This window comes from Burkholderia sp. BCC0506, from assembly GCF_902833145.1.
Taxonomy (GTDB): domain Bacteria; phylum Pseudomonadota; class Gammaproteobacteria; order Burkholderiales; family Burkholderiaceae; genus Burkholderia.
In genome coordinates this window covers 458,883-516,553 of the sequence record NZ_CADFEN010000004.1, presented here as the reverse complement: position 1 = coordinate 516,553, position 57,671 = coordinate 458,883, and the positions used below count along the sequence as shown (strand labels likewise).

The 57,671-nt window shown below is 67.7% G+C and carries 48 protein-coding genes and 1 pseudogene (2 of these 49 cut by a window edge); 26 read left to right on the top strand and 23 right to left on the bottom strand.

From position 1 onward, the window contains the following. On the top strand, nt 1–675 hold the final stretch of the coding sequence (locus HWX62_RS12250) for an alpha/beta hydrolase (RefSeq protein ID WP_175928320.1). It extends 1,182 nt beyond the left edge of the window; only the last 675 of its 1,857 coding nucleotides appear in the window; its start codon lies beyond the left edge, outside the window; it ends in the stop codon at nt 673–675. Nucleotides 676–850: 175 nt separating this feature from the next. Here HWX62_RS12250 and HWX62_RS12245 read toward each other — a convergent pair whose 3' ends face one another. Next, complete coding sequence (locus tag HWX62_RS12245) at nt 851–1,333, bottom strand: hypothetical protein (RefSeq protein WP_244136033.1); 483 nt, start codon at nt 1,331–1,333, stop codon at nt 851–853. Between the two features lie 77 nt (nt 1,334–1,410). Here HWX62_RS12245 and HWX62_RS12240 point away from each other — a divergent pair, with 77 nt between their 5' ends. The 3 genes from HWX62_RS12240 to HWX62_RS12230 are packed head-to-tail and all read left to right on the top strand — an operon-like array spanning nt 1,411 to nt 6,292. Continuing rightward, the gene (locus tag HWX62_RS12240; RefSeq protein WP_175928321.1) at nt 1,411–2,637 is read left to right on the top strand and encodes a polysaccharide biosynthesis/export family protein; all 1,227 of its coding nucleotides are present in this window, start codon (nt 1,411–1,413) and stop codon (nt 2,635–2,637) included. 59 nt (nt 2,638–2,696) lie between these two features. Next, nucleotides 2,697–4,970, top strand: a complete 2,274-nt coding sequence (locus HWX62_RS12235; RefSeq protein ID WP_175928322.1) for a polysaccharide biosynthesis tyrosine autokinase — start codon at nt 2,697–2,699, stop codon at nt 4,968–4,970. After that, complete coding sequence (locus HWX62_RS12230; RefSeq protein ID WP_175928323.1) at nt 4,967–6,292, top strand: oligosaccharide repeat unit polymerase; 1,326 nt, start codon at nt 4,967–4,969, stop codon at nt 6,290–6,292. The genes HWX62_RS12235 and HWX62_RS12230 overlap by 4 nt, the downstream gene beginning before the upstream one ends. A gap of 103 nt (nt 6,293–6,395) precedes the next feature. On the opposite strand, the gene HWX62_RS12225 is transcribed toward HWX62_RS12230, so the two are convergent. The 3 genes from HWX62_RS12225 to HWX62_RS12215 all read right to left on the bottom strand — a co-directional run bounded on the left by HWX62_RS12225 (nt 6,396) and on the right by HWX62_RS12215 (nt 9,833). Further along, nucleotides 6,396–7,448, bottom strand: a complete 1,053-nt coding sequence (locus tag HWX62_RS12225; protein WP_175928324.1) for an acyltransferase — start codon at nt 7,446–7,448, stop codon at nt 6,396–6,398. A 129-nt stretch (nt 7,449–7,577) separates the two neighbouring features. Then, nucleotides 7,578–8,657 (bottom strand): glycosyltransferase family 1 protein, encoded by a 1,080-nt coding sequence (locus HWX62_RS12220; protein ID WP_175928325.1) that lies wholly within the window; start codon nt 8,655–8,657, stop codon nt 7,578–7,580. Between the two features lie 27 nt (nt 8,658–8,684). Continuing rightward, nucleotides 8,685–9,833 carry a glycosyltransferase gene (locus HWX62_RS12215; RefSeq protein WP_175928739.1) on the bottom strand — a complete coding sequence of 383 codons (1,149 nt, stop codon included), beginning with the start codon at nt 9,831–9,833 and terminating at the stop codon, nt 8,685–8,687. Nucleotides 9,834–10,014: 181 nt separating this feature from the next. Here HWX62_RS12215 and HWX62_RS12210 point away from each other — a divergent pair, with 181 nt between their 5' ends. After that, the gene (locus tag HWX62_RS12210) at nt 10,015–10,302 is read left to right on the top strand and encodes a hypothetical protein (RefSeq protein ID WP_175928326.1); all 288 of its coding nucleotides are present in this window, start codon (nt 10,015–10,017) and stop codon (nt 10,300–10,302) included. Here HWX62_RS12210 and HWX62_RS12205 read toward each other — a convergent pair. Further along, nucleotides 10,273–11,322: a glycosyltransferase family A protein gene (locus tag HWX62_RS12205; protein WP_175928327.1), complete on the bottom strand. Its 1,050-nt coding sequence runs from the start codon at nt 11,320–11,322 to the stop codon at nt 10,273–10,275. The two genes, HWX62_RS12210 and HWX62_RS12205, sit on opposite strands and share 30 nt — an antisense overlap. A gap of 324 nt (nt 11,323–11,646) precedes the next feature. On the opposite strand from HWX62_RS12205, the gene HWX62_RS12200 reads away from it, so the two are divergent. Beyond that, nucleotides 11,647–12,942, top strand: a complete 1,296-nt coding sequence (locus HWX62_RS12200; protein ID WP_175928740.1) for a right-handed parallel beta-helix repeat-containing protein — start codon at nt 11,647–11,649, stop codon at nt 12,940–12,942. A 116-nt stretch (nt 12,943–13,058) separates the two neighbouring features. Here HWX62_RS12200 and HWX62_RS12195 read toward each other — a convergent pair whose 3' ends face one another. Continuing rightward, a complete protein-coding gene (locus HWX62_RS12195; protein WP_175928328.1) occupies nt 13,059–14,633 on the bottom strand; it encodes a mannose-1-phosphate guanylyltransferase/mannose-6-phosphate isomerase in 1,575 nt (524 codons plus the stop codon). Further along, entirely contained in the window at nt 14,630–15,289 is a 660-nt protein-coding gene (locus HWX62_RS12190) for a drug:proton antiporter (protein ID WP_244136032.1), read from the bottom strand. The genes HWX62_RS12195 and HWX62_RS12190 overlap by 4 nt, the downstream gene beginning before the upstream one ends. Before the next feature lie 1,138 nt (nt 15,290–16,427). Here HWX62_RS12190 and HWX62_RS12185 point away from each other — a divergent pair. Further along, entirely contained in the window at nt 16,428–17,819 is a 1,392-nt protein-coding gene (locus HWX62_RS12185; RefSeq protein WP_175985143.1) for a sigma-54 dependent transcriptional regulator, read from the top strand. A gap of 45 nt (nt 17,820–17,864) precedes the next feature. Here the strand turns inward: HWX62_RS12185 and HWX62_RS12180 are convergent, their stop codons facing one another. The 6 genes from HWX62_RS12180 to HWX62_RS12155 all read right to left on the bottom strand — a co-directional run bounded on the left by HWX62_RS12180 (nt 17,865) and on the right by HWX62_RS12155 (nt 24,778). After that, nucleotides 17,865–20,318 (bottom strand): glycoside hydrolase family 2 protein, encoded by a 2,454-nt coding sequence (locus HWX62_RS12180; RefSeq protein ID WP_244136031.1) that lies wholly within the window; start codon nt 20,316–20,318, stop codon nt 17,865–17,867. Between the two features lie 29 nt (nt 20,319–20,347). Beyond that, a complete protein-coding gene (locus tag HWX62_RS12175; RefSeq protein WP_175928331.1) occupies nt 20,348–21,403 on the bottom strand; it encodes a DUF1839 family protein in 1,056 nt (351 codons plus the stop codon). Continuing rightward, entirely contained in the window at nt 21,400–22,374 is a 975-nt protein-coding gene (locus HWX62_RS12170; RefSeq protein ID WP_175928332.1) for an amino acid--[acyl-carrier-protein] ligase, read from the bottom strand. The genes HWX62_RS12175 and HWX62_RS12170 overlap by 4 nt, the downstream gene beginning before the upstream one ends. After that, on the bottom strand, nt 22,371–23,567 hold the full coding sequence (locus tag HWX62_RS12165) for an acyl-CoA dehydrogenase family protein (RefSeq protein WP_175928333.1): 1,197 nt from the start codon (nt 23,565–23,567) through the stop codon (nt 22,371–22,373). The genes HWX62_RS12170 and HWX62_RS12165 overlap by 4 nt, the downstream gene beginning before the upstream one ends. Beyond that, nucleotides 23,564–23,815: an acyl carrier protein gene (locus tag HWX62_RS12160; RefSeq protein ID WP_006490451.1), complete on the bottom strand. Its 252-nt coding sequence runs from the start codon at nt 23,813–23,815 to the stop codon at nt 23,564–23,566. Before HWX62_RS12160 ends, HWX62_RS12165 begins: the two co-directional genes overlap by 4 nt. Nucleotides 23,816–23,995: 180 nt before the next feature. Continuing rightward, a complete protein-coding gene (locus tag HWX62_RS12155) occupies nt 23,996–24,778 on the bottom strand; it encodes a Crp/Fnr family transcriptional regulator (RefSeq protein ID WP_175928334.1) in 783 nt (260 codons plus the stop codon). Nucleotides 24,779–25,699: 921 nt separating this feature from the next. Here HWX62_RS12155 and HWX62_RS12150 point away from each other — a divergent pair. From HWX62_RS12150 to polX, 4 genes are all read left to right on the top strand, one after another. After that, on the top strand, nt 25,700–26,482 hold the full coding sequence (locus tag HWX62_RS12150) for a Crp/Fnr family transcriptional regulator (protein WP_175928335.1): 783 nt from the start codon (nt 25,700–25,702) through the stop codon (nt 26,480–26,482). Nucleotides 26,483–26,493: 11 nt separating this feature from the next. Beyond that, nucleotides 26,494–27,906, top strand: a complete 1,413-nt coding sequence (locus HWX62_RS12145) for an undecaprenyl-phosphate glucose phosphotransferase (RefSeq protein WP_175928336.1) — start codon at nt 26,494–26,496, stop codon at nt 27,904–27,906. A 383-nt stretch (nt 27,907–28,289) separates the two neighbouring features. Further along, the gene (locus HWX62_RS12140; protein WP_175928337.1) at nt 28,290–28,682 is read left to right on the top strand and encodes a TraR/DksA family transcriptional regulator; all 393 of its coding nucleotides are present in this window, start codon (nt 28,290–28,292) and stop codon (nt 28,680–28,682) included. A gap of 148 nt (nt 28,683–28,830) precedes the next feature. Then, a complete protein-coding gene (gene polX / locus HWX62_RS12135; RefSeq protein WP_175928338.1) occupies nt 28,831–30,600 on the top strand; it encodes a DNA polymerase/3'-5' exonuclease PolX in 1,770 nt (589 codons plus the stop codon). A gap of 45 nt (nt 30,601–30,645) precedes the next feature. Here the strand turns inward: polX and ald are convergent, their stop codons facing one another. After that, nucleotides 30,646–31,761, bottom strand: a complete 1,116-nt coding sequence (gene ald, locus HWX62_RS12130; protein ID WP_175928339.1) for an alanine dehydrogenase — start codon at nt 31,759–31,761, stop codon at nt 30,646–30,648. 220 nt (nt 31,762–31,981) lie between these two features. Here ald and HWX62_RS33070 point away from each other — a divergent pair. The 5 genes and pseudogenes from HWX62_RS33070 to HWX62_RS12110 form a co-directional block, all read left to right on the top strand. Next, nucleotides 31,982–32,074, top strand: a pseudogene (locus HWX62_RS33070) (DUF3995 domain-containing protein); the annotation flags it as partial. 611 nt (nt 32,075–32,685) lie between these two features. After that, nucleotides 32,686–33,426, top strand: a complete 741-nt coding sequence (locus HWX62_RS12125) for a gluconate 2-dehydrogenase subunit 3 family protein (protein ID WP_175928340.1) — start codon at nt 32,686–32,688, stop codon at nt 33,424–33,426. Then, complete coding sequence (locus HWX62_RS12120) at nt 33,426–35,204, top strand: GMC family oxidoreductase (protein WP_175928341.1); 1,779 nt, start codon at nt 33,426–33,428, stop codon at nt 35,202–35,204. The genes HWX62_RS12125 and HWX62_RS12120 overlap by 1 nt, the downstream gene beginning before the upstream one ends. After that, nucleotides 35,201–36,625 carry a cytochrome c gene (locus tag HWX62_RS12115; protein WP_175928342.1) on the top strand — a complete coding sequence of 475 codons (1,425 nt, stop codon included), beginning with the start codon at nt 35,201–35,203 and terminating at the stop codon, nt 36,623–36,625. The genes HWX62_RS12120 and HWX62_RS12115 overlap by 4 nt, the downstream gene beginning before the upstream one ends. Nucleotides 36,626–36,834: 209 nt before the next feature. Further along, on the top strand, nt 36,835–38,550 hold the full coding sequence (locus HWX62_RS12110) for a cation:proton antiporter (protein ID WP_175928343.1): 1,716 nt from the start codon (nt 36,835–36,837) through the stop codon (nt 38,548–38,550). 125 nt (nt 38,551–38,675) lie between these two features. Here the strand turns inward: HWX62_RS12110 and HWX62_RS12105 are convergent, their stop codons facing one another. Both HWX62_RS12105 and HWX62_RS12100 read right to left on the bottom strand, forming a co-directional pair. Beyond that, the gene (locus tag HWX62_RS12105) at nt 38,676–40,568 is read right to left on the bottom strand and encodes a penicillin-binding protein 2 (protein ID WP_175928344.1); all 1,893 of its coding nucleotides are present in this window, start codon (nt 40,566–40,568) and stop codon (nt 38,676–38,678) included. Between the two features lie 416 nt (nt 40,569–40,984). Continuing rightward, a complete protein-coding gene (locus tag HWX62_RS12100) occupies nt 40,985–41,332 on the bottom strand; it encodes a DUF3564 family protein (RefSeq protein WP_027807850.1) in 348 nt (115 codons plus the stop codon). A gap of 589 nt (nt 41,333–41,921) precedes the next feature. On the opposite strand from HWX62_RS12100, the gene HWX62_RS12095 reads away from it, so the two are divergent. After that, on the top strand, nt 41,922–43,133 hold the full coding sequence (locus tag HWX62_RS12095) for an SDR family oxidoreductase (protein WP_175928345.1): 1,212 nt from the start codon (nt 41,922–41,924) through the stop codon (nt 43,131–43,133). A gap of 49 nt (nt 43,134–43,182) precedes the next feature. Here the strand turns inward: HWX62_RS12095 and hpaR are convergent, their stop codons facing one another. Continuing rightward, on the bottom strand, nt 43,183–43,623 hold the full coding sequence (gene hpaR, locus HWX62_RS12090; protein WP_175928742.1) for a homoprotocatechuate degradation operon regulator HpaR: 441 nt from the start codon (nt 43,621–43,623) through the stop codon (nt 43,183–43,185). A 152-nt stretch (nt 43,624–43,775) separates the two neighbouring features. Here hpaR and HWX62_RS12085 point away from each other — a divergent pair, with 152 nt between their 5' ends. From HWX62_RS12085 to hpaI, 7 genes are read left to right on the top strand one after another with little or no spacing between them, the layout of a single operon-like run. Then, nucleotides 43,776–44,465, top strand: a complete 690-nt coding sequence (locus HWX62_RS12085; RefSeq protein WP_175928346.1) for a fumarylacetoacetate hydrolase family protein — start codon at nt 43,776–43,778, stop codon at nt 44,463–44,465. Beyond that, entirely contained in the window at nt 44,462–45,226 is a 765-nt protein-coding gene (locus HWX62_RS12080) for a fumarylacetoacetate hydrolase family protein (protein ID WP_175928347.1), read from the top strand. Before HWX62_RS12085 ends, HWX62_RS12080 begins: the two co-directional genes overlap by 4 nt. Before the next feature lie 25 nt (nt 45,227–45,251). Then, the gene (gene hpaE, locus HWX62_RS12075) at nt 45,252–46,715 is read left to right on the top strand and encodes a 5-carboxymethyl-2-hydroxymuconate semialdehyde dehydrogenase (protein ID WP_175928348.1); all 1,464 of its coding nucleotides are present in this window, start codon (nt 45,252–45,254) and stop codon (nt 46,713–46,715) included. A gap of 46 nt (nt 46,716–46,761) precedes the next feature. Continuing rightward, nucleotides 46,762–47,610 carry a 3,4-dihydroxyphenylacetate 2,3-dioxygenase gene (gene hpaD / locus HWX62_RS12070; RefSeq protein WP_175928349.1) on the top strand — a complete coding sequence of 283 codons (849 nt, stop codon included), beginning with the start codon at nt 46,762–46,764 and terminating at the stop codon, nt 47,608–47,610. Nucleotides 47,611–47,640: 30 nt separating this feature from the next. After that, complete coding sequence (locus tag HWX62_RS12065; protein WP_175928350.1) at nt 47,641–48,033, top strand: 5-carboxymethyl-2-hydroxymuconate Delta-isomerase; 393 nt, start codon at nt 47,641–47,643, stop codon at nt 48,031–48,033. Nucleotides 48,034–48,052: 19 nt separating this feature from the next. Then, a complete protein-coding gene (gene hpaH / locus HWX62_RS12060; protein WP_175928351.1) occupies nt 48,053–48,856 on the top strand; it encodes a 2-oxo-hept-4-ene-1,7-dioate hydratase in 804 nt (267 codons plus the stop codon). Between the two features lie 12 nt (nt 48,857–48,868). Further along, nucleotides 48,869–49,675 (top strand): 4-hydroxy-2-oxoheptanedioate aldolase, encoded by an 807-nt coding sequence (hpaI, locus tag HWX62_RS12055; RefSeq protein WP_175928352.1) that lies wholly within the window; start codon nt 48,869–48,871, stop codon nt 49,673–49,675. Between the two features lie 78 nt (nt 49,676–49,753). Here the strand turns inward: hpaI and HWX62_RS12050 are convergent, their stop codons facing one another. Then, nucleotides 49,754–50,545, bottom strand: a complete 792-nt coding sequence (locus HWX62_RS12050) for a helix-turn-helix transcriptional regulator (RefSeq protein WP_175928353.1) — start codon at nt 50,543–50,545, stop codon at nt 49,754–49,756. A 96-nt stretch (nt 50,546–50,641) separates the two neighbouring features. Here HWX62_RS12050 and HWX62_RS12045 point away from each other — a divergent pair, with 96 nt between their 5' ends. Both HWX62_RS12045 and HWX62_RS12040 read left to right on the top strand, forming a co-directional pair. After that, nucleotides 50,642–50,893: a hypothetical protein gene (locus tag HWX62_RS12045; RefSeq protein ID WP_175928354.1), complete on the top strand. Its 252-nt coding sequence runs from the start codon at nt 50,642–50,644 to the stop codon at nt 50,891–50,893. Nucleotides 50,894–50,924: 31 nt separating this feature from the next. Continuing rightward, entirely contained in the window at nt 50,925–51,887 is a 963-nt protein-coding gene (locus HWX62_RS12040) for a zinc-binding alcohol dehydrogenase family protein (protein ID WP_175928355.1), read from the top strand. 95 nt (nt 51,888–51,982) lie between these two features. Here HWX62_RS12040 and HWX62_RS12035 read toward each other — a convergent pair whose 3' ends face one another. The 5 genes from HWX62_RS12035 to HWX62_RS12015 form a co-directional block, all read right to left on the bottom strand. Next, nucleotides 51,983–53,074, bottom strand: a complete 1,092-nt coding sequence (locus tag HWX62_RS12035; RefSeq protein ID WP_175928356.1) for a porin — start codon at nt 53,072–53,074, stop codon at nt 51,983–51,985. A 141-nt stretch (nt 53,075–53,215) separates the two neighbouring features. After that, a complete protein-coding gene (locus HWX62_RS12030; RefSeq protein ID WP_175928357.1) occupies nt 53,216–54,283 on the bottom strand; it encodes an ABC transporter ATP-binding protein in 1,068 nt (355 codons plus the stop codon). Further along, entirely contained in the window at nt 54,276–56,048 is a 1,773-nt protein-coding gene (locus HWX62_RS12025; protein WP_175928358.1) for an iron ABC transporter permease, read from the bottom strand. Before HWX62_RS12025 ends, HWX62_RS12030 begins: the two co-directional genes overlap by 8 nt. A gap of 108 nt (nt 56,049–56,156) precedes the next feature. Beyond that, nucleotides 56,157–57,257 (bottom strand): ABC transporter substrate-binding protein, encoded by a 1,101-nt coding sequence (locus HWX62_RS12020; RefSeq protein WP_175928359.1) that lies wholly within the window; start codon nt 57,255–57,257, stop codon nt 56,157–56,159. A gap of 195 nt (nt 57,258–57,452) precedes the next feature. Continuing rightward, nucleotides 57,453–57,671, bottom strand: partial view of a PLP-dependent aminotransferase family protein gene (locus HWX62_RS12015; RefSeq protein WP_175928360.1) — the final stretch only. 1,263 nt of this gene lie beyond the right edge of the window; 219 of the gene's 1,482 nt are visible here — the last part of the coding sequence; its start codon lies off the right edge, out of view — the gene reads right to left on this strand; the stop codon is at nt 57,453–57,455.

The window sequence follows — 57,671 nt, the reverse complement described above, 5'->3', positions numbered from 1 at the left end:
CGTGCGCTCGGGTACCCGGAAGTGTTCGCGGCCGGCATCTGTTCGGGTGCTTATGCGGCATTGCATGCGGCCGTGAAGACGCCGTCGCTCGGCGGCGTGATCGCGATCAACCTGGCGCGCTTCGTTTGGCCGGCCGGGCTTTCGCTGGAGGCGGTGCAGAAGCAGCGGAACAACTCGGTGCGCGGCTACTGGCTATCGGTGCGGGACTGGAAAAAGTGGAAGGGCCTCGTGCGCGAACGGCGCGATTTGCGGCCGATCGTGCGGGCCGTCGCCGCCAATGCGATCGCGCGGGTCAGCGTGCCGATGAAGGAGGCTGCCGCGCGCGTCGGCTGGAAGCCGCGCGCCGGCACGCCACGCGGCGTGATGCACGTGCTGGCACAACGCAATGTCCGGACGACGCTGGTGTACGGCGCGCTCGACCCCGGCATCGACGACGTGCGGCGCCACTTCGGTGCGATCGAGCACGCGTTCAGGCGCTCGCGTCACGTGCGACTGCATCTCGAACCGCAGGTCGATCACGCGGTGTACGGCGCGGTCGGCACGGACATCGTGATCGGGCTTTGCATGCAGGCGCTCGGCCGTGATTCGGCGAGGCCGGTCGTGCGCGTCTCCGATTCCGCCGCGCTCGAAACGGCTGCAGGATCGTACGGGAACGTGTCGGTCGGCAGGCCGTGACGTCCGCCGTGCCGCATGCAATGCATCGCATGCAGCGGCGCATCGGGGTGCGATCCCGTCCGCGCATCAAGATCGGCGTTCGGTGGGGTTGCTCACAGACGCGCCGTTCGTCGTGGTGTCCAATCCCTTATCGATGCATGCGCGGTCGTGCCGAGGCATGACCGACCGGGATGCATCAGTCGGGATCGCCCGGCGCTTCATAGGGTGATTTCGCGTAGGGCGACGTGTACAGCGCGTCGCTGCCCCATACGTCGTCGGCCGGTGTACTGGCCACCTGCGCGCGATGCGGGCGGGCCGGGACGAGCGGCCGGCGCAGCCTGCTGCGGGCGCGCGGGTCGGGCTGAACGGCGGCGCTCGCGGCGGGACGCGAGAGGGCGGGCGCGGCATTCGCGGACGCGGGCGCGGCAGGTTCGGCGGCCGCGCTTGCGGCTGCGACTTGGGCCGAAGGTTGTGGCGGCAGTTGTGGCGGCACCGGGCTCGGTAGCGTCGACGACGCGAAAGACGGGGTGTCGGCGGGTGTGCCGGACAGCGTCTGCGCGCCGGCGGCACAGACGAAGCCGGCCGACACGATGCAGACGAATGACGAAAGCGATGAAGAGAAGTTCATGACGAATCGTATGGAGTGACGTGCGGTGAAGAGGGCGGTGCGGCGATGCAACGGGAGCCGCGCTGGGCAAGCGTAATGCCGGAATTCGCCGCGTTCGGCGGGTTACCGCACAGTTTTGGAAGGGCATCATGTCAATCACCACGCAACCGGAATCGACGCTCGGCACGCCGGGGCCGCGCAGGGTCGTCGCGCGTCGCGCACCGTGGCAGTCGCGTCTGGCGATCGCGGCGGCCGCGTGCGCACTGAGCGCCTGTGCGCTGTCGCCCGGCATGACTTACCACCCGCCGGCCGAACGCGACGCGAATGCGCGCGTGAGCGCCGACGCATCGGGGTCGGGCGGCCTCGACGGGGTGCAGAACGTATCGAGCGCGGATCTGATCGAGATCACGCCGGCCTTCGTCGCGCAGCACCATGCGGGGCGGCCGGCGGACGTCGACGCGGAAATCCGCCAGTTGTTCGGCAAGCCGAAGCCGTACACGATCGGCCCCGGCGACGTGCTGGGCATCGTCGTATGGGACCACCCCGAGTTGAACCTGCCGGCGACGCAGACGATCGGTGGCGGCGACGGGGTCGGGGCCAGTTCGGTCGCGACAGGCTACACGGTCGATGCAAACGGCAACGTGCAGTTCGCGTACGCGGGGCTCGTTCACGTGGCGGGGTTGACCGAGGCGCAGGCGGGCGCGCTGCTGATGAAGCGGCTCGGCGAGTACGTGCGCAAGCCGCAGCTCTCGGTGCGCGTGCAGAGCTACCGCAGCAAGCGCGTCTATCTCGACGGCGAGGTTCGCACGCCGGGGCTGCAGATCGTCAACGACATGCCGATGACGCTGCCCGAGGCGATCGACCGCGCGGGCGGCTTTACCCCGACGGCAGACCGCTCGCAGGTTTCGGTGACGCGTGGCGACAAGACCGTGAACGTGAGCCTGCCCGCGTTGATCGCGGCGGGTGTGAATCCGTCGAACATCCTGTTGCGCGACGGCGATCTCGTGCGCGTGCGCGCGGCGAGCGACGCGAAGGTGTTCGTGCTCGGGGAGGTGTCGCGGCCCGCGACGCTGACATTGACCGACGGCCGGATGAGCCTCGGCGAGGCGCTCGGCGACACGGGGGGCGTGAGTCAGTACACGTCCGACGCGCGCCAGGTGTTCGTCGTGCGCCGCGGCCCGGACAATCGTCCGCGGGTGTATCACCTCGACGGCAGCTCGCCCGCGTCGTTCGCGCTCGCCGACCAGTTTCCGCTCGAGCGGCGCGACGTCGTGTTCGTCGATGCGTCGTCGCTCGTGCGCTGGAGCCGCGTCGTGAACCTGCTGATTCCATCGTCCGCGCAAGGTGCGCTGACGGCGAAGGCCATTTCACCGTGATGCTCGCGGCGGATTTCGTGACCGCGACGGTGCGTCGCGCCATACGGGACTGATGCTGTATGAATACTTCGACCCTGCCTGACTCGCACAGCGGGCGCATCCTGCGGCCGTCCTATCCGGTGCGCCGCTACTGGAGCATGCTGTACGGCGGCCGACGCCTGATCCTTTGCACGGCGCTCGCGGGCGCGGTTGCCGGCGGCCTGTATGCGCTGTGCGCGGCCCCCGTTTATCGCTCGGACATCCTGTTCCAGGTCGAGCAAAGCCAGACCGACACGAAGCAGACGTCGCCGCCTGGCGATCCATCGTCGGTGTTCGATCTGAAGACGGATGCGTCGACGGAGATCGAGGTGCTGAAATCCCGCGCGGTGCTCGATCGCGCGATCGACAGCACCAACCTCGCGCTCGACGCCCGACCGCATTACCTGCCGCTGATCGGCTGGCGGTTCGTGAATGCCGCCGACGGATTGTCGTCGCCGTTGCCGGGCGGATACGTGTACGGCACCGAGCGCATCGACGTGCCGACCTTCGATGTGCCGAAGCGACTGCTTGGCAAGCGCTTCGCGTTGACCGTCGGCGATGACGGCGCCTATACGCTGCAGCGCACCGGCATCTTCGGCCGCAAAGGGCCGACGTGGCAGGGCCGTATCGGCCAGCCGTTGCACGTCGAGACGCCCGAGGGGCCGATCGACGTATTCGTGCGCGGCGTGGCCGGCAAACCCGGCGCACGCTTCGACCTGACGCGTTACAGCGACGAGGAGGCATCCACGTGGCTGCAGAAGCACGCGCTGATCTCGGAGCGCGGCAAGCAGTCGAACATGGTCGGCGTGACGCTCGACGGTACCGATCCCGTGCAGGACAGTCGCGTGCTGAACGCGATCGGCGACGCGTATCTGGCGCAGAACACGCAACGCAAGTCCGAGGCGGCCGACAAGCTGATCCAGTACATGGACGGCCAGTTGCCGCAGCTGAAGGCCCAACTGGAGGCGGCGGAAAACCGCTTCAACGCGTTCCGTGCATCGCACGGGACGGTCAATACGAGCGATGAAGCACTGGCATTGCGTCAACAGGCGGTCGACATCGAGACGCGCGTGCAGACGCTGCAGCAGCGGCGCGAGGAACTGATGACGCGCTTCATGCCGAAGCATCCGGCCGTCGCGGCCGTCGATGCGCAGCTCGCCGATGCGCAGCGTTCGCTCGCCACGACGCGCAAGCAGATCCAGCAGTTGCCGACCGTGGAGCAGGGCGTCCTGCAACTGCAGCGCGACGTGGCCGTCGACACTGCGCTGTACACGAACCTGCTCAATACGCGCCAGCAGATGGTTCTCGCGCGTGCCAGCAAGACCGGCACCGTGCGGATCGTCGATACGGCGAAGATCGCCGAGCAGCCGATCGGTCCGCATCGCGGGGTTGCGGTGGTCGGTCTCATGATGGTGGGCCTGCTGGCTGGCGCGGCGGTCGTGATTGCCCGGCAGCGTGTCACCGGCACGATCGGCGACGCGGAAGAAATCGAATGGGCGACGGGACTGCCGGTATTCGCGACCGTTCCGCACAGCGCGATCGCGGCGGCGGCGGAACTGCGGCCGAAGGCCGGCCGGCCCGGTCCGCGCACGTCGATCGCGCCGGTCGACGCGCAGGACGCCGCGCTCGAAAGCCTGCGCGGGTTGCGCGCGTCGCTGCAATTGTCGATGCCGGCCGCACCGAATCCGGTCGTGCTGATCTCCGGGCCGACGACGGGCGTCGGCAAGTCGTTCGTCGCCGCGAATATCGCAGCGCTCGTGGGTGCCGCGAAGCGGCGGGTTCTGCTGATCGACGCCGATCTGCGCAAGGGTTCGCTGCACGACCGGTTCCGCTATAGCCGCGCGCCGGGGCTGTCCGACGTGGTCGCGGGCACCCACGCGCTCGACGAGGCAATCAAGCGCGGCGTCGCGCCGGGCCTTGATTTCATCGCGATGGGCAGCGTCGTTCCCGACCCGGGCGAACTGCTGCTTCAGCCCGCGCTCGCCGAATTGATCGGGCAGCTCGCGTCGCGCTACGACATGGTCGTGCTCGACGGCCCGCCGTTGCTGCCGGTCGCCGATGCGCTGGTGCTGGGGCGTCTGGCGGGTACGGTGTTCCTCGTCGCGCGTAGCGGCGTGACGACGCTGACGGAGCTCGACGAAAGCGCGCGACGGCTCGAGCACGCGCATATCGATGTGCGCGGCGTGATCCTGAACGACTACAAGGGTGCGCCGGGACGGTACGACTACGGCTACACCGGTGCGAATACGCATCAGGCCACGTCCGGATACGCCGGAGCGATGGTGCAGCGGCAAAGCGTGGAACGCGCGTCATGAACCGGCGAACGGGCGGCGCCGGGCCGCGACCGAGCGCGCCGGCGGTGCGCAGGATGGCACGCGTGCGCCGTGTCGCGGGCGGTTATGCGGGCTACTGGTGGGAAGATCCGGCACGGCTCGTGCTGACGTTCATCCTGCCGTTGTATGGATTGCTGTCGCTCAGCCTGCTGGGCGACCAGAAGTCGATTGCGCGGATTTATTTCGACGGTTACTACGCATTTGCCGGCGCGGTGTTCCTGATGGTGGTGGCGGCGACGGCGTGGCTCGCGACGACCGAAGCGCGCACGCGGCGCGGGCCGCCGGAAACGCCCGTCGAGATGCCGCCGCGCGTGCTCGATTTCCTGTTCGCACTCGCGCTGTTCGGCAATCTCGTGATGATGAGCGGGATCATCGCGCGTCCGGCGCTGCTGCTGGAGTTCCTGCATGGCCAGGCTACCGCATACGACATGCTCCAGCAGATCGGTCGCGTCACCGGGTTGAGTTCGTTCACGCAGGCGACGTCGCCGTTCGTCGCACTCTATTTCTACGTGTTCCGAACGCCGGTGAAAGGCCTGAACCGCTACAAGATCTACATGGCCGTGCTCGCGGTGCTGACGCTGCTGCGCAGCTTCCTCTTCGCGGAGCGCCTCGCGTTGATCGAGATGGTGATGCCGCTCGCGCTGATGGTCGTGCGGTTCCGGCTGCACGGCCGGTATTCGCGGCTACTGACGCTCGGGCCGTACGCGGCGATCCCGCTGTTGTTCGCGCTGTTTATCGCGAACGAGTACAACCGGTCATGGGAAGCCTATTACGTCAATATCTACGACAACATCTTCGACTTCGCGCTCGAACGGCTCGGCCTGTACTATTCGACGTCACTGAACAACGGTGCCGGGATGCTTGCCGTGCTCGGCTGGGGGCAGGGCCATCCGATGTTCACGTTCGACTGGCTGATGCGCTTCCCGGTGATCGGCGCGACGTTCCAGCCGTGGTTCGATTCAAGCGACAGCTTCAACCTGTTTCTGAACAGCTACGCAGACCCGGAATTCAACAATCCGTCCGGGATCTTCGTCCACTTCTACGAGTGGGGCTGGTTCGGACTGCTCGATGCGGCCGCGCTCGGCTGGCTGGTTGGGCGCAGCTACGCGGGCTGGCGCAGCGGCAACGGGTTCTGGTGCTGCGCGCACGCGGTGCTCTACGTGTCGTTGATGGAAATCATGCGTACCCCGAATCTGTTCAGCGGACGCAATTTCCTGCCGATCGTGCTGCCGATCATCGTGTTCCGTTGGTTCGGTAGCCGGCCGGCGAGCGTTGCGCCTACCGCCAGGCATGCCGCGTCCTGACGCGGGACGCACGCCGCCGCGCACCGCGGAAACGCACGAGCGGGACGGCAGCGCACCGGCATGGGAACGCGCAGGACTTCCGGACTTCCGGACGATCCGGCGCTCAAGCGGTATGCGTGCGTACCGCCGTGTCGCGTCCTGGCCACGACGGGAAGCCGGCAACTGGCGCGAACCCTGTCCGCAATGCGACCAGATAGACGGCGATCGGGATCGCGACACCGGCCAGCGTGCCGAGCCCGAGGTGTACCGCGAGACTGGTGATGCCGGCGCGCATCAGCACGATCCGTACGGCTGCCATCGCAAAGATGTGGGTCAGGTAGATCGGCATCGATGCGCGACCGATCGCGGCCAGCCATGCCGCGCGTGCCGGCTGCGACGCATACCGATGCGCGAGTTGCAGCGCCAGCGCGATGCCCGCGAACGCGGCGGGAAGTGCCCAGATGCTCGCCGCGCTACCGAAGCCGTGAGCGAATACGACCGCGGCGACGAACGCCGTTGCCGTTGCGGCGCATGCGGCCGGCCCGCTGTTGCGCGCGAGCCAGCGGGGCAATGCCTGCGACGCAAGGACACCCGCCACGAAGAACGGCGCGTTCATCAGCGTGATCGACAGGATGCCCCACTGCGTCGACGCGCCGAGCACCAGCCCGAGCACCGCGCAGGCGGCGAGCCAGCCGCGCGCCCGCGGTGGCATGGGTGCACGCGTCACGTCCGGCACGGCCGCCGCGAATGCCCGGATGCCCAGCATGCAGAGCATCAGCGCATACAGGAACCAGAACTGCGCGAACGGTCGCCAGCCGATCGCCAGCAGATCGTTCAGCATGAACGGATGATTGGTGCCGTGCGACGCCATTGCAATCTGCACGGCACCCTGCGCGATCGACCACAGCAGGTATGGATAAACGATCGTCCTGACCTTCGACCACAGGAAACCGTCCGGCGTGCGGCGCAGCGAGCTGCACACGTGCAGGCCGGACAGGAAGAAGAACAACGGCATGTGGAACGTATAGATCACGTAGTCGTTCCACGCGAATGCCGTGTCGGCCGCGCCTGCCGGCACGAGGTCGGCGGAAACGGCACCGCGCAGCACATGCCCGTATACGACGAGAATGATTCCCGCGCCGCGGGCGACATCGAGGGTGGTTTCGCGTGCAGTCATGATGAAGGGGCGGCCGGCCCGTCAGGTTCCGCACCGCCGGGATATCGGATAGTCGTTCACTGTAGGGAGGGCCGACGCGCAGGACAGTGCGGTGGGGGACAGTTGGTCGTCATGCAACGCGACGGTGCCCTACAGCCCCTCGAATATCTCGTTCATCATCTCGGCGCTTCTGCTCCAGCGATACTTCTCCGCGTGCAGGCTGCCTTTGCGCTTGAGTTCTGTCCTGAGCTCGGCGGAATCGAGCACGGTTCGCAATTTCTGCGCGATGTCGTCCTGCGAATACGGATCGCAGTACAGCGCCGCATCGGCGCAAACTTCCGGCAGCGCCGCGGATCGGCCGACGACGACCGGGCAGCCGTAGCGCATCGCTTCGAGGGGCGGTATCCCGAAGCCTTCGTAGATCGACGGATAAAGGAAGCACGCGGCGTTCTGGTACAGCGCCTTCAATTGCTCGTCGCTGATGTAGCCGACGTACTTGATGTTCGGTTCGGCGGCCGAGGGATGATCCTGCTTGCCGAACACAGTGGTGTTCTGCATGCCGACGATGACGAGATCGACCGACGGATCGTCGATCTGCCGGAAAGCCGCGATCAGCCGGCCGAAGTTCTTGGTCGGATTCATGCTGCTGACCGCGAGCACGAACCGGTTCGGCGTCAGCGCATGCTTGTCGAGCACGCTCGTGTCCGCTTCAAGGGCATCGAGATGATCCGCGCCGAGCGGCACGACGCTGATCTTCTCCGCGGCCACCCCGCAGTGATGCGCGAGGCGATCCCGTGAGAAATAGGAGTTGGTCAACACGCAAACGGAGGTTCGCGCCAGGATCCAGAACATGATCCGGTACCACACGCGAAACGGCCGTGAGAAATGTGCGGGCGTGTCGAACACCGCCGCATCGTGCATGTAGATGATCTGGTTGCCGATGAAAATGGATGCCGAATTGCTGAGGTTGACGATGCGGCCTCGGCGCGCGAACAACGGCAGCACCAGTTGTTCCCACACGACGCCCTTGTAAAAGCCGACCTTGACCGTCCGCGCTCCGCTTACCTCGACGCCGGGCTGCGGAGGCACCAGCACGGTGACCGGATCCTGCGGCTGAAACTTGATCAGTGCGGCGATCAGCTCGCGTGCGACGCGCTGCACGCCGGTCGTCTTCTGCGTGGTAAAGCGGCCGTTGTATACGAGTTGCTTCGGTTTATTGAAAGTGATCATGTCGACAAGAAGATATCGAAATCGGAATCAGGCTTTGACGTGATCCGGTGCAACCGGCTTGAAGTCGCGCGTGTCGACACGCGGCTCGTGGGTATCGAGTCCGTATAGGGCATTCCACTGCCGGAAAATCGCATGCATCGAAAACCGCTGAATCGCCCGTTTTCGGGCTGCCGCGCCCATTTGCTCGCGAAGCTGCCGGTCGTCGCGGAGCGTTGTCAGATATGCAGCCATCTCGGCGGCGTTCGATGCGACGTAGCCGGTCACGCCGTGAATCACCACGTCGCGATTGCCCACGACGTCCGTCACCACGGCCGGTATGCCGGCGACCTGCGCTTCGATCAATGCGACCGGCATCCCTTCCCAGCGGGAAGTCTGAACGTAGATGTCCAGTTCCGACGTCAGCGCGAGCGCACGTGCGCGGGGTATCCAGCCGCTGCAGACGACGGCCCGGCGCTGGCCGGGATCCGGAATCTCGGCGGCGTCGCCGCCGATCCAGAGAAACTCGACGTCCTCCTCGTGCAGCATGTCGGCGAGGCGCACGAATGCTTCATGGTTCTTCTGGAACGACGCCCGACCGCTCATCCCGATGACGACCTTGCGATCGTCGCGCATTCGACGCAGTGGAATTTCCGCCACATCGACTCCGTTTTCCACGAGGACCGTCGATTTCGCCCGGACCTTTCGCCTGATCTCGGCGAGTTCGCTGCCCGAGCACGCGACGATGGTTCCGCCGATGTGCGCCGCGATGCGCTCGAAGCTCAGATAGGCGTACTGCTTCATGCGCGACACGTCGCGACGCAGGAACGAGAGTCCGTGCGGCGAGTAGAGGACCTTCGCATTCGGGGTCGCGATCCGGGCGGCGATTCGCCCCAGCACGCCGGCCTTCGACGAGTGCAGATGAATCGCGGTCGGCTTGCAGTCGCGCAGGTTCCGGACCAGCGCACGCACGCTCCGCAGATCCTGCTTGACGCTCACCTCGCGCGCCATGTCGACGTACACGAGCTTCACGCCGGGCAGGAACAGCGTCGAAAAATCGGTCGGGGTTTCCGATCGGATCGAGTGCAGAACCGTCACGTCGACACCGTTCGCCGCGGCATGGTTGGCGAGATGGGTCAGCATCGAAAGCACGCCGCCACCGAATGCTTCGGCGATATGAACGATCTTTTGTTGGGTCATCTGTGGGTCCGGCGATTCGACCGCACATTCATCGCACGTCGTGACGACGAGTCGCCTGCGAATCTTGCGGTCTCGATATCCAGTTCGAGAAACTATGCATTCCTGATTGATAAATGCATGGCGTTCGTGGCCATTGGATCCTGCTGTCACATTCGCTCGTTTGCGCTGACGAGGCAGCCGGATGGTTTCCGCCGATGGCATATCGCGTCGACGTTGCCGAAGGGCGCTGAACGCGATGCAGCGTGAGGAAATCGATGACGCGTCATACGTATCGGCTCGATTCCACCGACATCGGATACCGGCGTTCGACTACGACGACTGCGGACGAGACAACGAAGAAGTCCGGTCAGTGCGCGTGAATCCACTGGTCCGGATCATTGTGCAGCGCATGCGCGACCCACTGGGTGCGATGGCTTACCGAATGCGCGATTCGGCGATGCTATCGCGCGTCGGCGTGATGGCCGGATGAATTCCGCACGCGCGCGAGCGGATTGGCGATATAGCGAATCGCGCGGTTGCTGAGCGTGGCCGACGGCAGCAGGCATGCGAGCGACAGCCCGGCTACGGCCGTTTTCTTGGCGGGGCCCCAGAACGGGTTACGCAGCACGGTTTGCCAGTAGCGCCCCGATTCGCACAGGAACCAGCGCCAGCGCCGCACGAGTGGGGCGTGATAAAGCGTGCTTGCGAAGCGGGCCTTCTCGATCGCGAAGTCGAGCGGCGCGATCGGCAATGTTTCGCGCAGCCGTGTGGCGGCGAGCATGCGCAGCGTCGCCCACCGGCGTTCGGCTTTCAGTGCGCCCGTCGCGGCGTCTTCCGAATTGGTGAGAGCGAGGGCCGGTGTGCCAGCGGACGTGTGCGCCCCTGGCTGCTGATCGACGCGATAGCCGCCGAGCGTTGCATCGATCATGTGTACGGCGCCGAGCAACGCGATACCGTAGATCGCATAGAAATCCGCGCCGTGCAGGTTGTCCGGGGTGACAGGCACCGGAAAGATGCGCTTGAGCGCGTCGACCCGATACGCGTTGCCGGATGCGGGCGGCGACGGGTACAGCCAGCCCGCGCGTAACAGGCGGCCGCAATCGGTGTCGACGGCCGACTGCGGCACGCTGGCCCCGGTGATCGCACCGTCCCGCGTGATCACGTCGAGCCGGAAATGCACCTTCACGTAGTCGCCGGACGCGAACGCGGCCAGCACGCGGGCCGCGGCGTCGGCGTAGAGCACGTCGTCGGCATCGAGCAGGATCACGTAGCGCGTCGTGACATGTTCGAGCGCGCGGTTGTATGCGGCGACCTGACCTTGATTCTCCTGGAACACCGCCGTCACGCGCTCGCCGTACGAACGAATGATGTCGCGCGAATCGTCGGTGGAACCGTCGTCGACGACCAGCACGCGTACACCGTGCACGCTTTGCGCGAGCGCCGAATCGATCGCGTCGCGCAGGTACGCGCCGTGGTTGTAGTTGCAGATTGCGATGGTCAGGTTGGTCATGAACGGATTCTGGACGAGCGAAGTGTTGCGTCGCATGGCGGCCATGATACGCGTCGTCGATCGGCGCTCGGTTCGCGAGCCTACCGTTGCGCGATTCGCTTCATCGAAAGCGCGATGAATCGTCGACGGCACGTCAGATACGCCGCGCGGACGGGATGTATAGGTCTGTTGACGCACTGAAACGTGGCGGGTTCGAGTGGTCCAATCGAACATGGCACGCCGCCGCTTCGACGGCGGTACCGCGGGTGGACAACTTGGCCGGCATGCAGCGATTCGGGCGCGCCGGCTGGCGTGTGCGAAGTCATTCCAGGGAGTCGACTCGATATGCGTAGATTACATGGCACCTTTCTCGCGCGCGCAGCGCTCGCCGCCATGTGTGCGGCAGGCGGCCTGGCGTGGCCTGGCAATGCCGCGGCGGCGGCATCCGGCGCGTCCGCGCCCGGTGCGCTTCATGCGGCTGTACCGGATGCCTACGTTCGTCCCGCTGCGGACGCGGCCGATCAGGCCGACATGCTGCAACATGCGCTGGACGCGTTGCAGCCCGGCCAGCGACTGGTGTTCGCGCCGGGCCGGTACGTGGTCGGCCGGTCGCTGGTCGTGCGGCAGCGGAATGTGGTGTTGTCGGGCTACGGCGCGACGATGATCGCGACAACCCCCGGCGACCAGGTGATGGAGATGAGCGGCGACGGTACGACGCTCGTCGGCTTCCGGCTCACCGGAACCGGCACGACACGCCTCACGACGCCGGAGTCGTCGAAGGTTGCGGTAACGGGGCGCGGTGTGCAGGTGCTCGACAACGTCATCGACGGTGGCGCCGGCGCCGGGATCTTCGTGTTCGGCGGCGCGGACGTCGCGATCGTCGGCAACGAGGTGCTGTCGACGCTGGCGGACGGCATTCACATGACGCACGGCTCGCGCAACGTGCTGGTGCAGGGCAACGTCGTGCGCGGCACCGGCGACGACATGATCGCCGTGGTGAGTTATCAGGCGGAAGGCGTGCTGACGCGCAACGTGCTGATTACCGGCAACTCGCTGGAGGGTAATCCGTGGGGGCGCGGCATCACCGTGGTCGGCGGGGCGGACGTCACCATCTCGAACAACATCGTGCGCAACGTGCAGGTGAGCTCGGGCATTCTCGTCGCGCAGGAGGACAGCAATCGCACTGCCGGCTCGTCCGACGTGCGCATCGAGGGCAACACGATCGCGGATATCCAGACGGCGGCGGATCGGGCTGATCCTCGCCCGGTCACGCAGCAGGCGGCGATCGAGATCAGCACGTGGTCGGGTTCGGTGTCGCGCGTGACCGTGATCGGTAACCGCGTGTCGCATGCGCGATTCGACGGCATTCGCCTGTGGGGAAACGTGTCGGGCGTGCGTCTCGCGGACAATCGACTGTCAGGGATCGGCGGCATGCCGGTCCGGATCGACCCTGCGCACGATTGCGCGGCCGGCGGGCAGGTGGGAGCGTCGGGAGGGCGGGCGAAGGGCACGCCGTGTGCGGCCGCCGCGCTTCAGCCGCTGTCGGCGGCAGGCGACGCGGTCGGCGCGGATACGTCGTTGTTGCCGCGCGTGCGCGAGTCCGTCAGGCGGCCGCGCTGGTCGCAAGGCGGCACCCACTGATCGTACGGTGCGTGGACGGCCGGTCGGGGGCGCCATGCTCCACGAACACGCGAGCGCCCCTCGTTCGCGCGGCGGCGGGCGTCGTCTTCGGGCACGCCGTCGCAATCCGCATGCGCTTACCGGATGACGTCGCGCTCCGCGGCTTCCTCGTCCGGTTCGCGCGAGGCGAGCGACGGCCGCTGCTGACCGGTCCCGACGACCGCCCGCCCATACTGATCCTCGAACCGCACGATATCGTCCTCGCCGAGATAATTGCCCGATTGCACCTCGATGATTTCGAGCGGAATCCGGCCGGGATTCTCGAGCCGATGCACTTCGCCGACGGCGATGTACGTCGATTCGTTCTCGCACAGCAGGTACGTCTCGGCGCCGCGCGTCACCTTCGCGGTGCCGCGCACGACGATCCAGTGCTCGGCGCGGTGGTAGTGCATCTGCAGCGACAGCCGCTTGCCGGGTTCGACGACGATCCGCTTCACCTGGAAGCGCTCACCGAGATCGATCGAATCGTAATGGCCCCACGGCCGCTGCACCTTGCGGTGCTCGCTCGCCTGCGGGCGCCGGTCGGTCTTCAGGCGCGCGACGATGTTCTTCACGCGCTGCACGTCGTGCTTGTTCGCGACCAGCACCGCATCGGCCGTCTCGATCACGACGACATCCTTCATCCCGACGCACGCGACGAGACGCCCTTCCGAACGCACGAGGCTGTCCTGCGTATCCTCGAAGACGATCGGGCCGCGCGCGACGTTGCCGTGATCGTCCTTCGGCATGATTTCCCAGATCGCGTCCCACGTGCCGACGTCCGACCAGCCGGCCGAGAGCGGCACCACGATGCCTTCGATGCCGAGTTCGCCGTGTTCCGCGAGGCGCTCCATCACTGCATAGTCGATCGAATCCGACGGACATGCGTCGAAGGCCGCCGCATCGATCCGGAAGAACGGATCGTCGGCGACGCCCGCGCGCCACGCGCTGTCGCAGGCGGCGTGAATGTCCGGCGCGAGCGCGCCGATCGCCTTTAGCCAGACCGATGCGCGCGTGACGAAGATCCCGCTGTTCCACCAGTAATCGCCCGATTGCAGGTAGCGTTCGGCGAGCGTCGCATCGGGCTTTTCGACGAAACGCCCGATCGCGTAGCCGCCCTGGCTGCCGTGGCGGCCCGAGCGCGGCTCGCCGACCTGGATGTAGCCGTAGCCCGTTTCCGCGCGGCGCGGCAGCACGCCGAGCGTGACGATCGCGCCTTCCTGCGCATACCGCGCCGCGCGCGCGATCGCGTCCTGGAACGCGCCGACATCGACGATCACATGGTCGGCCGGCATCACGGCGAGCACGGGATCGTCCGCGAGCGCGCTCGCGTCGAGCGCGGCGAGCGTCAGCGCGGGCGCGGTGTTGCGCGCGGCGGGCTCCAGCAGGATGCGGGCGGGCGCCGAGCGGCCGTGTACCTGCTCGGCGCTCATGAAGCGATGCTGTTCGCCGCATACGAGCAGCAGCGTGTCGCCAAGCGACGCGTTCGCGATGCCGTTCAGGCGGCGCGCCGTCGCCGAGAGCGGCGATTCGTTCGAGACCAGCTCGATCAGTTGCTTCGGATACTGCTCGCGCGACAACGGCCACAGCCGCGTGCCGGAACCGCCGGCGAGAATCACCGGCAGGATGCTCGGCAGGTCGGGCTCCGGAACCGGATGAAGAGTGCGGGTCATCGGTTTGCTCCGGTATCGGCGGGTAGCCGGGTGCGGGCACGGCCATCCGCGCGCGCGTCATCGTTGCGCGAGACCGAAACGGCTCGCGACAACAGGTGGCGCAACGCGCCGGCCGCGCGGTCGGCCGAGCGGACGAGGCCGACGAACGGCGCGCCTTGTTCGAGATACGGGCCGTAGGCCTTGCGGAATCCGAACCGTTTGTAGAACGCCTGGCGCGGCGCGGGAACGTGCGTGCGCACCGCGGTGTCCGGCCATGCGGCCTGCGCGGCGGTCAGTGCGCGTTCGATCAAGCGTTCCAGCGTGTCGTCGTCGCGGCAGCTTTCGCTCGTCAGCACCTTGTCGATCACGACGTCCGGATCGATGTCGTCGCCGGGCAGGATGCGCGCGTAGGCCGCGACTTCCATGGTGTCGCCGTGGCGCACGCTCGCATAGACGTGCAGCGCGCCCGCGTCCTTGCCGTCGATGTCGAGATGCGTGTGCGCGTCCTCGACCACCAGCACGGCGTTGCGCGCGCGCAGGATCGCGTAGAGATCGACGGCGCTCAGATGTTCGAATTCACAACAATGCCATTCCATGATGCTGTCCTCGCGTGATGCCTTCGGCACGCCGCGCCGCACGGACGCGGTCGTTCCGTGCGGCGCGGCGATCTTCATCATCCGGATGCGCGCGCCGGCGGTCTGTTCGAAAGCGTACTCACGCTCCGGATTCGCGCGCCCGGCGCGGGATGCGAGACGGTCTACGTGACGCGCGAGTGTCGGAATGTGCGATAGCACACACCGTCGGGGCCGGTGCCTTTTCATAATTGATTCATCGTGGCGGCCTGCAATGAAGCGGGGCAGACCGACATCGCATGCGAACGGGGCGCGGGACCGAACATTGCGGTCGTTCGCCGCGGGCCGGGCACGCTGGGCAGCGCGGGGAACAGGGTCGCCGTCGATTGCTCGGCGTGGGTCGGTTCATGCAATCCTGTCGCGTTTCGTCGGAATCGTGCGCGCCTGCGCGGTACGGGTTGTCGGGGGCAAGGAGGGCCGGCATGCTGCATCGCACGACGTAGGTGCCGGCGCCGGCCGTCACGTCTGGCGGCGGGAAATCGCCGAAAAGAGCCGGGCGGCGAGACGTCGGTGATTACGACGTGTAACGGCCGGACGGCCCGGGCGGCGTCACAATGCGGTGCCGCCGCCGGGTGGCGCGGGCGATTATGCGGCCCGGCGAGCACGGTGCCTCGCATTTTGGGAGATTTCGGCGGGAATCGCTGGTAATCGGCCGTATCAATCTTGCGGAAAAGTAGTATTTGCCACTGATTGACGGGAATGGTCGTAGATAATCAAATCTCAGTGGTCAAAAGCGTGCAGCGCGAGCTGACGGGCAGCGTAACCGACTGATTCAGGTTTATCTTTTGGTAACAAGGTCATCGCGAAACGGGGTGTAAATTCAGGTGCGGATGAAATGGGGCGTCAATCCGGGCGCGGTTGGGCGGCCCTCCGGTTCGGCATCGGGCGCGACTGTCGTGTACGACGCGACGCACATGCGAACGGAATTTCCGTTGGCCGACGTGCCCCGCCCGACGGCGGGTCGCTTCAAAGCCGGAATGTGGCGGCTCCCGCAGCCGCGCATTCCGTTCGAGTTCGATGACAACGAGGCCGGATGACAGCCGGCTCGATCTCCGGGGGTTCTCGCCGTGTGCAGTTTCGATCTTCGCCAAAGCTGCGGAAACGCAGCGCGGAAAGGCGGCCATGCGCCGCCGGCCGCCGCGCACGCGAACGGTTCGCGGAGTGCAGAAAGTGATGGTTCGTTATGAATATGCCAATAACGCGCGATAAGAGCGCCGGCGTGGGGAGCGGTAACGGGCAGCGTCCGCTGATTTACTGGACGCAGTCGCCGTCCGTCATGCTGCGAAAGGAGTTGTCGCGCCGCGACTGGAAAGTGTCGGTGGTCGCGCATGCGAGCGAGCTGCGCGACACGTCGGGCGAAATTACCTGCGGCATTCTCGATTTGAGCGGCGGCCACGCCGATGCGATCGGCAGCATCGCGTCGACCTGTGCGTCGATGCGCGACGTCGTCTGGGTGGCGCTCGTGGATGCCGGCCAAACCGCGTCGCCGAACGTGCGGGCGCTGTTGCGCGACTACTGCTTCGACTACGTGACGTTGCCGGCGTCGCACCAGCGGATCGCCGATACGGTCGGCCATGCATACGGCATGGAATGCCTGTTCGCGCGCGATCGCGAACAGCTCGAATCGGATGAAAAGGGCATCGTCGGCACCTGCAGCGCGATGCTGCGGCTGTTCGATACGGTGCGGCGTTTCGCGCGCACCGACGCACCGGTATTCGTGTTCGGCGAAACGGGAACCGGCAAGGAACTCACGGCCGTCGCGATCCATCGTCATTCGGAGCGGCGCAACGGCCCGTTCGTCGCGGTCAACTGCGGCGCGATTCCGCCGCATCTGCTGCAATCGGAGCTGTTCGGCTACGAGCGCGGCGCGTTTACCGGCGCGAACGCGCGCAAGATCGGCTACGTCGAAGCCGCGAACGGCGGCACGCTGCTGCTCGACGAAATCGGCGACCTGCCGCACGAAAGCCAGGCGAGCCTGCTGCGGTTTCTGCAGGAGCGTGCAATTCACCGTCTCGGCGGCAGCGACCCGGTGCCGGTCGACGTCCGGATCGTATCGGCGACGCACGTCGATCTGCGCGAGGCAATGGAAGAAGGGCGTTTTCGCGCCGACCTGTTCCACCGGCTGTGCGTGATGCGTATCGACCAGCCGCCGCTGCGCGCGCGCGGCAAGGACATCGAACTGCTCGCGCACCACATGCTCGAACGCTTTCGCGGCGACGCGCGCCATCGCGTGCGCGGGTTCTCGACCGATGCGATCACGGCGCTCTACAAGCACGACTGGCCGGGCAATGTGCGCGAGCTGATCAACCGCGTGCGCCGTGCGGTCGTGATGACGGAAGGGCGCCTGATCACCGCGCAGGATCTCGAACTCGAATACTGTCTCGATGCGGCGTCGCCGTCGGTGGCCGACATCCGCAAGTCGATCGAGCGCGAGGCGATCGAAACCGCGCTGCTGCGCACGCGCGGGCGCGTCGCCGCGTCCGCGCGCGAACTCGGCGTATCGCGCGCGACACTGTATCGCTGGATGGAAGCGTACGGTATCGAGCGGCCGCGCGGGACCGGCTCGTCCGACTGATACGCGGCAGCATGACGCTCGCGGCGGCTGCCGCGAGCGCTCGCGTCACCCGGCCTGCGTGGCTCGCACCGCGCGCGCGGCGTTCACGGCGCGGATATCCACCACAGGCGGCGCGTGGTCGCCAGCCGCCGCCGGCTTCCCGTCGATTTGCAACGGAATGAGCGCGATGCGCGCCGGCGTGCCGGGCGCGAGATGGAACCAGTCGTCGCTCGGCATGAAACCCGGCGCGTCGATCTGCACATGGCGTGCGACGTGGCGCGTGTCGATGTCGACGTGCCACATGCCGCCGGTGCGCGATACGCACGCCTCGATCCCGGGTTCGCGGCGCGCCAGCACGGCCGGATGCGTGCGGGACGGGAAATGGAACGCCTGCGACAGCAGCGTGCCGTCGTCGGCGCGCAGTGTCGCGACGACCGTATCGTGTTCGCACGGGCCGAAACGGTATGCGTAGGTCCAGTCGAAGAAGCGGCCGAGCAGCTCGGCCGAGCCGAGCCGCACCGTATCGTGCGCGGCGATCCGCACCGGGCAGCCGGCCCGCGCGACCGGCGTGCGGCCGTCGCGCAGCGCGACCAGCTCGATCGCCGCCGACAGCGGCGCCGGGCGCTCGTTGATCACGTGCACGTCGAGCCCGTTCAGCCCTTCGTCGACGAGCAGCACCTGGATCGGCTGCAGCACCTGGCGCAGCGCATACCATGCCGATTTCGGGCGGTGCGCGGCGTCGATCACACCCCATCCGGCGCCCGGCATCACGTCCTGGAACTGCCACACGAGTGCGCCGGCGCAACGCGAGCCGGCGCGTCGCCATTCTGAAAACGTCTCGCGCATCGCGTCCGCGATCGCCGCGCGCGACAGCTCGACATAGCGTGCCGGATCCTCGCGCCGCAGCCGGTCGGGCGCGACGTCGTACAGCGTCTGCAGATAGTGGTCGCGGATATCGTCGAAATCCCACGACGTGCCGGGGTCGCGTGGCACGGCCGCCTTCCAGCGCGGCTCGTGCACGCCGGGCCAGCCGAGTTCGGCGAGCGTCGCGTCGCACGGCACGTTCGCGAACGCGAGGCATTCGCTCGCGAAGCGCACGTCCGCGCGGCGCGCATCGTCGAGCGGGCGCAGGTACGCACCGACGCCGTAGTAGTGCGACACGCGTTCGCGCGGCGTGAACGGCAGGACGCCGCCGTCGGGCGAATCGGGCACGTACGGAACATCGGGGCGGCGCGCGGCCGCGTGGCCGGCCAGCCGGTCGGCCGTCAGCTCGAGGAAGCGCTGCTTCGGCCCGAGTCCCGACATCGCGGCCTGCTGCGCGATCTCGCTGCCGCCGCACAGCACCGCGAGCGACGGCGACGCGCCGCGACGCGAGAGGAACTGGTTCGCTTCGCGATCGACGTTGGCCGCGAACGCGGGATCGTCGAGCGCGTAGTCGAAGTTCGCGAAACCGAAGTCCTGCCAGACCAGCAGGCCGAGCCGGTCGCACCACGCGTGGAACGCGTCGGCCTCGTAGGTCATCGTGCCGCCGACGCGGATCATGTTGAAGCCGGCGTCGCGCGCGAGCCCGAGCAGGCGGCCGTAGGTCGCGTCGTCCGCGTGCAGCGCGAGCGGCGCGGCGCTGCTCCAGCATGCGCCGCGCGCGAACACCGGCACGCCGTTGATGCGCAGGCCGAATCCCTTGCCGTCGGCGCCGCTATCGACGTCGATCGTGCGGAAACCCGTCGTGCCGAGCGGCCGGCGCGCATCGCCGATATGCAGCGCGATCTCGTAGAGCGCCGGATCGCCGTGCGTATGGGGCCACCAGCGGCGCACGTTCGGTATCGCGACGCTCGTGCACAGCCGCTCGGCGCCGGCACGTTCGAGCGTCGCGTGATGTTCGCCGCACGACAGCCGCGCCGCGAACGCGTCGGGCAGCGGCGCGGCGAACGTCAGTTCCGCATCGAGCCAGCCCGTGTCGCCTTCGACGCGTGCCAGCAGGTTGCAATTGGTCAGAACGGGTCCGTCGGCCGGATCGAGCACGTCGACGGGCCGCCACGGGCCGGTGGGCACATAGGGCGGAAACCAGCCGGGCATGTGCCCGAACAGCGACGTGCGGATCGTGCGCAGCCCCGCGGGCTCGGCGAGCCGCGTGCGCCAGCGCGCACGGCGCGGTGCGCGCGCGTCGCGCAGGTGCGGTGCGAGCGCGCGGAAGCAGACGGTCAGCCGATGCGTGCCGTCGAGCGACACGGGCACGTCGTGCGCGACGAACATGCTGTCCGAGCGGTGGATCGGCGTGTCGTCGAGCCAGGCCTGCGCGAGCGTCGCGAGGCCGTGAAAGCGCAGGATGCGCGGCCCGCGCCCGCGCAGCTCCAGGCGGTACCAGTGGTCGCGCTCGTCGAGCGACGCGGCTTCGTCGAGCCGGCCGGCCAGCGCGAGCGCTTGCGCGACCGTGCCGGGCACCGGCGCCGCGATCCAGCCGGCGTGGTCGGCCGGGAGCTCGCGCGGTTCCCGCACGGCGCCCGCGGCCGTCGCCAGCATCGACCACGCGGGCAGGGTGCGCGCGCGCGTCACCGCATGACCGACACGGGCGCCGTGTCGCCGCGCACGGGCGTCACGTGCCGCAACGGCGCGGCGATCTGCCGCGCGCACGCGACGACGTCGGCATACGCAGCCTGGATCGCCTCGAGCGTCGAATCGCCGCGTTCTTCCTTGCCGCGAGCGCACGCGCGCGCGAGCCGGAATTCCAGCACCATCGCTTCGGACGCGATGCGATCGCACGCGGCGCGGATCTCGGCGAACGGCCCGATGCAGCCGCTCGCTTGCAGCCAGCGCGCATAGTGGCCGAACAGTTCGAAATTCGCGCCGAGCTGCCGCACCGAATTGAACGAGTACGCATGGAAGCGCTCGAGCGGCGCTGCCGCGAGGAGGTGCGCGTCGGTCTGCAACTGCCGGCGGAATGCCGCGATCGGATCGACGACCGGCAGACGCCGCAGGTGGCGTTGCAGCGCGGCTAGCGAGGCCTCGCAGAGCGCGCGCTCGTCGAGCGGTGCGAAGCGTCGCTTCGCGCATTCGACGTACGGCGGCAGCGTCATCGGCGAACTGCTGCCGACGAGCCCGTTGTAGTCGAAATCCTCGGCGACGTAATAGCCGCTGTTGTGGAAATAGCCGATCTGGTGCTTCGCGCGGTCGATCGCGTCGATGCCGATCGTCGTTTTCGTGTGCTGCGTGCGGTAGCTGCTGCCGCGCGTGTCGGGCAGGAACCACGCGTCGACCTCGACGATCATCAGGTGGCCGCGCGCGACCTGCGTCTCGATGTGCTGGTCGAGCGGCTCGTAGATCGAATGTTCCTGCACGACGATCCCGTAAAGCCGCTCCAGCTCGTCGTGCGGAAACTTGAAGAACGTGAACTGGTCGCCCTCGAAATCGAGCGCGATCGTAAACGGCAGCGCCGCGTACGGATTGAGGCCCCACCACCGGAGCACCTCGAGCCACATGTCGACATAGCAGTTGGTCTGCTTCCAGACCATCTCCTGGCTATGCAGCGGATGCGGCCGGTAGTGACGCGCGCGGTGGCGAACGCTCTCGAACGATGCGTCTTCGCCGTCGCGGGAAACGAATCTCATCGCGTGCCCCACAGTACGTCGCGGACTGCTTGCGGCCACGCGTCGAGGTCGAAGCCGTGGTGGCGGAACAGCGCGAGCGTGAGCCGCTCGAGGCCGAAGCCGACGCAGCCCGTGTGCGCGACGTCGCCCGTCGCGGTGCGGATGTCCCACAGCAGCCCGAAATGGTCCATGTGGTAGTTGAAGCTCAGGCACGCGGTCTGGCGGTCGTCGTGCTCGATCGGAATCAGCAGCTCGAACTTCAGGTTCTGTTCGCGCTGGCTGTTCGCGACGATCTTGCCGCCGCGCCCGAAGAACGGGTCGTTCGCGAGATCGATCGCATTCGGCAGGCCCAGTGCCTCGATCATCCGCGTGCCGCGCTCGATCCACGTCTCGCGGAACGAGACGATCTGCTCGGGCGTGCCGATCCGCACGTACTCGCGCATCCGGAACAGCTGCATGCGGGTCGGGTCGAGCGACGGTTCGTGACGGAAGCAGTACGAGAACACGTCGACGATGCGGCCGTCCGCGGGCAGCGCACCCGCGCGCGCGACGACGGGATACACGGGGTAGCATGCGGCCGGCGTCATCACGACGTAGGTCGGCTTCTGGCTTTCAGTCCAGTCGTCGCCGCGATCGAGGCATTGCAGCACGCGCTGGTGCTGGCGTTCGTCGCCGCAGAACGCGTGCACGCTGCCCGCCAGTTGCGGGAAGCTCTTCATGTATTCGCTGCGTTCGAACTCGGTGCGGCTCATCGCCGGCGGGAAGCGCAGTACTTCGGCCTGCTGGTCGGCGCCGATACGCGTGACGAACGCATCGAGCGCTTCGACCACGCGCTCGAAGCGCTCGCTGCGGCCGAACAGGCCCTGGATGCCGGTCGAAACCAGCAGGCCCGCGTCGATCAGCGCGTCGCGCAGCGGATTGACGCCCGCACGGTCGAGCGGTGCGTCGGCGGGAACGGAGGCGGAGGAGGGCACGGCGAGGCGATCGTTCACGTATGTTTCTCCAGCGTCGCGGGACGCAGCGCGAGCAACAGGCTCGCAGTGTTGGCGGCAATGCGGTCGTTGCTGATCATCAGCGGCGCCGCGTGAAGGTCGCGGATGTGGCGGCCGATGCTGAACGGCGTGCCTTGCTTGTAGCCGGCCATTCCGCAGATCATCATCGCCTGGTGCGCGACTTCGAGCGCGGTCGCCGACACGTACGTCTTCAGCGTATTGATCTCGGCGGCCCAGGCCATGCCGGCCGACCACGAGCGGGCCGACGCGTTCGCGTGGAGGCGCAGCACGTTGTCGACGCGGGCCTGCATCGCCTGCATCAATGCCAGCGATTCGGCGATGCGCCGCGCGGCGGGCGACGGTGCGCCGTCGGTCTGGCGCGCCTGCGCGCGGAAGAACTGGTGCGCGCGGTGGAATGCATCGCCGGCCACGCCGATCCATACCGCGGCCCACAGGATGTGCGAGACCGGCACCATCGTTTCCTCGGCGATCTTCGCGAACGGCACCGGCAGGCACTGCACGGCGGCGCCTTGCGCGTCGAGCACGAAGCCGTTGCTGCACGTGCCGCGCATGCCGAGCGTGTCCCATTCGCCGCGGCGCGTGAGCGTATAGCCGTCGCGCAGCAACGTGACGAGCACCTGCTCGGAAGCGGGCGCATCCGCGTCGCGCCGCGCGGTGGCGAGAATGCCGTCGGCGTAGTCGCCGTACGAGATCGTCGGCGCCGATTTGCGCAGCCGGAACCCGCCGCCGTCGATTTCGAGCGCGCACTGGCTCGTGCGCAGGTTGCCGCCGACGCCGTCTTCCGACGTGGCCGACGCGAGCAGCCACTGGTGGCGCACGAGCTGCTGCAGGAACAGCTTGTGCCAGCCCTGGTCGGCGGCGTGGTCGACGATGCAGGCGACCTGGATCTGGTGCATCGCGAACACCATCGCCGACGATGCACAGGCCTGGCCGAGGATCGAGCACGCCGACGCAATGTCTTCCAGCGACGCACCGGCGCCGCCGAGATGGGTCGGCACCATGGCACCGAGCAGGCGGCGCGCGCGCATCGCCTCGATCGCCTCGACGGGGCAGCGTGCGTCGCGATCGACCGCGTCGGCATGCTGGGCGGCGATCTGCGCGACGGCATGCGCGGCCTCGTCGAGGCGATGCGAATCGCCGTCGGACGCGAGTTCGGGAAGCAGCGCGCTCATGCGGAGTGCTCGGTGCGTTGCAGCGTGGCGATCGTGTCCGCGAGTGCGTCGATGCTGCGGAACAGGTTGCGGTTCAGCATCTCGTCGGGAATCTCGATGTTGAACTGCTTCTCGATCGCGAGCATCAGCTGGATCGTATCGAGCGAGGAGAGCCCCGCTTCATAGAGGTCATCCCCGTCGCCGATCGAATCGATCGCGGCTTCGAGATGGGCGACGTGCTTCAGGATGGTTCTGATTTCGTTTTTCACGTGCTGCTCCGGCGTGCGTGGTGTCGTCCGCTCGGGCAGACGCGCGCGATGCGCTGACATCCCCCCGGCAGTCCGGCATCAGTAGACCATCGGCAGACACGGCGTTCTGTTCGCCACCCTACAAACGGCTGACCTCGAACGCGGGCGACGCCGCGGCGCCGTCCCGGTCCGGTGCGCCGATCACGCCCGCGACGCGGCCGGCACGCCCGAGTCGGCCGACAGGATGCGCTTCATCTCGTCGCGCACGATCGCGCGGCAGCCGCACGACATCTTTTCGAGGCCGTCGAGGTCCGCGAGCTCGATCGAGCTGCGGTATTGCCGAATCAGGCCGAGCTTCTGGATTTCGCCGGCAGCGTCCGTCACCGTTTCGCGCCGTACGCCGAGCATTTGCGCGAGCATGCTGTGCGTCACCTGGATCTCGATGCTGCGCGTGCGATCGAATGCGAGCAGGAACCATCTGCACAACTGATGTTTGAGCACGTGATGACGGCTGCAGAACGTGATCTGCGATACCTGCGCCATCAGCAGCCGCACGCAGACGAACACGAGATGGCGGATCACCGGCGACGCATCGAACGCGGCGGCGAAGACGCGCCGATCGAGCCGGTAGGCGAAGCCGTCCCGGCACGCGAGCGCACGGCAGGGCATCCGGCCGCTGCCGCCGATCACGTCGTCGCAGACCACGCTTTCGCTGCCGATCTCCGCGACTTCCAGCGTCATGCCGCCGGACGACACGTACTGCAGCGAAATCGCGGTCGTGACCGGCAGGTAGACCGCGGCGAGCATTTCGCCGGGTTCGCACAGCACTTGCCCGGATTTCAGATGGACGAGTTGCAGGTGGGGCGTCAGCGTGGCGAGTTCGTCGCGGTCGATGGCCGCGAGAAACCGGTTGGCGTCGAGGCTATGGGAAAGCTCGATCATGCCGTTCGCGTGCGCGACGGCGTCGGCGGCCTGGTGAGTCACGGCGCATCCTCGCAAGTTGGCGGTCGCGCGTCGTTTCGGCGAACCCCGCAACGGGATTTCGCACGATCGTGCGGACTGTTGTTGATCAAAAAACGGAATGACGATACTCGCGAAAAAGGCTAGCACGCAATTGAATCGGGGCAATTCCACATTTTGCTATTTCACAAAGTTTGACGGTTGCGATTGAGAGCAAACGTTATGCCGATTTAATGATTCGTTTCCCCGGAATTAATCATCCGGAAATGGAATCGTGTGCTTGCTTGTCATTCGATGTCGATAGGGAGTCAATCGAACGACGTTGCGCATCGTACAGCGAAAGCGTTGGAAAAGCATTGAACATTATTTGACAAATAATCGGGGGCAGCTTTATTTTCCATTTGTATCAATGGTTTACGATTGATATGTGCGGTAGCGGACAGAGTCCGAAATCAGTGTGCCGATTCAAATTTGAGACAGTTTGAAGCGAGCGCGCGCGGCGCGATGACGACGGGAAATGCTGCGCTGCACATCACGGAAACAATTGAAAAGCGGCCGTAAGTATTTGAACGATAAGCGTCGTGGCCGCTGCGCGGTCGTCCTGGCCCGATGCGGGGGAATTGATCAGTCGAATGTCCGCTGTGTCCGTCGCGTGGCGGAGTGTCCGGAAATGAGACGTTTTTTTGCTTTTGGGGCCGGTTATTCGGGGGCGCTAAATCGGCCGTGATTCATATATTAAGGACAGGCGGCTATTGGCACGTAAATCGCTTATTCGGGCTGGCGTGTAGAAACGGGACAGTCGACTCAATCGGGCAATGACAAACCGATGATCAGTCGGACTCAGGGTTGTGGGCCGCAACCGCTGTCAATGTCCGGACGCGCATCGCGATAACGAGTTCCGTGCATGCGGCTGCAGGCGGCGCGGACGATAAAAGGGATACAGACATGCTTCATCTTCACTCCAGCTACTCGGCGAACGCCATCCTTGCTGCCCTCCCGGAGGACAGCATCCGAACCATCGCACCGCATCTGGAACTGGTCAGGATCAAGGCCGGGATGCTCGACCGGGTCGGCGAGCCGATGCGTCATCTGCATTTTCCGACGACGGCGATGATGTCGGTCCAGCACCTGATGGAGGATGGCGCGATGGTCGAGGTGGCGGTGGTCGGCCGCGAGGGCGTGGTCGGGCTGGGGACGCTGGTCGGCGGCGTCGCGGCGTCGAGCCGGGTCGAGGTGCGTATCGGCGGGATGGCCTATCGCGTGCCGAGTTGCGTGATGCGCGCCGAGTTCGAGCGGTCGGCGCAGACCTACCGGCTGCTGCTCAACACCTGCCAGGCGACGATGGCGCAGATCTCGCGCAGCGCGCTGTGCAACCGGCATCACTCGGTCAGCGAGCAACTCAGCCGCTGGCTGCTGCTCGCGCACGACCGGATCGACGGCGACGAACTGACGGTCACGCAGCAGACGATTGCGAACATGCTCGGCGTGCGGCGCGAGGGCGTGACGGAAGCGGCCGGGAATCTGCAGGAGGCCGGGCTGATCCGGCAGCGCCGCGGCCGCATCACGGTGCTCGACCGCGACGGCCTAGAACATCACGCGTGCGAATGCTACGACCTGATTCGCGCGGACTATCGCCGGCTGCTCGGCACGCGCGCGAATGCGATGCCGGCGACGATCCGTCCGCGCATGCCGGAGGGGCACCGCGGATTTCCCGCGCATGGTGCGTGACGATGCGGTCGATGTCCGGTGGAACGAATGCGATGCGGCGTGCCGCGATCGCGGCGGCCGACGTCGTGCTCGTGCTGGCGGGCGCGCTCGTCGCGCAGGCGGTGTCGGGTTTCGGCTGGCACGACCTGTCCGACGCGCAGCGCGGTGCGATCGCGCTGCTGTGCGTGCTGATGGCGGCGCTGCTGCCGCGCTACCTGCGCACCGTGCGCGGCGGCGTGGTGGTGCAGGGCGGCGCGCACGTGCTGACGCACACGCTGGTGGCGGTGGTTTGCGCGAGCGTGCTGACGGTGGCCGGCACGATGTGGATCATGAACCGCGGCGGCACGGTCACGACCCGGTGGATCGTGCGCACGGTGCTGGCCGGCGACGCGTCGCTGCTGCTCGGCCGCGCGGCGTTGCTGGCGCTCGCGCTGACGCGCGGCGACCCGCGTGCGCGGCAGCGCCGCGTCGCCGTCGTCGGCGCAACGTCGTACGGGCGCGTGGCGATCGAGCGGATGCAGCTCGCGCCGAACGGCCCGTTCGCGGCCGCGTGCGTATTCGATGACGATGCGGATGCACCGGCCGCCACGGGCGGCATCGGCGGCGTGCCGGTGATCGACGACTGGAACGCATTGCGTGACCTGATTCGCGGTGGCGACATCGACGAGGTCTGGCTCACGCTGCCGATGTCGCACGAGTGGCGGATCCAGCGCATCGTGCGCGAGCTGCGCGACGAGTTCGTCGAGTTGCGGCTGTTGCCCGACGTGCGGCAGATGTCGGTCGTCGAGCGTTCCGCAACCGACGTGCTGGGCATGCCGGCGATCAATCTCGCGACCACGCCTCGCTCCGCGCCTGAGCTGTGGGCCAAGTTCGCGTTCGACCGGCTGTTCGCGTTCGGCGTGCTGATTCCGTTGCTGCCGCTGCTGACGATGCTGGCGATCGCGGTCAAGCTGTCGTCGCCGGGGCCCGTGCTGTTCAGGCAGCGCCGCAAGGGCGTCGACGGCCGCGAGTTCGACATCCTGAAGTTCCGGACCATGCGCGTGCATCGCGTGCAGCCCGGCGTTCTGCAGCAGGCGTCGCGCAACGATGCGCGCATCACGCGCGTCGGCGCGTTCCTGCGCCGCACGTCGCTCGACGAGCTGCCGCAGTTCTTCAACGTGCTGTTCGGGCAGATGTCGGTGGTCGGCCCGCGGCCGCACGCGATCGAACACGACGACCTCTATCGGCAACTGATCGACTGCTACATGTATCGCTACCGCGTGCGGCCCGGCATCACCGGATGGGCCCAGGTGAACGGCTATCGCGGCGAAACGCGCAAGGTCGAGGCGATGGAGGCGCGCGTGAAGTTCGACCTGTTCTACATGCAGAACTGGAGTTTCTGGTTCGACATGAAGATCATCCTGATGACCGTGGTGCGCGGCTTCATCGGGCGCAATGCATTCTGAGGAACACGAACTATTGGACGGTGGCGCGCGAGCGATCGTACCGCCGGCGTAATGCCGGTTCGTGCGCACGTAAACAGCGACGTGCCCTCACGGAAAATTGCTGCGCTGCGATCGTGCCGGCACGCTCGCCGGCACGCGCGGCAGGGCGGGATCGAGCGTCGGTCCCCAGTTTCCGCCCCTGCGCCACTGCATGACCGGCACGCTGATTCCGGTCAACACACGCGTGTTCAATGGGTTTATCCTGCGTCGAAGGTGTCCGGCGTTTTGCGCGTCCGGCCGCCGATCCGGATGCGGCAATGCGGGTCATGCCTGCGTGCCGCGCACCGGTGCGATACCGCGCGCCGCTCTGTTTTCGCGCGGAACCCGGAACAGGAGAGACGGCCATGTCGCTCGACGAACAACAACGGCGGACGCTGAAACAGCGGCTGAACGAGAGCGAGCAGGCGCTGCGTGCGGAGATCCGCACGAGCGAAGACCAGCGCGCGTCGGAATCCTATGCGGACCTGGCGGGCGCGGCGCCGGACGAGGGCGACGAGGCGAACGCCGACCTGTTCGTCGACGTCGATCATGCGTTGATCGGCATGAAGCTGACCGAACTGCGCGCGATCGGCCGCGCCCAGCAGCGGATGCGCGACGGCAGTTACGGCGACTGCATCGACTGTGACGGCTCGGTGGGTTACGAGCGCCTGCTGGCGCGCCCGACCGCCGAACGCTGTACGCATTGCCAGTCGCTTTACGAGCGACGCTACGCGACGACGCCGCGCGCGTCGCTCTGACGTCGCGGCTCCAAACTCGCTGCACGCACGGCGCGGCCGGCGCAGGATGACCAACGGGTGCCCGGCGGCGTCGACATGCGGCGCCGGGCGGGCAGACGCCGTCGCGCGGTGCGCGGCGCCATCCACGTGGAAGGGAGCCACGCCGATCATGCCGATCCACAATGCCGAGTGCGCGGCCGTGTTCGCCGAGATCGCGGACATGCTCGAGATCCAGGGCGCCAACCCGTTTCGCGTGCGTGCGTACCGCAACGCCGCACGGACGATCGCCGATTACGGCCGCGATATCCCGACGATGATCGCGAACGGTGACGATCTCGGGAAGATTCCGTCGATCGGGGCCGATCTTGCGGCGAAGCTGCGCGAGATCGCCGCGACCGGCACCTGCGAACTGCAGCAAACCTTGCGTCATGCGCTGCCGGGTGCGATCGTCGACCTGCTCGAGGTGCCCGGGCTCGGCGCGAAACGGGTGAAGGCGCTGCATGACGCGCTGCACGTCGATTCGCTCGAACAACTGCGCGCCGAAGCGAAGAGCGGGCATGTGCGCGAGCTGCCGGGCTTCGGCGCGAAAACCGAAGCGCATCTGCTCGAAGCGATCGACGATCGCCTGCAGCGCGAGCCGCAACGCTTCCTGCTGCCCGAGGCCGCGCATGCGCTGACGCCGTTGCTCGAACGATTGCGCGCGGTGCCCGGCGTCGGCAAGGCCGTGCCGGCCGGCAGCTTTCGCCGGCGCCGCGAGACGGTCGGCGATCTCGACATCCTCGTCACGGCACGCGACCCGGTCGCGGTGACCGACGCGTTCGTCGGCTACGGCGACGTGGCGCGCGTGCTCGCGCACGGCAAGACCCGGTCGAGCGTGATGCTCGCCAACGGATTGCAGGTCGACCTGCGCGTGGTCGATGCCGATGCGTTCGGGGCGGCGCTCGTCTATTTCACGGGATCGAAGGCGCACAACATCGCGCTGCGCCGGCTCGCCCAGGCCGGCGGCCTGAAGATCAACGAATACGGCGTGTTTCGCGGCGACGAGCGGATCGCCGGCGCGACGGAGGCATCGGTCTACGCGGCCATCGGGCTGCACGAGGTGCCGCCCGAGCTGCGCGAGGATCGCGGCGAGATCGATGCGTCGCGTGCGGGCACGCTGCCGGCGCTGGTCGAGCGCAGGCATCTGCATGGCGACCTGCACGCGCATACCGATGCGTCGGCCGGCCGCGACGGCCTGCGCGCGATGGCCGCCGCCGCGCGGGCGCGCGGGCTCGCCTACCTGGCCGTCACCGACCGCGCTCCGCCGGGCGACGGCGATCGTGGCGGCTTCGACTGGCTCGCACGGCAGATCGACGACATCGATCGCATCAACGCGACGTTCGACGATTTCGTGTTGCTCAAGGGCGTGGAAGCCGGCATTCGCGAGGATGGCAGCCTGGACGTGCCCGACGCGATGCTCGGCCGCCTCGATCTCGTGGTCGGCGCGGTACGCGATGGCTTCGATCTGCCGCGCGGCGCACAGACCGATCGCATGCTGCGCGCGATGGACCATCCGCATTTCACGATTCTCGCGCATCCGACCGGCCGCGTGCTCGGCGAGCGCGACGCCTGCGAACTCGATTTGCCGCGCGTGCTCGCGCACGCCGCCGCGCGCGGCTGTTTCGTCGAACTCGACGCGCAGCCGCGACGCTTCGACCTGCCGGACGTCTGGTGCCGCGAGGCCGCGAAGGCCGGCGTGCCGGTCGCGATCGGCTCGGATGCGTGCAGCGCGGACGAGCTCGATACCCTCGCGTTCGGCGTCGACCAGGCGCGGCGCGGCTGGCTGACGCGGCAGGACGTGCTGAACACGCGCACGCTCGCGCAACTGCGGCCGCTGCTGGCGCGCACGATGGGCGGTGCGGGCGGCGGCGTGAAGCGGAGCCGGTCGAAGGGGACGTGAACGCCATGCGGCCGGCCGCGTGGCGTTCCACTCGAGCAGGCAGGGTCACGCGAGCACGCCCGTGGCCGGGACATAGGGCAGGCCGAGCGACAGCGCGACCGCTTCGTACGTGATATGGCCGTCGCACACGTTCAGGCCCGCGCGCAGATGCGGATCGTCGAGCATCGCCTGTTTCCAGCCCTTGTCGGCGAGCGCGAGCGCATGGCCGAGCGTCGCATTGTTCAGCGCAAACGTGGACGTGCGCGCGACGGCGCCGGGCATGTTCGCGACGCAGTAATGGACCACCCCGTCGACCACGAAGGTCGGCGCCGCGTGCGTGGTCGCGTGCGAGGTCTCGAAGCATCCGCCCTGGTCGATCGCGACGTCGACGACGACCGCTCCCTTGCGCATCGTCGCGATCATCTCGCGCGTGACGAGCCGCGGCGCGGATGCGCCCGGCACGAGGACGGCGCCGATCACGACGTCGGCATCGCGCACGGCTTCGTCGATCGTCTGCGCATTCGAACAGACGGTCGCGATCCGGTTGGCGAACACGAGGTCGAGCTGGCGCAACCGGTTCACGTTGTTGTCGAGCACGGTGACGCGCGCGCCGAGGCCCACCGCCATCTGCAGCGCACCGGTACCCACCACGCCGGCGCCGAGCACGACGACATGCGCGGCCGGCACGCCCGGCACGCCGGCCATCAGCACGCCGCGGCCGCCGCGCGGGCTTTCGAGGTGGGTCGCCGCGACCTGGATCGACATGCGGCCGGCGACTTCGCTCATCGGTGCGAGCAACGGCAGGCCGCCGCCGGGGCCCGTCACGGTTTCGTATGCGATGCAGACCGCGCCGGATTTCACGAGCGCGGCGGCCTGATCGGGATCGGGCGCGAGATGCAGGTACGTGTAGAGGATTTGGCCGCGCCGCAGCATCGCGCATTCGGCCGGCTGCGGCTCCTTGACCTTGATGATCATGTCGGCGCGCGCGAAGATTTCGTCGGCGCCGTCGCTGAGCGACGCGCCCGCGGCCGTGTAGTCGTCGTCGAGCAGGCCGATCGCCGTACCCGCACCGCGCTGCACGAGCACGCGATGGCCGTGCCGCGTGAGTTCGCGCGCGCCGGCCGGCGTGAGGCCGACGCGGTATTCGTGGTTCTTGATCTCTTTCGGCACACCGATCAGCATGAGTCGCCTCCATGGCCTTCGTTATCGTCGTCGTGCGGACAGCCGGCGGCACAGCGGCGTGCCGACCGCAGTACTGGAATAACAGGGTAGTGGTGCACGGAGGGAAGTCAAGCGGCCTGCCCGTGCGTCGACGCACGCGCACTGCAACGCAACACGCGCCGCTACCGGTTGCGACGGGACGTCGCAATGCGCACGTGCGCTGGTTTCGGTATCGTCGTGCGGGTTGCGTTTCGCGCGGATGGACACGCTGTATTGCTCGCCGCTGTGTGCGGCGCTGCCGCTGTCGATCGCGTCGATGCTCTGGCCGTGGTGAGCGGCGTGCGACTCGGTCCGCGCGGGTATCGATCGGCGTCAGGTATCCGGCACCCTCTGTGATCGGGCGGCGGCACCGGAAAGCGACACGCGCCCGCGGCATCCCGATCGTCTGCCCGACCGCCGAGGCTATCCGCGATCTCGCCATCCTTGCACATTCCGGCTTCCGGATTCCCCATTGTTGCTAATTTCGATGCACAGAATTGCATCGAACCCTCTGGTAATGGAACCGGTTCCATATATAATTCGCCGCACTCGTCGCCGGACCCCGAAAGAGGGTCGTGCACGTTGCGCTTGCCGTGGGCAGACGCGACGTCTAAGTTGAACTAGGGTCATGGACGATGACGGGCAGATGCAGGTCGATGCCGGTATTTGTCCGACGATAGGGCCCGCGAAGAGGCCGATCCGCGCAGCGTCGCCGGCAACGGGGCGGCGCGCGGCTGCAATGAGGGCGCCCCCGCGGATCGCGCGGCGCGGCGCCTGCATCGAGGTTGTGCGCAACACACGAAAGAACAGGGCGACCGGCCGCGAGCGGCACGGCTGCCGTGCCGGGCACGCGGCATGCGGAATGCGCGCGTCCGAACCCCGATCCCCAACGATCAACATCCGACCATGTCCACGCCACCTGACAAACCCAATTCGCGTCGCCGTTTCCTGCGCACATCGGTCGCGCTGGTGCCGATCGCGTCGGTCGCCGGCTGCGACCTGCGCTCGTCGTCGACGCCCGCGACGACTGCCGGCAACGCGTCCGCTGCATCGGCCGGCGCCGAGCGCGCGCCCTACAAGCCGACCTTTTTCGATGCGAAGGAATGGGCGTTCGTCCAGGCCGCCGTCGACCGATTGATTCCGGCCGATGCCGAAGGCCCCGGCGCGCTCGAGGCGGGCGTGCCCGAATTCATCGATCGCCAGATGGAGACGCCGTATGCGCACGGCGCGACGTGGTACATGCAGGGGCCGTTCCAGCAGGGCGTGCCCGAGCTCGGCTACCAGTTGAAGCTGGTGCCGCGCGACATCTACCGGCTCGGCATCGCGGCCGTCAACCGCTATTGCGAAAAGGCGCACGGCAAGGCGTTCGCGGAGCTCGACGCGCCGACGCGCGACACGGTGCTCGGCGCGCTGGAGAAGGGCAGCGCGCAGATCGACGACGTGCCGCCCGGCATCTTCCTCGGCCAGTTGCTGCAGAACACGCGCGAAGGGTACTTCTGCGATCCGGTGCATGGCGGCAATCGCGACATGGCCGCGTGGAAGATGATCGGTTTCCCGGGCGCACGCGCGGACTTCATGGATTTCGTCAACCAGAGCGGCAAGCCCTATCCGTACGGCCCCGTCTCGATCAACGGGGAGCGCAGCTGATGGCCGCAGACAAGAAGCCGCATGTGGATGCGGTGATCGTCGGCTTCGGGTGGACCGGCGCGATTCTCGCGAAGGAACTGACCGAAGCGGGTCTGAACGTCGTCGCGCTCGAGCGCGGCGAATATCGCGACACCTATCCGGACGGCGCGTACCCGAACACGATCGACGAGCTGACCTACAACATCCGCAAGAAGCTGTTCCTCGACCTGTCGAAGACGACCGTGTCGATCCGCCACGGCCTGCAGGACACCGCGCTGCCGTACCGGCAGCTCGCCGCGTTCCTGCCGGGCGAGGGCGTCGGCGGCGCGGGGCTGCACTGGTCGGGCGTGCACTTCCGGATCACGCCGGAAGAGCTGCGCCTGCGCAGCCACTATGAAGAGCGCTACGGCAAGAAGTTCATCCCGGAAGGGATGACGATCCAGGATACCGGCGTCACGTACGACGAGCTCGAGCCGCATTTCGATTTCGCCGAGAAGGTGTTCGGCACGTCGGGGCAGGCGTACAAAGTGGGCGGCAAGGTGGTCGGCGACGGCAACGTGTTCGAAGCGAACCGCAGCGACAACTTCCCGCTGCCCGCGCAGCTCAACACGTACTCCGCGCAACGCTTCTTCGATGCCGCGAAGTCGCTCGGCCTGCATCCGTACCGGCTGCCGTCGGCGAACACGTCGGGCCCGTACACGAACCCGTACGGCGTGCAGATGGGCCCGTGCAACTTCTGCGGTTACTGCAGCGGCTACGCGTGCTACATGTATTCGAAGGCGTCGCCGAACCTGAACATCCTGCCGGCGCTGAAGCAGGCGCCGAACTTCGAGCTGCGCTCGAAGTGCCATGTGCTGCGCGTCGACCTCGACGACACGAAGAAGCGCGCGACCGGCGTGACCTACGTCGATCCGGCCGGGCGCGAAGTGCACCAGCCGGCCGATCTCGTGATCGTCGCCGCGTTCCAGTATCACAACGTGCACCTGCTGCTGCTGTCGGGCATCGGCAAGCCGTACGACCCGATCTCGGGCGAAGGCGTGGTCGGCCGCAATTTCGCGTACCAGAACCTGTCGACGATCAAGGCGTTCTTCGACAAGGACACCTACACGAACCCGTTCATCGGCGCGGGCGGCAACGGCGTCGCGGTGGACGACTTCAACGCGGACAACTTCGACCACGGCCCGCTCGGCTTCGTCGGCGGCTCGCCGCTGTGGGTGAACCAGGCCGGCGTGAAGCCGATCAGCGGCATCGCCACGCCGCCCGGCACGCCGCAGTGGGGCTCCGCGTGGAAGAAGGCGGTCAAGGACAACTACGCGCACACGATCTCGATGGATGCGCACGGCACCAACATGTCGTACCGCGACGTGTATCTCGACCTCGATCCGACCTATCGCGATTCGTACGGCCAGCCGCTGTTGCGGATGACGTTCGACTGGAAGGACAACGACATCAGGATGGCGCAGTACGTGACCGGCCAGATGAAGAAGATCGCGGAGGCGATGGGGCCGAAGGCGATCGGCGTGTCGACGCGCGAATTCGGCAAGCACTTCGACTCGCGCCAGTACCAGACGACCCACCTCGTCGGCGGCGCGATCATGGGCACCGACCCGAAGACGAGCGTGCTGAACCGCTATCTGCAGTGCTGGGACGTGCACAACGTGTTCGTGATGGGCGCGTCCGCGCTGCCGCAGGGTATCGGCTACAACCCGACCGGGATCATCGCGGCGCTCGCCTACTGGTCGGCACGCGCGATCCGCGAGCAATACCTGAAAAATCCCGCCCCGCTGGTGACCGTATGAAGAGGACGATGAACCACCATAGCGCCGCGCGCTTCATTTCCCCGCTGCGGCGCGCGCTGGCGATCGGCACGGCATGGGCGGCATTCGGGATGGCGGGCGGCGCCGCGTTCGCGCAGCCGGCATCCGCGCCGGGCGCGGCTTCGGGCGCGGCGGCGCCTGCCGCCCAGTCGGCCGACGCGGCGCTCGTCAAGCGCGGCGAATACCTCGCCCGCGCGGGCGACTGCATTGCCTGCCACACCGCGAGCGGCGGCAAGCCGTTCGCGGGCGGGCTGAAGTTCGACACGCCGATCGGCGGCATCTACTCGACGAACATCACGCCGGACCCGAAGACGGGTATCGGCGGCTGGACGGTCGAGGACTTCACCCGTGCGGTGCGCGAAGGCGTGCGCAAGAATGGCGACACGATGTATCCGGCGATGCCGTTCCCGTCCTATTCGCGGCTGACCGACGACGACATGAAGGCGCTGTACGCGTACTTCATGCACGGCGTCGCGCCGGTCGAGCACGAGAACCGCGCGGTCGACATCGTGTGGCCGCTGTCGATGCGCTGGCCGCTCGGCATCTGGCGCAAGCTGTTCGCGCCGGCGCCGAAGCCGTTCGACGCGGCGTCGTACACCGACCCGGCGGTCGCACGCGGCGCGTATCTGGTGCAGGGGCTCGGCCACTGCGGCGCGTGCCACACGCCGCGCGCGCCGACGATGCAGGAGCGCGGGCTGACCGATGCCGACGGCCTCGACTTCCTGGCCGGCGGCGCCGCGATCGACGGCTGGGTGCCGACGAGCCTGCGCGGCGAGCCGCGCACGGGCCTCGGCACGTGGAGCGAAGCCGAGATCGTGCAGTTCCTGAAGACGGGCCGCACGCTGCGCACGGCCGCGTTCGGCGGGATGACGGACGTGGTCGGCCACAGCATGCAGCACATGACCGACGACGACCTGAACGCGATCGCGCGCTACCTGAAGACGTTGCCGCCGCGTGTGCAGGGCGAGCAGCCGCACGTGTACGACGCGGCGGTCGCGAAGGCGCTGCAGGCCGGTGACGCGAGCAAGCCGGGCGCGGCCGTCTATCGCGACAACTGCATGGCCTGCCACCGCAGCGACGGCCACGGCTACACGCGCGTGTTCCCGGCGCTCGCCGGCAACCCGGTCGTGCAGGGCGACGATCCGACGTCGCTGATCCACGTCGTGCTGGAAGGCAGCGCGCTGCAGGGCACGCGCACCGCGCCGTCGACCTTCACGATGCCGCCGTTCGGCTGGCGCCTGTCGGACCAGGAAGTCGCGGACGTGTCGAACTTCGTGCGCACGAGCTGGGGCAACACGGGTGCGCCGGTGACGGCCGCGCAGGTCGCGAAGGTGCGCAAGAGCGTGCCGTCGACGCGCCCCGAGCCGCCGCCGGGCGCGCGGTTCCCGCAGGCGTCGCGCTGACGGTGAGCGGCGGGGCGCCTGCCCGCCTGCCGCCCGGCCCATGTCGACATGTGGCCGGGCTCGCGATGCCTTTTCCCCTCGCCGGGGTTGCACCCCGCCAAGCGCGCTTCCGCGTGAAATTTTCGCGGTCGCGCGCCATTCTTCCGCCTCATCCCTTATCCTTTCATTCTTGAACCTTACTAAATAGTTACAAGAACTTGGGAGGGAGGATGCCTCATGACGTCAGCCTGATTGCATTGCTCGCGGCCGGTTTCGGTCTCGCGATGATCTTCGGTTACCTCGCGTCGCTGCTGAAAATGCCGCCGCTCGTCGGCTATCTGCTCGCCGGGATCGTGATCGGCCCCGGTACGCCCGGTTTCGTCGGCGACCTGTCGCTCGCGCAGCAGCTCGCGGAAGTCGGCGTGATGCTGCTGATGTTCGGCGTCGGCCTGCATTTCTCGCTCGGCGATCTCCTCGCGGTGCGCAAGATCGCGCTGCCGGGCGCCATCGTGCAGATCACCGTCGCGACGCTGCTCGGCGGCGGGCTCGCGCTCACGTGGGGCTGGAGCCTCGGTGCGGCGCTCGTGTTCGGGCTCGCGCTGTCGGTCGCGAGTACGGTCGTGCTGTTGCGCGCGCTCGAAGGGCGCGGGCTCGTCGAGACGGTCAACGGGCGCATCGCGGTCGGCTGGCTGGTCGTCGAGGATCTCGTGATGGTGCTCGTGCTGGTGCTGCTGCCGCCGGTGGCAGGGCTGCTCGGCGGCACGCCGCCCGGCGACGCGCATGCGGCCGGCGGCAGCGTGTGGGGCACGCTCGGCGTCACGATGCTGAAGGTCGCCGCGTTCATCGCGCTGATGCTGGTGGTCGGCAAGCGCGTGTTTCCGCGCATTCTGTGGCTCGTCGCGCGCACCGGCTCGCGCGAGCTGTTCACGCTGTGCATGATCGCGGCCGCGGTCGGTATCGCTTTCGGCGCGGCGAAGCTGTTCGACGTGTCGTTCGCGCTCGGCGCGTTCTTCGCCGGGATGATGATGCGCGAGTCGGAATTCAGCCGGCGCGCGGCCGACGAGACGCTGCCGCTGCGCGACGCGTTCTCGGTGCTGTTCTTCATCTCGGTCGGCATGCTGTTCGACCCGAAGGTATTGCTCGACGAGCCGCTGCACGTGATCGAGGTCGCGGCGATCGTGCTGATCGGCAAGACGGCCGCGGCCGTCGCGCTCGTGATCGCGTTCCGCTATCCGCTGAACACCGCGCTGACGGTCGGCGCCGGCCTCGCGCAGATCGGCGAATTCTCGTTCATCCTCGCGGGGCTCGGCCGTGCGCTCGGGCTGCTGTCCGCCGAAGGGCAGAGCCTGATTCTCGCGGTCGCGCTGATCTCGATCGCGATGAACACGCTGCTGTTCGCGATGATCGATCCGGCGCTCGCGTGGATCCGCAAGCATTCGGCGTTCGCGCGCAAGCTCGAGGCGCGCGACGATCCGCTCGCCGCGCTGCCGATGTCGACGCCGCAGACGCACCTGACCGGGCAGGTCGTGATCGTCGGCTACGGCAAGGTCGGCACGCGGATCGCGCATGCGCTGGACGAGCGCGGGATCGCGTATGTCGTCGTCGAGCAGAATCGCGAGCTCGTCGAGAAGCTGCGCGCGGACGGCATCGCGGCCGTGTCGGGCGACGCGATCGAGCCGATCGTGCTCGTGCAGGCGCATATCGCGCGTGCCGGGATGCTGGTCGTCACGCTGCCCGACGTGTTCGACGTGCGGCAGATCGTCGAGATCTCGCGCACGCTCAATCCGACGCTCGAGGTCGTGCTGTGCACGAACAGCGGCGACGAGGCCGCGCTGCTCGCGAGCGAGGGCATCGGCACAGTGTTCATGGGCGAGACCGAACTCGCGCGCGGGATGACCGAGCACGTGCTCGGCCGGATGGCGAAGCCGGTCGCGGCCGCGCATTGACGGCGCGTGGCGGCCCGCGGCGCGAAAAAATGGCAGGAGGGCGCGGCGGGAATGCTCGAATAACGCGGCGCACTCCTGGAGAGTGAGAGGGGCGATGCAGAGACGGCATCGCCTCCTGCCTTTCGTCAGCCTGCGGCAGCCGCCTTCGCGGGCGCGCCGGATTGCGCGGCGGCTCTGACCGATGCCGACGGTTTCGGCGTGACGGCGATCGTTGCCGACGCTGCGGCTTTCGGCGCCGCGACCGTCTTTTGCGGCGCGGCAGCCTTCGCCGGCGCATGCTTTTCCGGTTCGACCGGCGCATCGGGCGGCACGCCGAGCAACTGCAGCGAGCCGCTCGTGACCGACGCGAACACCGGGCCGGCCACCGTGCCGCCGTAATAGCCCTTGCCGCGCGGCTCGTCGATCATCACCGCGACGATCAGGCGCGGGTTGCTCATCGGCGCCATCCCCGCGAACAGCGCGCGGTACTTGCCCTTTGCATAGGTCGCGCCGACCTGCTTGCGCGCGGTACCCGTCTTGCCGCCGATCCGGTAGCCGTCGACGCGCGCGCGGCGCCCCGTGCCGCCTTCGCCGACCGCCATCTCGAGCATCGAGCGGATCGCGGCGGCCGTTTGCGGCGACGTCACGCGGTGGCCGCGGTGCGCGTCGATCGTCTGCTGGTCGGTGCCGTTCTTCAGCAGCGACACCGGGTGCAGCGTGCCGTCGCCCGCGTAGGCGGTGTAGGTCTGCGCGATCTGCAGCAGCGACATCGACAGCCCGTAGCCGTACGCCATCGTCGCCTGCTCGATCGGCCGCCAGCGCTTGTAACCGCGCAGCCGGCCCGCGGCGACGCCCGGGAACGTCAGCTCCGGCGCGCGGCCGATCCCGTACTCCTGGTACTTGTTCCAGATCGTTTCGGCGGGCAGGTTCAGCGCCAGTTTCGCGAGCGCGACGTTGCTCGACTTCTGCAGCGCTTGAGATACCGTCAGCGACCCGTGGTTCGACGTGTCGTGGATCACCGCCGGGCCGATCTTGTAGGTGCCCGGCGACGTGTTGATGATCGTGTTCGGCGTGACCTTGCGCTCGTCGATCGACAGCGCGACGACGAGCGGCTTGATCGTCGAGCCCGGTTCGAACGTGTCGATCACCGCGCGGTTGCGCAGTTGCTGGCCGGTGAGCCGGGCGCGGTCGTTCGGGTCGAAGGTCGGGTAGTTCGCGAGCGCGAGGATCTCGCCGTTCTGCGCGTCGAGCACGACGACGCTGCCGGCCACCGCGTTGTTCTCGATCACGGCCGCCTTGAGCTGGCTGAACGCGAGCTGCTGGATGCGGCGGTCGATCGTCAGTTCGATCGTCGCGCCGTGCTGCGCGGGGACGAGCGGGCGCGTGTCCGACACGATGCGGCCGAGCCGGTCGCGGATCACCTCGCGCTGGCCGGACGTGCCTTGCAGGCGCGCGTTCGCCGCGAGCTCGACGCCTTCCTGGCCCTTGTCCTCGACGTTCGTGAAGCCCACCACGTGCGCGGCCGATTCGCCTTCCGGGTAGAAGCGCTTCGAATCGGCGATCTGCGTGATGCCGTCGATCGCGAGCTTGTCGAGCCGGCTCGCGGTGTCCGCGTCGACCTGCCGCTTGAGCAGCACGAACGTCTTGTCGTTGCCGAGACGCCGCTTTACCTCGACGAGCGGCATGTCGAGCAGCTTCGCGATCTGCGGGTAATCGGTGTCGGCGACCTGTTTCGGGTTCGCCCAGATTTCATAGGTCGACAGGCTGACCGCGAGCATCGCGCCGTTGCGGTCGACGATGCGCCCGCGCATCGCGTCGAGCTCGATCGTGCGCTGATAGCGCTTCTGGCCCTGGCCGACGTAGAAATCCTGGTTCGCGACCTGCACCCAGAAAGCGCGCGCGATCAGCGCGGCGAACGCGAGGAACACGACGATCACGATCAGCTTCGAGCGCCACATCGGCAGGCGCGACGCGAGCATCGGATTCTTGGTTGCCGTTGCGTACGGATCGGCGGGGTGGGTCTTCTTTTTCACGCTCATGCAATGGCCGGGTCGGGCCGCCTGACGGCGGCTGGTCAGTCTGAATAATGCGATTGTAATAAATGAGTAAACGCCGTGTGAGGAAAGTATGTTCCGGCCCCTGAAAAAGGCGACTGGGCGGCGGTCCGAAACACGAGGGAAATGGGAGGGGCGGGCGGCAGAGTCACGATTTCCGCAGCGGGCGCGGATGACGAAAACCCGCATGATCCGTCGCGTATGGAACGGGCGACGCGAGGTGCGCCATCACGCGATCGCGATCGCGCCGACGCGATCAATTGCCCGCGGCCCGGTTATTTCTTGAATCCCGAAAATGAAAAGCGCCTCGAACCGAGGCGCCATTCATGCTGAATATCGAAATGAATTTCACGGATACCGGAATAAACCCGAAAACCGCAGACGATTGATGTCAATAATACCTATCGGGCAACGGAAATAAATTCCCGGTATTCCGGCTGCGTCGTGCAGGTATCGACCGCCTGCAGCCGCCACGCGCCGTCGGGATGCTCGCCGGCGAGCACGGCGGGACCCTGCTCGCGCCGCATCGCATCGAACGACAGCCCCTTCAACTGGCAGACGGCATTGCCGCTGTCGGCCGCGCAGAGCGCCATCGCGCCCTCCACGTCGCGGACCTTGCCCCAGGTCGGAAGGTCGATGCCCTGATGTGCCTCGCGCGACCACAACCCCTCGTCGGTATCGACCCACAAGACCGCGAAGGAATGCCGGGTTGCCGATTCGCTGCCATTAATCCGAATGGTGAGGCGCATTGGATCGTCTCCTGAAAAAAAATGACACATTCGACCGATTTGACTTGAACAGTCTAGATAGACTGGTGTGAAACGCAAGTGATAATCCGCAATAAATCCGGATCGCGCCCATTTCGGTTTCGTATGAAACGACGTCTGACGATTCATGGTCATTCCCGAGGCGTCAGCACAGGCGGGCGATACCGGCGATCGCGCTGCGCCGCCGGTACGCGCGGCGGTCCGGACATGGGATGACAGCGCCGCGGTCCGCGTCGATCTGTCGCGCGCCGGCCGCGGCCGACAGCGGAGCGGCGGCCGGCGAGACACACTCCGACAATCGCGTACAAATCGGCACACTTTCACGAAACTTTCGGAACAGACTTGCATGCGTTCGGGCCCCACACTGGGAGCTTCCCGATCCTGCGCCGCGGACGCCCGTCCGCGCCGGCTGCCGCCCCTCGTGCCAGAGCGCGATCGACGCGATCGCAGGCCGCACGCCCGATCGGGAGCTGCCGGGGCGCGCGTCAGTCCCGGCCCGGCCGGCGAGCCGTGCGCCGCCCGCAACCGCGGGCCCCCGCGCCGCCCGGCCGATTCTTCGAAGGAGACTATCGTGCTGATCTGGAAAACCGCGTTGTCGCTCAACTGGCGGACGAGCCTCGTGTCGCCGGCCAGCGCACCGGTCGCGGCGGCGAACGTCGGGCGGCTGGTGCTGACCGGCGCCACCGGCTTCATCGGCAGTACCGTGCTGACGGCGCTCGTCAATGCAGGGCTGCTCGAACGTATCGTCTGCGTCGTGCGCGCACAGGACCGCGGCCATGCGGTCGCACGGCTGCGCGAAGCGGCGCTGCGCGCGGGGCTCGCGCCGTACTGGGCGTCGCGTCTGACCGATGCGAACGTGATCGTCGGTGCGCTCGGCGACGTGTGGCACGGTGCCGATGCGCCGCGCCTGGCCGGCGCGACGCACGTGATCCACTGCGCGGGCCACGCATCGCCGGCCGACGGCGCGCACTTGCGGGCCGACGTCGCCGACGCGGTGCACTTCGCCGAACGCTTTGCGCACGCGCCGCATCTGCAGCGTTTCGTGTACGTCGGCACGGCCTACGCGCATGCGGGCCGCGGCGGGATCGTGCAGGAAGAGGGCGAACGCGGCGCGGGAAGCGATGCCGCGCCGGGCGACGAAGGCCTGCCGGGCGCGGTGCTCGCGGCCGATTACCTGCACGCGAAGGCGGAAACGGAGCAGCGTCTGCGCGCGCTGGGCCTGCCGCTCGTCGTGGTGCGGCCGTCGCACGTGGTCGGCCACACGGTGCTCGGTACGCGGCCCGCGCCGAATTCGTTCTGGATGTTCCGGCTCGCGCATGCGGCGCGCCGCTTCACCGCGCGGCCGATGACGCGCATCGACATCGTGTCGGTGGACGACGTGGCGCGCGCGACGATGCTGCTGGCCGTCAAGCCGACGCTCGCGCACGACGTCTATCACGTGTCGGCCGGCGACGAGGCGCCGCAGGTCGCGCAGATCGTGCGCGCGATGGACGAGGCGGCCGGGATGACCGGCGCGCCGCGCTACGCGGCGTGCGCGCCGGCGGAACTGCCGCTCGTCGTGCGCGATGTGCTGGGGCGCCCCGATCCGGCGCTCGAGCGCGTGATCGGCCGGGCGCTGCAGCGCTGCGGGGAATTCGCGACGGTCGATCGCGTGTTCGACAATCGCCGCGTGCGCGACGAAATCGATTTCGAGCCGCTGCCGTTCATCGATTACGTCGAGGAATGCATGCGCACGTCGCGCGGCGTGGCCGTGACCGAACTGATGCGCGGCGCGATCCACTGATCGCCCGCGTCGCACCGGCGCCCGCACCCGCACGGGACGGGCGCCGTCTTCACGTTTGGCTGCCGAGCTCGATGAGCCGGTCGAGCGCGCGGTAGATGTCCTCGAGGCCGTCCTGGCCGAAGCGCGCTTCGAGCTTTCGGTATTGCTCGTCGATGCGCGGACCGATTTCCGTCACCAGTTTCCTGCTTTGCGGCGTCAGGCTCACGAGCAGCCGGCGCTGATCCTCCTGTGCGCGCGTACGGGTGATCAGGCCGTCGCGTTCCATCCGTTCCAGCACGCCCGTGAGGCTTGGGCTCAGGATGCAGCAGCGTTTCGCGATCTGCCCGGCTTCGAGCGCCTGCGCCGGTTCGCCGTCGAGCACGCGGATGATCCGCCATTGCTGTTCGGTCAGCGAGAATTCCTTGAGAATGGGGCGAAACAGACCCATCAGCGTTTCGCGGGCCTCGAGGAGCAGCATGGCCAGGTTGCGATGGTCGAGCGTACGGTTCATCAGGGTGAGCAGAGGACGGGGACGCATCAATCTTAACAGCCGAAGCTGATGGATTTCGCGTATCAGGGTAATCGAGGTTGCCAGCGCCCGATTGTTTACTTAAGATATTAACTATTGACGATGCGCCGCGACGCGCGGCAGGGGAATGACGCATGGAGCTGTGTTGCACGACCGCCGCGGCGCCGCCGTTGCCGGTCCCCATCGGAACCGTCTACGGCGCGCTGCTCAACGAGCGCGCGGCGCTCGACGCACTCGGCGATGCGGTGAACGCGCCGCCTTACGGCCGCCCGCCGCAGGCGCCGATCCTGTATATCAAATCCGCCAATACGCATGCGGCCGACGGCGCCGCCGTCGTCGTGCCGGCCGGCGTCGACGCGCTGGAGATCGGCGCGTCGGTGGCCGTCGTGTTCGCCCGGCGCGCGACGCGCGTGGCGGCCGCGCAGGCGCTCGACTACGTGCACGGCTTCACGCTCGCGAGCGACGTGTCGGTGCCGCATCCCGATTACTACCGTCCGGCCGTGCGCTTCAAGTGCCGCGACGGCTTTTGCCCGCTCGGCCCGGCGATCGTCCCGGCCGCCGCGCTCGCCGATGTCGACGCGCTCGGCCTGACGGTGCGGATCGACGGCGAGGTGGCCGCATCCGCGTCGACCGCGACGCTGATTCGCCCGGTGCGCGCGCTGATCGCCGACGTGACGGCGTTCATGTCGTTCGACGCGGGCGACGTGCTGCTGCTCGGCGTCGCGGGCGGCGCACCGCGTGCCCGCGCGGGCAGCACGATCGAGATCGCCGCGGCCGGCATCGGCACGCTGCGGCATACGCTGATGGCGGAGGAGGCACGATGAAGACCGCGCGCGTGATCTACAACGGCGCATTGCATGCGGCCGAACCGGCCGGCGACGGCGCGATCCGCCTCGATACGGGGCGCGTGGTGACCGAGGACGCGGTGGCGTGGCTGCCGCCCGTCGCGCCGCGCACGACGTTCGCGCTCGGCCTGAACTACGCCGACCACGCGAAGGAACTCGCGTTCAACGCGCCGAGCGAGCCGCTGATTTTCCTGAAGGGGCCGAACACGTTCGTCGGCCACCGGTCGCTGACCGTGCGCCCGGCGGACGCCACGCACATGCACTACGAGTGCGAGCTGGCCGTCGTGATCGGCCGGCCCGCGCGGTGCGTGAGCCGCGCGCAGGCCATCGACTACGTGGCCGGCTATACGGTCGCGAACGACTACGCGATCCGCGACTATCTCGAGAACTACTACCGCCCGAACCTGCGCGTGAAGAACCGCGACACCTGCACGCCGCTCGGGCCGTGGTTCGTCAGCCGCGACGAGATCGGCGACGCGGGCGACCTGACGCTGCGCACGACGGTAAACGGCCGGGAGACGCAGCGCGGCAGCACGCGCGACATGGTGTTCGACGTGCCGGCGCTGATCGAGCACATCAGCAGCTTCATGACGCTTTCGCCGGGCGACCTGATCCTGACCGGCACGCCGGAGGGGCTGGCGGACACGCAGCCGGGCGACGAAGTCGTGACCGAAATCGAAAGGATCGGCCGGCTGGTGAACACGATCGTCGGCGAAGCAGACTACTATCGCGCCGGCTGAGCCCGTCGCCCAAGAAGGAGAGCACATGACCATCAAGCACTGGATCGGCGGCCGCGAAGTGGCGAGCCGCGACACCTTCACGACGCTGAACCCCGCGACGGGCGAGGTCATCGCCGACGTCGCGTCGGGCGGCGAGGCCGAGGTCGACGCGGCCGTGCGCGCGGCGAAGGAAGCGTTCCCGGCATGGGCGAACACGCCGGCGAAGGCGCGCGCGAAGCTGATGCGCAGGCTCGGCGAGCTGATCGAGAAGAACGTGCCGATGCTCGCCGCGCTGGAGACGCAGGATACCGGCCTGCCGATCGCGCAGACGAGCAAGCAGTTGATTCCGCGCGCGTCCGAGAACTTCAACTTCTTCGCGGAAGTGTGCGTGCAGATGAACGGCCGCACCTATCCGGTCGACGACCAGATGCTGAACTACACGCTGTACCAGCCGGTCGGCGTGTGCGCGCTGGTGTCGCCGTGGAACGTGCCGTTCATGACGGCCACGTGGAAGACGGCGCCGTGCCTCGCGCTCGGCAACACGGCCGTGCTGAAGATGTCGGAGCTGTCGCCGCTGACGGCCGACCAGCTCGGCCGGCTCGCGCTCGAAGCCGGCATCCCGCCCGGTGTGCTGAACGTCGTGCAGGGTTACGGCGCGACGGCCGGCGACGCGCTCGTGCGGCATCCGGACGTGCGCGCGGTGTCGTTTACCGGCGGCACCGTCACCGGCAAGCGGATCATGGAGCGCGCCGGCCTCAAGAAGTATTCGATGGAACTCGGCGGCAAGTCGCCGGTGCTGATCTTCGACGACGCCGATTTCGACCGCGCGCTCGACGCGTCGCTGTTCACGATCTTTTCGATCAACGGCGAGCGCTGCACCGCCGGCTCGCGGATCTTCGTGCAGCGCACGATCTACGACCGCTTCGTGCAGGCATTCGCGCGCCGCGCGAACAACCTGGTGGTCGGCGATCCGACCGATCCGGGCACGCACCTCGGCGCGATGATCACGCGCCAGCACTGGGAGAAGGTGACGGGCTACATCCGCATCGGCGAGCAGGAAGGCGCGCGCGTGGTCGCGGGCGGCGCGGACAAGCCGGCCGGGCTGCCCGCGCATCTGCGCAACGGCAACTTCGTGCGGCCGACCGTGTTCGCCGACGTCGACAACCGGATGCGCATCGCGCAGGAAGAGATATTCGGGCCGGTCGCGTGCATCATCCCGTTCGAGGACGAAGACGAGGGGCTGCGGCTCGCGAACGACACGACGTACGGCCTCGCGTCGTACATCTGGACGCAGGACGTCGGCAAGGTGCATCGGCTCGCGCGCGGCATCGAGGCCGGGATGGTGTTCGTCAACAGCCAGAACGTGCGCGACCTGCGCCAGCCGTTCGGCGGCGTGAAGGAATCGGGCACCGGGCGCGAGGGCGGCGAGTACAGTTTCGAGGTGTTCGCCGAGATCAAGAACGTATGCATCTCGATGGGTTCGCATCACGTTCCGCGCTGGGGCGTGTGACGGGCGCCGAGCGATTCGCCGCAAAGAACCATACGGAGACTGAACGATGGGCAAGCTGTCCCTCGCCGCGAAAATCACGCACGTGCCGTCGATGTACCTGTCGGAGTTGCCCGGCAAGCATCACGGCTGCCGTGAAGCGGCGATCCGCGGCCACCGGCTGATCGGCGAGCGCTGCCGCGCGCTCGGTGTCGACACGATCGTCGTGTCGGACGTGCACTGGCTCGTCAATGCGGGCTATCACGTGAACTGCAATGCACGGTTCGCGGGCACCTATACGAGCAACGAGCTGCCGCATTTCATCCGCGACATGCAGTACGCGTATCCGGGCAACCCGGCGCTCGGCCGGCTGATCGCGGAAACGGCCACCGAGCGCGGCGTCGCGACGCGTGCGCACGAGATCGACAGTCTCGAGCTCGAATACGGCACGCTCGTGCCGATGCGCTACATGAACGGCGACCAGCACTTCAAGGTCGTGTCGATCGCCGGGTGGTGCATGTGGCATCAACTCGACGAGAGCCGCCGCTTCGGCGAGGCGCTGCTCGAAGCGATCGAAAAGAGCGATTCGAACGTCGCGTTCCTCGCGAGCGGCTCGCTGTCGCACCGCTTCAACGACAACGGCAGCCCCGAGGAATCGATCCACCAGATCAGCCGCGAATTCTTCCGGCAGGTCGACCTGCGCGTGGTCGAGTTGTGGAAGCAGGGCGATTTCAAGACCTTCTGCGCGATGCTGCCCGAGTACAACGTGCATTGCCACGGCGAAGGCGGCATGCACGACACGGCGATGCTGCTCGGGCTGCTCGGCTGGGATCGTTACGACAAGCCTGTCGAGATCGTCACCGACTATTTCGCGAGCTCGGGCACCGGGCAGATCAACGCGATCTTCCCGCTGCCCTGAGCGCCGCATTCACTTATCCGGAGCGTTGCCATGCCACATATCGTCGTCGAATACACCGCGAACATCCGCGACGACGCCCGCATTCCCGCGCTGCTGCGCACGATCAACGCGACGCTGATCGCGCAGGGCGGCGTGTTTCCGACCGGCGGTATCCGCTCGCGCGCGATCGAGCTGCAGGATTACTGCGTCGCCGACGGCACGGAGGACGACGCGTTCGTCCACGTGACGCTGAAGATCGGCGCGGGCCGCAGCGACGAAACGAAGCAAGCCGCGTGCGACGCGCTGTTCGACGCGATCAAGGGGCATTTCGCCGAGCTGTATGCGAAACGCTACCTCGCGCTGTCGATGGAGCTGACCGAGTTCAGCGAAAGCGGCTCGTACAAGCACAACAACATCCACGCCCGCTACAAGCGGGCCGGCTGAACCCCATCCCGATCCGACCATGCTCGACTCCGCCCTCATCGACCAGCTCGCGCACCGTCTGCACGACGCCGAGCGCGCGCGCACGCAGATCCGCCAGATCTCGCTCGACCATCCCGACATCACGATCGACGACGCGTATGCGATCCAGCGCGCGTGGGTGGCCCTCAAGCTCGCGGAAGGCCGCACGCTGAAGGGGCACAAGATCGGCCTCACGTCGAAGGCGATGCAGAACACGTCGCAGATCGACGAGCCCGACTACGGCGCGCTGCTCGACGACATGTTTTTCGCGGACGGCGGCACGATTCCGACCGGCCGCTTCATCGTGCCGCGCGTGGAGGTCGAGCTCGCGTTCGTGCTCGGCAAGCGGCTCGCGGGCCCGAACTGCACGATCTTCGACGTGTACGACGCGGTCGATTACGTCGTGCCGGCGCTCGAGATCATCGACGCGCGCAGCCAGTCGATCGATCCCGATACGAAGCGGCCGCGCAAGGTGTTCGACACGATCGCCGACAACGCGGCGAACGCGGGCGTCGTGATCGGCGGCCGGCCGGTGCGCCCGCAGGACGTGGATTTGCGCTGGGTCGCGGCGATCATGTCGCGCAACGGCGTGGTCGAGGAAACCGGTGTGGCGGCCGGCGTGCTGAACCATCCTGCGAACGGCGTCGCGTGGCTCGCGAACCGGCTGTCGCGTTTCGACGTCGCGCTGGAGCCGGGGCAGATCGTCCTCGGCGGGTCGTTTACGCGGCCGTGCGCGGCGCGTCCGGGCGATACGTTCAGCGTCGACTACGGCCCGCTCGGGACGATCCAGTGCCATTTCGAGTGAGGCGAGCGAACGATGCAGATTCCGTCGAATGTCTTCAAGGCCGCGCTCGCACGCGGCGACGCGCAGATCGGCCTGTGGCTCGGCCTCGCGAATCCGTACAGCGCCGAAGTCGTCGCGGGCGCGGGTTTCGACTGGCTGCTGATCGACGGCGAGCATGCGCCGAACACGGTGCCGACGATCCTCGCGCAACTGCAGGCGATCGCGCCGTATCCGTCGCATCCGGTCGTGCGCGTGCCGTGGAACGATCCGGTGATCGTCAAGCAGGTGCTCGATCTCGGTGCGCAGACGCTGCTCGTGCCGATGGTGCAGAGCGCGGACGAAGCGCGCGCGGCCGTGGCCGCGACGCGTTACCCGCCGCACGGGATGCGCGGCGTCGGCAGTGCGCTCGCGCGCGCATCGCGGTGGAATCGCGTCGGCGAGTACCTGCATCGCGCGAACGACGAGATGGCCGTGCTCGTGCAGGTCGAGACGCGCGCGGGGCTCGATGCGATCGATGCGATCGCGCGGGTCGACGGCGTGGACGGCGTGTTCATCGGGCCGGCCGACCTGGCCGCCGATCTCGGGCATCTCGGCCATCCCGGGCACCCGGACGTGCAGGCCGCGATCGACGGGGCGATCCGCGCGATCAAGGCGGCCGGCAAGGCGCCGGGCATCCTGAGCGCGGATGAGGCGGCCGCGCGGCGCTATCTGGAAGCGGGGGCGTCGTTCGTCGCGGTCGGTGTCGATACGACGCTGCTGGCACGGAGCGCGGAGCGGCTCGCCGCGCAGTTCAAAGGGCGCGGTGGCGACGCAGCGAAGAAGGGCGACGGCACGTATTGACGCAGCGGCGGGCGGTTTTCGTGTGCCGTACGCCGGATCGTTGCCGTGCGGCTTCGTGCATGCGCATGGCGGTCGTGCTTATTCCCGTGCTTGCCTTCCCGTCTCCAAGTACCTTCCCGGCGTCGTCCCCAGCGCGCGCCGGAACATGTCGATGAACGCGCTCACGTTGTCGTACCCGAGATCGAGCGCGATCGTCGTCACCGGCACGCCGTCGGCAATGCGCTCCAGCGCCCGCAGCAGCCGGGCCTGCTGACGCCATTGCGCGAACGTCAGCCCCGTCTCGGCGACGAAGCGGCGGCTCATCGTCCGCGCGCCGATGCCGGCCCATTCGGCCCATTCCTCCAGCCGACGGTCGTTCGCGAGATCCGCGGCCAGCGCATCGGTGATCTTCACGAGCCGCGGGTCCCGCGGCCGGACCAGCCCCAGCGCCTCGGCTTCCGATGCCGCGATCTCGTCGAGGATCACGTCGGCGATCCGGGTCTGCGCCGCGTCCAGCTCGGCGTCGTCCCAGCTCGCCGCGCGCTGCACGGCCTCGCGCAGCAGCGGCGTCGTGCGGATCGCGCGCGGCGTGGCCGGCAGCGCCGCGCAGCGGGCTTCGGCGATGAACGCCGACCAGCCTGAAATCGGCCCGAACGAGCGCAGCGAATGCCGGCAATGCGGCGGAATCCAGATCGCATGGATCGCCGGCACGACCCATTCCTGATCGTCGAGACCGATCGTCACGAGCCCGCTCAGCGCGCCGACGAGCTGGCCGCGCGCATGCGAATGCGGCGCGGTGATGCGCGGGTCGCGCTGCGACATGACCGCGGCGACCACGAACGGGCCGTCGTCGGACGTCACGAAGCGGGCGGGCAGGAGTGGATCGGACATGGCCGGATATCGGTATCGAATGGCCGTTATACCGGAGATTGGCCGGTTTCGCACGCCTACACTGCGTTCCATCGATGACAACCGGAGCAAGACGCGATGCGAGCCGAACAGATGCTTCCCGACCAAGCCGACCGGGTCGACGTCGGCGGAACGACGATTCGCAAGGGGACCGTCGGCGCGTTTCTGGTCAACGCACGGGTGTTGACCGATCCGAACGCCGCGCCGGCCGAGCGGGCGCGCGCGGAGGCCGATGCGATCGAGGCGTTGCCTGCCTTGCGCGCGCTCGGCCTGTTCGACGTGCTGGAAGTACGCGATCCCGCGCTGCGCGCATGGCTCGATGCCCGGTAACGATCCACCCGCCAGAAGCGAAGGAACCACCATGAAAGCAGCAGTCGTGACGGGCGCCGGCGAGCGTCCCGCCCATATGGAATTCGATGCGCCGCACGCGATGCCGGGCCACCGCCTGATCGACGTGACGGCGTCCGCGCTGAGCCGGCTCGCGCAGGGGCGCGCGGCCGGCACGCATTACTCGTCGGACCGACGCTATCCGTTCGTCGTCGGTGTCGACGGCGTGGGGCGTCTCGACGACGGTCGGCGCGTCTACTTCTTCGGTGCGCCGACGCCGTTCGGCGCGATGGCCGAACGCACGATCGCGCCCGACGCGCAGTGCGTGCCGCTGCCGGACGCGCTCGACGACGTCACGGCCGCGGCGATCGCGATTCCCGGGATGTCGTCGTGGGCGGCGTTGACCGAACGCGCGCGGCTCGTCGCGGGCGAGACGGTGCTCGTCAACGGCGCAACGGGGACGTCGGGGCGGCTCGCGGTGCGGATCGCGAAGCATCTCGGCGCGGCGAAGGTCGTCGCGACGGGCCGCAACGCGGCCGCGTTGCAGGCGTTGCTGCAGGCCGGCGCGGACGCCGTCGTGTCGCTGCAGCAGGACGATGCGCACCTGGCGCGGGCGCTCGAACCGCATTTCCGCGCGGGCATGGACGTCGTGCTCGATTACGTATGGGGCGCCAGTGCGCAGGCGCTGCTGGCGGCCGCCGCGAAGGCGACACCCGGCGGGCGGCGGCTGCGCTTCGTGCAGATCGGCTCGATCGGCGGCGCGGACGTGCTGCTGCCGGGGGCCGTGCTGCGGGCGACCGCGATCGAACTGATGGGCAGCGGCCTGGGCAGTGTGTCGCTGCCGCGCCTGCTGGCGTCGGTGCGCGGCGTATTCGAAGCGGCCGGGGAGGCAGGCCTCACGATCGACACGCGCACGGTGCCGCTATCGGCGGTCGGCGAACACTGGGGCGATGCGAGCAGCGTCGTACGTCCAGTGTTCACGATGCGTGACGGGTAAGTGGCGCATCGCCATGCGGCGGCCCGGATGCGGCGTGCAGGTCATGTGAAAGCAGGCGGGCGGCCGATCGACCGCTGCCGCCCGTGACGTCAGACTCAGAACCGCTGCTGAATCCCCGCCGTGACGCCCACCTGCGTCGTGCCGTATCCCGCGAAATCACGCGACACGCCGACTTTCTGGTCGTGCTTCGCGATCGCGAACGCCCCGGCCGCGTACAGCACCGTGCGCTTCGACAACGCATATTGCGCACGCACCGACACCAGTGTCGGGTCGGCATCCGTACCGCCCTTGATGTTCTGGTGATAGACAGCCGCGATCAGCGAGAACGTCGGCGTGAACTGGTACGACCCGCCGAGCCAAACCATGTCGCTCAACTGGTTCGCGGCCGTGGTGCGGAACGTGCGCTTGTAATTGCGATAGCCGGCCATCGTCTTCAGGTTGCCGAAGTCGTAGCTCAGGCCGGCGTGGATGCCTTGAATGTAGTTGACGGTATCGGCCGGCGTCACGCTGTCGGCCGCGCCGTTCTGCCGGTCGAACGTGACGACGGCCGCGAACGGCCCTGTCTCGTAGCCGACCGCGAAATCGTATTTCGAGCTGGTCTTCATGCTGCCCGGCACGTTGCCGAAACCGTACAGCGCGCCGAACTTGAAGCCGCTGAATTCGCCGTCGTAGCGCACCGCGTTCGACGAGCGCGTGAACAGGCCGTCCTTGCGGCCGCCGGTCGCCATCGACGAGGTTGCCCACGAGTAGTTCTGCGCGTAGCCCATCGGGTCGAACGGCAGCATGTAGTCGTAGGTGACGGTGAAGTTGCGGCCGAGCGACAGTTCGCCCCATTTGCCTTTCAGGCCGACCGTCGCGCGGCGCGCGAAGATCGAGTCGGGGCCGTCGTCGGACGCGCCGTTCGCGAGGTCGATCCCGCTTTCGAGCCGGAACACGGCCTTCAGCCCGCCGCCGAGATCCTCGACGCCGCGCAGGCCCCAGCGCGACGTGTTCTTGTTGCCCGACTTGAGCTTGACCGAATTGCCGCCTTCCGGCGCCGCATGGTTCGTGAATTCGATACCGGCGTCCATGATCCCGTACATCGTGACCGACGACTGCGCGTGCGCGGCGCCTGTCGCGAGGCCGGCGACGGCGGCCGACCCGGTCAGGACGGCGGCGCGAAGCGAACGTTGTGCGCGTGACTTCATTGACGGTGTCTCCTTGGTTCTTGTGGTGGGGTGAAACGGATAGGGCGCGACCGCCCGCGGCGCACGCCCGAAGGCGTCCGCCGGACAGGCTGGCTGCTGCGTGGTGTACCGGCGGCGGCACACGAGCCGCCGCGATGCGGATCAGCCCGCTTTCGCGAACGCCCAGCAGTCGTTGGTCGGGAATTCGATCCAGTGCTTGCCGGCCGCGCGCGGCACATGGCCGAACGCGCGCAGGCGCATGTCGCCGCAATGGAACAGGTATTCCCAGCGATCGCCGAGATACATCGACGTGACGAGGTCGGCCTGCAGCCGGTTCGCGCCCGGGCCGTCGGCGACCTGCACGCGCTCGAGGCGGATCACGGCCTGCGCGTCCTGGCCCGGCGCGAGCGTGTCGCGGGCGACGGCGCGCAGCTCCCAGCCGTCGCCGGCGAGCGTCACGCACTCGCCGTCGATCGCGGCGACGCGCGCGTCGATCCGGTTGTTGCTGCCCATGAACTCGGCCGTGTACAGCGAGCGCGGCGCGCCGTACAGCTCGGCCGGCGTGCCTTCCTGCTCGATGCGGCCGTTGCGCAGCAGCAGGATGCGGTCGGACATCGCCATCGCTTCGGTCTGGTCGTGCGTCACGCACAGGGCCGACAGCCCGAGCGACACGATCAGCTCGCGCAGCCACGCACGCGCTTCCTCGCGCAGCTTCGCGTCGAGGTTCGACAGCGGCTCGTCGAGCAGGATCACCGGCGGGTTGTAGACCAGCGCGCGGGCGATCGCGACACGCTGCTGCTGGCCGCCCGACAGTTGATGCGGAAAGCGTTCCGCGAGATGGCCGAGGCCGAGCTGGTCGAGTGCGGTCTGCACGCGGCGCTTCTGTTCGGCCGGTGCGACGCGGCGCAGCTTGAGGCCGTAGCCGACGTTGTCGGCGACGGTGCGGTGCGGCCACAGCGCGTACGACTGGAACACGAGGCCGAGCGAGCGCTGCTCGACCGGCAGGTCGACGCGCCGCGCGCCGTCGAAGAACACGCGGTCGTCGAGCTGGATGCGCCCGTCGGACGGCTGTTCGAGGCCGGCCACCGCGCGCAGCAGCGTGGTCTTGCCGCTGCCCGACGCGCCGAGCAGGCATACGACTTCGCCGGCTTTCAGTTCGAACGACACGCCCTTGAGGATCGGGTTCGCGCCATAGCTGAGGTGCAGGTCGTCGACGATGAGCTTATCCATGAAGTTTCACTCCGAAGCGCAGGGCCACGCCGAGACCGGCGCCGACCATCGCGATGTTGATGACAGAGAGCGCGGCGACCTGGTCGACCGCGCCGGTCGCCCACAGCGACACGAGCAGCGCGCCGATCACCTCGGTGCCGGGCGACAGCAGATACACGGCCGTCGAGTATTCGCGCTCGAAGATCATGAAGATCAGCAGCCACGCGGCGAGCAGCCCGAAGCGCACGAGCGGCAGCGTCACGTCGAGCGACACGCGGCTGCGCGTCGCGCCGACGCTGCGGCCGGCTTCCTCGAGCTCGGGGCCGACCTGCAGCAGCGCGCTCTGGATCAGCCGCATCCCGTACGCGAGCCACACGACCGTGTACGCGATCCAGATGCTCCACATCGAGTTCTTCAGCTCGCGCAGGCCGGGCACGAACAGGAAGATCCACAGGAATGCGAGGCCGGCGAGCAGGCCGGGCACCGCGCGCGGCAGCAGCACGAGGTAGTCGAGCAGCTTGGTCGCCCAGTCGGGGCGGCGGTGGCCCGCGAACGCGACGAGCGAGTAGAAGCCGATCGCGAGCGCGCCGCCGATCACGCCGATGCCGAGCGTGTTGACGATCGCGCGCACCAGGTTGTCCTGTTCGAACAATTCGATGAAGTTCGACAGCGTCAGTACTTCAGCGAGCGGCACGCCTTCGCCCCAGTTGGTCACGAACGCGCGCAGCACGATGCCCGAGATCGGCACGATCACGGTCAGCGTCAGCCACAGCGCGACGATCGCGAGCGCGACCCAGCGCCACGCACCGAGCGGCAGCACCGTCGCGCGGCCGGCCTTGCCCTTCACGGTGACGAAGCGGTTCGCGGTCTTCAGCAGGCGGCGCTGCAGCAGCACGAGCGGAAACGTGATCGCGACGATGCACACGGCGACCGCGGCCATCAGGTGATACGACGGCACGCCGAGCTTGTTGGTCAGCTTGTACAGGTACGTCGCGAGCACGAGGTGGCCTTCCGGATCGCCGAGCACGAGCGGCAGCCCGAACACCTCGAAGCCGAGGAAGAACACCAGCACGCCGGCGAACAGCAGCGCGGGCATCGTCATCGGCAGGCTCACGTCGAGCGCGACGCGAAACGGCCGCGCGCCCGTCACGCGCGCCGCTTCCTCGACGTCCGAGCCGAGGTTGCGCAGCGCGGCCGACGAATACAGGTACACGTGCGGCACGTGCGTGAGGCCGACGATCACCGTGATCGCGAAGATCGAATACACGTTCCAAGGCACGCTCTGCACCCCGAACAACTCCTTGAACCACACCGAGTAGAAGCCGACCGGGCCGGCCGCGACCACGTAGCCGAACGCGAGCACCATCGGCGACACGAACACCGGCGTGAGCAGCAGCGGTTCGAGCCAGCGGCGGCCGGGCAGGTCGGTGCGCACCATCAGGAACGCGAGGATGCCGCCGAGCGGGATCGAGATGAACAGCATCCCGCCGGCGATGATGAACGAGTTCTTCACGGCCGACCAGAAGTCGGGATCGCTGAAGATGAAGCGGAAACCTTCGATGCCGAGCGTCTTGTTCGCGTCGAAGAACGGCGCGGACAGCAGGCTCTGGAACAGGATGAAGCCGAGCGGCAGCGCGACCGCGACGGTCAGTACCGCGACGACGATCCAGCGCAGCATGCCGGCGAGCGGCTGCAGGCTGCTGACCGGCAGCGCGGGAATCGCGTCGCGCGGGCCGGTGGCGGGCGGAACGGCCGGTGCCGTGCCGCGTGTGCTGGTTGAAAGCATGAGTTCGCCCCTGCGGCCATCCGGATGGCCGCCTCAAGGAAGTCGGTAAGGGGAAGGGGCCGCCCGCGCGCCGTGGGGCGGGCGGCCTGAGGTCAGCGGCTCAGCGCGTCAGCGCTTGATCGCCTGCTGCCATTGCTTCAGGAACGCGAGGCGCTTCGACTGGTCGAGATAGACCAGCAGGCCGGTGCCGATCTGGATCGGCTTCAGCGAGTCGCCGAGCTCCTTCGTGAGGCTCGCGGCCGACGTTTCGCCGCTCACGTCCGCGCGGATCGCGTACAGGTTCGCCTGGTTCGCGATCAGCGTCTGGCCGCGCTTCGACAGCAGGTAGTCGACCCACAGCTTCGCGGCGTTCGGGTTCTTCGCCTTCTTCGACACGGTGGCGAGGCGGCTCACGACCTGCGTGTAGTCCTTCGGGAATACGTAGCCGATCGACTTGTCCTTCTTCGCCTTCGCGTACGCATACGAGCCGATGATGTTGTAGCCGATCAGGTTCTCGCCCGACGAGATGCGCTCCATCATCGCGCCCGTGCTCGACTGCAGCTTCGGGCCGGTCGCGCCGATCGCCTTCACGAGCTCCCACGTGACCTTCTCGTTCACGTGCGCGTCCTGGGTCAGGTAGTTGAAGCCGACGCCCGATTTCTCGATGTCGTAGGTCGTGACCTTGCCCTTGAACTTGTCGGCCTGCGTGGTGAGCAGCTTGATCAGGTCGGCGCGCGTCGTCGGCACCTCGTTCTCGGGGATCAGCCGCTTGTTGTAGACGATCGCGAGCGGCTCGAACGTCGTGCCGTACGCCTGTTTCTGGTACTGCGCCCATTGCGGCACGTTCGGGCTTTCGGGCGAATCGTAGGACGCCATCAGGCCGTCGTTGACGAGCTTGACCTGCAGGTCCATCGCCGAGCTCCACAGCACGTCGGCGCTGGTGCTGCTCGCCGCGTTCTCGCTGATGTAGCGGTTGTACAGCTCGGTGCTGTTCATGTCGTTGTATTCGACCTTCACGCCGTACAGGCTTTCGAAGTCCTTGATCAGCGGACGCACGAGGCCCGTGTCGGTCGTCGAGTAGACGATCAGCTTGCCTTCCTTCTTCGCGGCGTCGATCACGCCCTGGTAGCTCCCCGGGTAGCCGGCCGGAACCTGCGCGGCGGCGCTGCCGGCGGCAGTGCCCAGAACGACCGCCAGCGCGGCGGCAAGGTGCTTCGGTGCAAACGGCATGTCTTCCTCCAGTGATGCGTGTGTGTTGTTCGAGTGACGCGGATGTTAATTGCGGGGCACTTTCAGCCTGCTTTCATTCCGGTTCACAATCGCGCCGATCGTGTCATGGATTTCCCGAGGTCGAAGCGGCGCCGGCCGCGCGTTTCGCGGCGCGACGCAGCGCTCGAAAGGGAACGGGGATGGGGCGCGAGCCGCCTACGCTGGCGTGGCCAGCAGTTGCCCGAGGATGCGGCCGCCATGTCGCGCGTGCGCGGCCGTCAGCGCGGCATACCCGACGACGACGCCCGCTTCGCGCCGGGCGCTTCGACAGAAGCCGCGGATCGACTGCAGCTCGACGCCGGCCGCGCGGGCTTGCGCGACATACGCTGCGTCATCGATGCCGGGCGGCAGCCACAGCACGAAATGAAAGCCCGC

Bases quoted from the DNA above. Each gene is read 5' to 3' on its own strand.
- HWX62_RS12240 (WP_175928321.1), top strand. From the start codon at position 1,411: ATGTCAATCACCACGCAACCGGAATCGACGCTCGGCACGCCGGGGCCG.
- HWX62_RS12235 (WP_175928322.1), top strand. From the start codon at position 2,697: ATGAATACTTCGACCCTGCCTGACTCGCACAGCGGGCGCATCCTGCGG.
- HWX62_RS12230 (WP_175928323.1), top strand. From the start codon at position 4,967: ATGAACCGGCGAACGGGCGGCGCCGGGCCGCGACCGAGCGCGCCGGCG.
- HWX62_RS12225 (WP_175928324.1), bottom strand. From the start codon at position 7,448: ATGACTGCACGCGAAACCACCCTCGATGTCGCCCGCGGCGCGGGAATC.
- HWX62_RS12220 (WP_175928325.1), bottom strand. From the start codon at position 8,657: ATGATCACTTTCAATAAACCGAAGCAACTCGTATACAACGGCCGCTTT.
- HWX62_RS12215 (WP_175928739.1), bottom strand. From the start codon at position 9,833: ATGACCCAACAAAAGATCGTTCATATCGCCGAAGCATTCGGTGGCGGC.
- HWX62_RS12210 (WP_175928326.1), top strand. From the start codon at position 10,015: ATGGTTTCCGCCGATGGCATATCGCGTCGACGTTGCCGAAGGGCGCTG.
- HWX62_RS12205 (WP_175928327.1), bottom strand. From the start codon at position 11,322: ATGACCAACCTGACCATCGCAATCTGCAACTACAACCACGGCGCGTAC.
- HWX62_RS12200 (WP_175928740.1), top strand. From the start codon at position 11,647: ATGCGTAGATTACATGGCACCTTTCTCGCGCGCGCAGCGCTCGCCGCC.
- HWX62_RS12195 (WP_175928328.1), bottom strand. From the start codon at position 14,633: ATGACCCGCACTCTTCATCCGGTTCCGGAGCCCGACCTGCCGAGCATC.
- HWX62_RS12190 (WP_244136032.1), bottom strand. From the start codon at position 15,289: ATGATGAAGATCGCCGCGCCGCACGGAACGACCGCGTCCGTGCGGCGC.
- HWX62_RS12185 (WP_175985143.1), top strand. From the start codon at position 16,428: ATGAATATGCCAATAACGCGCGATAAGAGCGCCGGCGTGGGGAGCGGT.
- HWX62_RS12180 (WP_244136031.1), bottom strand. From the start codon at position 20,318: ATGCTGGCGACGGCCGCGGGCGCCGTGCGGGAACCGCGCGAGCTCCCG.
- HWX62_RS12175 (WP_175928331.1), bottom strand. From the start codon at position 21,403: ATGAGATTCGTTTCCCGCGACGGCGAAGACGCATCGTTCGAGAGCGTT.
- HWX62_RS12165 (WP_175928333.1), bottom strand. From the start codon at position 23,567: ATGAGCGCGCTGCTTCCCGAACTCGCGTCCGACGGCGATTCGCATCGC.
- HWX62_RS12150 (WP_175928335.1), top strand. From the start codon at position 25,700: ATGCTTCATCTTCACTCCAGCTACTCGGCGAACGCCATCCTTGCTGCC.
- HWX62_RS12145 (WP_175928336.1), top strand. From the start codon at position 26,494: ATGTCCGGTGGAACGAATGCGATGCGGCGTGCCGCGATCGCGGCGGCC.
- HWX62_RS12140 (WP_175928337.1), top strand. From the start codon at position 28,290: ATGTCGCTCGACGAACAACAACGGCGGACGCTGAAACAGCGGCTGAAC.
- polX (WP_175928338.1), top strand. From the start codon at position 28,831: ATGCCGATCCACAATGCCGAGTGCGCGGCCGTGTTCGCCGAGATCGCG.
- ald (WP_175928339.1), bottom strand. From the start codon at position 31,761: ATGCTGATCGGTGTGCCGAAAGAGATCAAGAACCACGAATACCGCGTC.
- HWX62_RS12125 (WP_175928340.1), top strand. From the start codon at position 32,686: ATGTCCACGCCACCTGACAAACCCAATTCGCGTCGCCGTTTCCTGCGC.
- HWX62_RS12120 (WP_175928341.1), top strand. From the start codon at position 33,426: ATGGCCGCAGACAAGAAGCCGCATGTGGATGCGGTGATCGTCGGCTTC.
- HWX62_RS12115 (WP_175928342.1), top strand. From the start codon at position 35,201: ATGAAGAGGACGATGAACCACCATAGCGCCGCGCGCTTCATTTCCCCG.
- HWX62_RS12110 (WP_175928343.1), top strand. From the start codon at position 36,835: ATGCCTCATGACGTCAGCCTGATTGCATTGCTCGCGGCCGGTTTCGGT.
- HWX62_RS12105 (WP_175928344.1), bottom strand. From the start codon at position 40,568: ATGAGCGTGAAAAAGAAGACCCACCCCGCCGATCCGTACGCAACGGCA.
- HWX62_RS12100 (WP_027807850.1), bottom strand. From the start codon at position 41,332: ATGCGCCTCACCATTCGGATTAATGGCAGCGAATCGGCAACCCGGCAT.
- hpaR (WP_175928742.1), bottom strand. From the start codon at position 43,623: ATGAACCGTACGCTCGACCATCGCAACCTGGCCATGCTGCTCCTCGAG.
- HWX62_RS12085 (WP_175928346.1), top strand. From the start codon at position 43,776: ATGGAGCTGTGTTGCACGACCGCCGCGGCGCCGCCGTTGCCGGTCCCC.
- HWX62_RS12080 (WP_175928347.1), top strand. From the start codon at position 44,462: ATGAAGACCGCGCGCGTGATCTACAACGGCGCATTGCATGCGGCCGAA.
- hpaE (WP_175928348.1), top strand. From the start codon at position 45,252: ATGACCATCAAGCACTGGATCGGCGGCCGCGAAGTGGCGAGCCGCGAC.
- hpaD (WP_175928349.1), top strand. From the start codon at position 46,762: ATGGGCAAGCTGTCCCTCGCCGCGAAAATCACGCACGTGCCGTCGATG.
- HWX62_RS12065 (WP_175928350.1), top strand. From the start codon at position 47,641: ATGCCACATATCGTCGTCGAATACACCGCGAACATCCGCGACGACGCC.
- hpaH (WP_175928351.1), top strand. From the start codon at position 48,053: ATGCTCGACTCCGCCCTCATCGACCAGCTCGCGCACCGTCTGCACGAC.
- hpaI (WP_175928352.1), top strand. From the start codon at position 48,869: ATGCAGATTCCGTCGAATGTCTTCAAGGCCGCGCTCGCACGCGGCGAC.
- HWX62_RS12050 (WP_175928353.1), bottom strand. From the start codon at position 50,545: ATGTCCGATCCACTCCTGCCCGCCCGCTTCGTGACGTCCGACGACGGC.
- HWX62_RS12045 (WP_175928354.1), top strand. From the start codon at position 50,642: ATGCGAGCCGAACAGATGCTTCCCGACCAAGCCGACCGGGTCGACGTC.
- HWX62_RS12040 (WP_175928355.1), top strand. From the start codon at position 50,925: ATGAAAGCAGCAGTCGTGACGGGCGCCGGCGAGCGTCCCGCCCATATG.
- HWX62_RS12035 (WP_175928356.1), bottom strand. From the start codon at position 53,074: ATGAAGTCACGCGCACAACGTTCGCTTCGCGCCGCCGTCCTGACCGGG.
- HWX62_RS12030 (WP_175928357.1), bottom strand. From the start codon at position 54,283: ATGGATAAGCTCATCGTCGACGACCTGCACCTCAGCTATGGCGCGAAC.
- HWX62_RS12025 (WP_175928358.1), bottom strand. From the start codon at position 56,048: ATGCTTTCAACCAGCACACGCGGCACGGCACCGGCCGTTCCGCCCGCC.
- HWX62_RS12020 (WP_175928359.1), bottom strand. From the start codon at position 57,257: ATGCCGTTTGCACCGAAGCACCTTGCCGCCGCGCTGGCGGTCGTTCTG.